This window comes from Aliidongia dinghuensis (genome assembly GCF_014643535.1).
Classification (GTDB): domain Bacteria; phylum Pseudomonadota; class Alphaproteobacteria; order ATCC43930; family CGMCC-115725; genus Aliidongia; species Aliidongia dinghuensis.
Genome location: NZ_BMJQ01000010.1, coordinates 111,335 through 168,051, shown reverse-complemented (window position 1 = coordinate 168,051; position 56,717 = coordinate 111,335). Strand labels below are relative to the sequence as shown.

Here is a 56,717-nt window from a genome sequence, read left to right as displayed (position 1 = left end):
CTCCGCCTCCTCGCGCCCGTCGCGGCCGAAATAGGCGTGCAGCAGATAGACCATGGCCCAGAGGTGCCGGCCCTCCTCGACATTGACCTGGAACAGGTTGCGCAAGTCGTAGAGCGAGGGCGCGGTATGGCCCAACAGCCGTTGCTGCTCGACCGAGGCCGGCTCGGTGTCGCCCTGGGTCACGATCAGGCGGCGGAGCGTTGAGCGGTGCTCGCCCGGCACCTGTTGCCAGACTTCCCGGCCGTACTCGTCGCCGAAGCCGATGCGGCGGTTCGGGTCCGGCTCGGCCAGGAAGATGCCCCAGCGATAGTCGGGCATGCGCACATGGCCGTAGGTCGCCCAGCCGCGCGCGTCGACCGAGGTCGCGGTCCTGAGATAGATGTCCTTCGCCTGGAAGTCGGTCGGCCCCAGGTCCTGCCACCATTTCAGGAACTCGGGCTGCCAATGCTCGAGCGCCCGCTGCAGCGTGCGGTTCGAGCCCAGATCCACGTTGTTCGGGATGCGGTCCTGATAATTGATGCCCATGATCACACCCTCTCGAAGTGGAATTGCGCCTTTGACCCGGTGCCGAACACCTTGAGCGCGCCGCGTTCGCCGGTCGCGTTCGGCCGGACGAACACCCAGTTCTGCCAGGCCGAGAGGCGTCCGAAGACCTTGGTCCACAGCGTTTCGGCACCGGGGAAGCGCAGGCTTGCCTCGAGCCCCGTGAGCGCGTCGGGCGACAGGCTCGCGCGCTCCTCGACCGCGAGCCGGATCTCGTCGTCCCAGTCGAGATCGTCGGGCGCCACGGTCACGAGGCCGAGCATCAGCGCCGCCTCGGCCGTGAGTGCCTTGCCCTTGAGCGCTTCGAGCTTGGCAAGCACGCCGTCATCGCCCGAAAAGCGCGTCGCGAGCCGGCTCCGGCCGTTGACCATGGGCAGGAGGCCGAAGTTGCTGCCGTCGAGCCGGAGCTCCGGCGGGTTCTCTTCGCCCTCCGGCAGCGCCAGCATGTAGATGCGGTCGGATGCCAGCGCCAATTCGTAGAGCAGGCCCACGAAGCAGGAGCCCTGGTCGGCGATGGCGTAGAGGCTGCGCGAAGTGACGTCGAGCCGGGCGAAGGTGCGGCGCAGGTAGCCCACCGTCTCGCGCACCAGCCAATGGTCGCGGTGCGCCTGCAGCGTGGCGCCCGCGGCCAGTACCCGCTCGGCATCGCCGCGCGTCTTCAGCACGAGGAGCCCTAGATCGAGTTCGTTGGTGCGCAGCATCAGGAGCGCGTCGTCGAGCTCGCGCGCCAGCGCCAGCGGCCACCAGCCGTCGCCCAGCGCCTCGATCGCCTCTGGCGTTATCGGCTGCTCGGTCGCGGGCGCCGAGATGGTCAGCGTTGCCGACCGGCCGGCGCGGTCGAACGCGATGTCGACATGGGGATAGTGGTAGCCGGCATCATCGATGCGCCGGTCGAGCTTGCCGAGCTTGATGCCCTTTGCGTCGGACGGGCGCGGCGAGGCGGCGGCCAGCGCCTCGGCACGCGCCTTCACCAGTGCTGGGAACTCCGCCGGCTTCGCGATCGCGTCGACTAGGCCCCATTCCTTGGCGCGGTCGGCGCGCACCCCATCCGCCGACGTGCAGAACAGGTCGGCCAGATCGCGGCGCACCTTGCGCTTGTCGACGACACGGGTGAGCCCGCCTGTGCCGGGCAGCACGCCCAGGAGCGGCACTTCCGGCAGGCTCACGACCGAGGAACGGTCGTCGACCATCAGGATCTCGTCGCAGGCGAGCGCCACCTCATAGCCGCCGCCGGCCGTGGTGCCGTTCAGCGCCGCCACGAACTTCAAGCCGTCGTGCGCGCTCGAATCCTCCATGCCGTTGCGCGTCTCGTTGGTGAATTTGCAGAAATTCACCTTCCAGGCATGGGACGACTGGCCCAGCATGTAGATGTTGGCGCCGGAGCAGAACATGCGCTCCTTGCCGCTGGTCAGCACGACCGTGCCCACCGACGGGTGCTCGAACCGGATGCGCTGCAGCGCGTCATAGAGCTCGATATCGACGCCCAGGTCGTAGGAATTGAGCTTCAGCTTGTAGCCGGGCTTGAGCCCGCCATCCTCGTCGACGTCGAGCGTCAGCGTCGCGACCCGCCCGTCGACGGCGAGGCGCCAGTGCCGATACTCGGTCGGCTCCGCATCGAAAGTGATCATGGCGCATCCTCCCAGCCGCTCGGCAGTGCCGATGTTTTCATGCATCATAATGCATGTTTGGGGATGAGAAAGCGGTATTTTGCGTGGCGGCCGCTTCTTCACCGTCATCCCCGCGCAGGCGGGGATCCAGCAAGAGCCGCGTCGGCGGCGATAAGACTTTTCTCCGCGCTACCGCGCGTAAAGGACTGGATCCCCGCCTGTGCGGGGATGACGAAAAGGGGGCTACCCCACCGCCTCGACCAGCCGCTCGAGACTGTCTTCGATCGTGCGGCCGGCGGTGTCGACGCGGCGGTCGGCCTTGGCGTAGAGCGGGCCACGCACCTCGAGGATGCGCTGCAGGTCGCTCATGGCTTCGCGGTTGCTCGCCATCGGCCGCATGTCGCCCTGGGCCATGACCCGGCCCATGTGTTCGGCCGGCGAGGCGGTGAGCCACACGGTGAAGCAGTGGCTCAACAGCAGCTCGAACGTCGCCGGCTCCGAGACCAGGCTGCCGCCGGTCGCGAGCACGAAGCGCGGATGGCGGGCGATGACGTCCGCCAGGCATTGCCGTTCGAGCCGGCGGAAGCCGGCCTGGCCGTAGAGGTCGAAGATCACGCCGAGCGACACGCCGCTCGTTCGCTCGATTTCCCGGTCGAGCTCGATGAAGGGAACCTTGAGCCGCTCGGCGAGTGCCGCACCCAGCGTCGATTTGCCGGCGCCGCGCAGGCCGATGAGCGCGATATGGCCGCGCCGTGCCTCATCCGCTGCGGTGTCGAACCGCTGGAGCAGCATCTGCCGGGCCGCGACCAGATCCTCGGGTGCCAGCCGGCGCAGCAGCTCCTGCGCATGGGCCAGGTCGACCGACGGCTCCGACTGCTCATGCACCAGCGTCTCGATCGGCATGTCGAGCGCCGCCGCCAACTGGCGCAGCAGCAGGATCGAGATGTTGCCGCGGCCGGTCTCGAGCTGCGCCAGATAGCGTTCCGACACGCCGGAATCGCGCGACAGGATCTTGCGCGTCATGCCGCGCTTCGCGCGCGCCTCGCGCACCCGATCGCCCAGGCGCTTCAGGAATTCCTCATCCGACGTCCGCTCGGCCGGGCGATAGACGGGGCGGGGGGCTGGTGTGGCCATGGAAATGTCTCGACCTGAACTATGACGCTTGCCCGATCTCGAACATGTATTATAGTGCGTCGACAAAGTCGCGATCCAGCAGATTATGGGGCGACTGTAGCGGAGGAGCCGATGACGGTCGACATCACCATCCTGGTCGGCACGATGACCGGCACGGCGGAGCTCGTCGCCGAGGAGGTGCAGGCAGCGCTCGAAGGCGCCGGGCATGCGGCGCACACCCAGGCGATGGACGGGCTCGGCATCGATGTGTTCGAGCGCGGCGGCGCCTTCCTGATCGTCACCTCGACCTACGGCAACGGCGACGTGCCCGACAATGCGCAGGCGTTCTTTGCTGCGCTCGAGGTGGCGCGGCCCGATCTCTCCGGTGTCTCGTTCGGCATCGTGGCGCTCGGCGACCGGACCTATAAGACGACCTATTGCGAGGGCGGGCGGAAATTTGCGCGCCTCTTGGCCGAGCTCGGCGCCCGGCGGATCGGTGAGCCGCTGCTGCATGACGCCAGCGCCGGCACGATGCCGGAAGAGATCGCCGCCGATTGGGTGGTGGGCTGGGTCGACGAGCATCTGGCGCCGGCGCCCGTCATGACCTGAGCCGGCACCCAAGAAGGCAAAACAAGACGAGACAGGGCCGCCGCCAAGAAGCGGCCGACTGCCGAGCGAAAAGCACAGGGAGGGAGAACGCCGATGAGTCTGGCCGCAGCGCCGGGGCGCGACGGAAACGGGCGCAAGGGGGCGGGAACGTCGCCCGCAGGCTTCTACAATGCTGCGGTCGACCTCATCGACCGGAACCTCGCGGCCGGCCGGGCGGCCAAGACCGTCTTCATCGATGAGGCTGGCAGCTACAGCTACGGCGATCTCGCCGAGCGAGCCGACCGCTTCGTCAATGTCCTGCACACGCTCGGGGTGGCGCCGGGCGAGCGCCTCGTCCTCGCCCTCCTCGACACGATCGATTTCCCGACTTGTTTCCTGGGCGCCATCAAGGCCGGCGTCGTGCCGATCCCGGCCAACACGCTGCTGCAGCCGGCCGATTTCGCCCATATGCTGGCCGACAGCGGCGCCCGCGCGCTCGTCGTGAGCGAGGCGCTACTGCCGAAGCTCGTCGAAGCGGCCGACATCGCCAAGTGGGATGGGCTCGTCGTCGTCTCGGGTGCCGAGGGCCAAGGCCGGCCGCTGCTGGCGCCGCTCATGGCCGAGGCTGACAAGACCGCGTTGGCGGCCCAGACCCGGCCCGACGACGTGTGCTTCTGGCTCTATTCCTCGGGCTCGACCGGCCGGCCCAAGGGCACGGTGCATCGCCAGTCCAGCCTGATCGAGACCGCCCGGCTGTTCGGCCAGGGCGTGCTCGAGATCGGCGAGGGGGATCTCGTCTATTCGGCGGCGAAGCTGTTCTTCGCCTATGGGCTCGGCAATGCGCTGACCTTTCCCATGGCGGTCGGCGCCAGCGCGGTGCTGGTGAGTGGCCGGCCGACCCCCGACATGGTGGCGGACGTGCTGCGCCGCGCCCGGCCGACGCTGTTCTGCGGCGTGCCGACGCTCTATGCCGCCCTGGTCGCGAGCCCGGCCTTGCCGGGTAGGGGCGAGCACGCGCTCCGGCTCTGCACCTCGGCCGGTGAGGCGTTGCCGGCCGAGGTCGGGCGCGCCTGGACCGAGCTGACTGGCGTCGAGATCGTCGACGGCATCGGCTCGACCGAGATGCTGCATATTTTCGTGTCGAATCGGCCTGGGGCCGTGCGCTACGGTGTGACCGGACGACCGGTGCCCGGTTACCGGGTGCGGCTGGTCGACGAGACGCGACGCGAGGTGGCGACCGGTGAGATCGGCGAGATGGAAGTGAGCGGCCCGACTGCCGCGGCGCATTATTGGAACAATCCGGAGAAGACCCACGCGACCTTCCTCGGCGAATGGGTCAAGACCGGCGACAAGTTCCGCCAGGACGAGGCTGGAGACTATATCCATTGCGGCCGGGCCGACGACATGCTCAAGGTCAGCGGCATCTGGGTCTCGCCGATGGAGGTCGAATCGGCGCTGATCGGCCATCCGGCCGTGCAGGAGGCAGCCGTCATCGGCGTCGCGGATGCGGCGGGGCTCGTCAAGCCCAAGGCGTTTGTCGTGCTGAAGCCCGGCACCTCGGCCGATGCGGCCTTGATTGTGGCCTTGCAAGACCACGTGAAAAGCCGGCTCGCCCCCCACAATTATCCGCGCTGGATCGAGTTCGTCGACGACCTGCCCAAGACGGCGACCGGCAAGATCCAGCGCCACGTGCTGCGCAGTCGTGAAGCCGCCCATCCTCGAGGAGATGCCGAGAAGTGACGGTGACCACGATCGAGCGGGATTTCGTCGAGATCGACGGCCGGCGGCTGGAGACGGCGTGGCTGGCGCCCGCCCGGCCTGATGCGTCGACCATCGTCATGCTGCACGAGGGCGTGGGCTCGGTCGCACTCTGGAAGGATTTCCCTGAGCGCCTCGCCCGTGCGACCGGCTGCGGCGTCCTGGCCTATTCCCGCTACGGCTACGGCGCTTCGAGCCTGCTCGAGGAAAAGCGACCGGTCGAATACATGCACCACGAGGGCGAAGTCGTGCTGCCGGCCGTGCTCAACCACTTCGCTATCACCCGGCCGGTGCTGTTCGGGCACAGCGACGGCGGTTCGATCGCGCTGATCTACGCCGGCCGGCACCCCGACGCTGTGGCCGGCCTGATCCTCGAGGCGCCGCACGTCTTCGTCGAAGATCTGACCGTGACCAGTATTGCCGGCATCAAGGAGGTCTTTCGGACGACCGACCTCGGCGCGAAGCTCGGCCGCTATCACCAGGACCCCGACCGGACCTTCTGGGGCTGGAACGACATCTGGCTCGATCCGCGCTTCAAGTTCTGGAACATCGAGGCCTATCTGCCGGCGATCCGCTGCCCGATCCTCGCGATCCAGGGCCTCGACGACGAATACGGCACGCGCGCGCAGCTGGACGCGATCCAGGCCGCGACGCCGGCGACTGAGATCGTGCTGCTGGAGCACTGCGGGCATTCGCCCCATCGCGACCAGGCAGCAGCGGTGCTAGATCGATCGGCTGCGTTCATCGAGGCGTTGTTGCGCGCCGGCTGATCATCTTCTCTCAGCCCAAAGGGCGGAGAGGGGAAAAGAGACTTGGCCAATCGGCTATCAGCACATTTGGGAGGATGGACATGGGGACGTTGGGATTGCGGGCGCTCGCGCTCGCTGCGGCGCTGGGTCTGGCCGCGGGATCGGCCAAGGCCGACAGCATCAAGATCGGCGTGCTGGGCGACCAGTCGAATGTCGCGGCCGACGCCGGCGGCCTCGGCGCCGTTTTTGCGGCCAAGCTCGCGGCCGAGGATTTCGGCGGAAAGGCGGCCGGCATGCCGATCGAGTTCGTCTCGGCCGACTTCCTGACCAAACCCGACAATGCGGTGCAGATCGCCCATCGCTGGTTCGAGTCGGAGAATGTCGACGCCATCGCCGACCTGCCTTATTCGAGCGCCGGGCTCGCGGTCGAGCAGATCGCCGCCGCCGATAAGAAGGTCGTGCTCATCGGCGGTGCCGCGACCTCGGACATCACCAGCAAGTCGTGCAATCTCTATACGACCCAATGGTCGGACGACACCTATTCGCTGGCGTCGGCGACCGGCCAGGCGGCCGTGACGGCCGGCGGCAAGAAATGGTTCTTCCTGACCGCCGACTATGCGCTCGGCGATGCGATCCAGCGCGATGCGACCACGTTCATCACCAAGGCCGGCGGCACGGTCATCGGCAGCGTGCGCCATCCGCTCGACACGCGCGACTTCTCCTCTTTCCTGCTGCAGGCGCAAGGCTCGGGCGCCAACGTCATCGGCCTCGCCTCTGTCGGTGCCAACACGATCGCCGAGGTTAAGCAGGCGTCCGAGTTCGGCATCACCCAGGGCGGGCAGAAACTCGCGGGCTTCCTCGTCTTCATCACCGATATTAACAGCATGGGGCTGCAGGCGGCCCAGCATCTCTACAACACCGAAGGTTTCTACTGGGACCAGAACGACCAGGCACGCGCCTTCTCCAAGCGCTTCTACAAAGAGATCGGCCGCATGCCGACGAAGGAGCAGGCGGCGACCTACGCCTCGGTCATGCACTACCTGAAGGCGATCCAGGCCGCCGGCAGCAAGGACGGCACGGTCGTCAGCCGAAAGATGCACGAGATGCCGGTCGATTATTTCGGCCGCAAGGGCTCGATCCGCGTCGACGGGCGCGTGCTCTACGACTTGACGCTCTACGAGGTGAAGACCCCGGCCGAGAGCAAGTATCCCTGGGACTATTACAAGACCGTGCGCGACATCCCGGCCGACAAGGCGTTCCGCCCACTCGCCGACGGCGGCTGCCCGCTGGCCCAGAAATAGCGGGCGTTATGCCAGCATGTCGCGAACGAGCGGGATGACCCGTCGGCCGTAGAGCTCGATGCTGCGGACGAGCTTGTCGTGGGCGAGCGGGCCGGCGCTGTATTTGAGGTTGAAGCGCGACAGGCCGAGCGTCTTCACCGTCGCGGCGATCTTGCGCGCGACCGTCTCCGGCGAGCCCACATAGAGCGAGCCCAGATCGGCTTCGCGGTCGAACTCGGCACGCTGCATCGGCGGCCAGCCGCGCTCGGCGCCGATCCGGTCGCGCATGCGCTTGAAATCGGGCCAGAGCTCTTCGCGTGCGGCCTCGTCGCTGTCGGCGACATAGCCCGGCGAATGGACGCCGATCGGCCGCACCGGGCGGCCGAACTCGGCGAAGGCGCGGTGATAGAGATCGACGAAAGGCCGGAACCGCCCAGGCGCGCCGCCGATGATGGCGAGCATCAGCGGCAGGTCGTAGCGCGCGGCGCGCACCACGGACTGGGGGCTGCCGCCGACGCCGATCCAGGCCTTGAGCCGCCCGCCCTCGACCGGCGGATAGACCCGCTGGTCCGTGAGCGGCGGGCGCGTCTGGCCGCGCCAGTTGACCGGTTCCTGCGGCAGCAGCGCCGCGAAGAGATCGACCTTTTCCTCGAACAGCGCCTCGTAATCCTCAAGGTCATAGCCGAACAGCGGGAAGGATTCGGTGAAGGAGCCGCGGCCCAAGATGACCTCGGCCCGGCCGTTCGACAGCGCATCCACGGTCGAGAAGCGCTGGAACACGCGGATCGGGTCGTCGGAGCTCAGCACCGTCACGGCCGAACCGAGCCTGATCCGCTGCGTCTGGCCGGCGATCGCGGCTAGCACGACCTCCGGGGCGGAAACGGCGAAATCGGCCCGGTGATGCTCGCCGACGCCGAAGAAATCGATGCCGAGCTCGTCGGCCAGGACCGCTTCCTCGACGACGTTGCGGATGACCTCCGCCTGCGGCAGCAGCCCACCGGGGCCCGCGGTGACGTCGCCGAACGTGTCGAGCCCGAACTCGGGTGTCTGTGTCATGGGCTCTCTCCCCGCTCGTCAAATCCGGCCGAGGCATCGGACGCCCGGACGCCTCGGCGGTCCATCACATGGGGAGCGGGAGATACCGGCGCTATAGGCACATTTTTGAAACCAACCTCGGTATTTGATGATGCCCTCGTCCCGTCCGATTCTGGTCGCGAAGGGGTCTTGCTCCCTCTTTCACGGGGCCGCGGCGACGGTGAGGCCGATCTGCGCCGCGGGGCGGGATGCGGCGACCGTCTGCTGGATGCCGGCAAGCTTCACCCCGTTCTTGCTCAGCGATGGACGAGAACGGGTATCTGGGAGTGTGTCAGCACCTTGACCGTCTCGCTGCCGAGAACGAGTGCCGAGACGCCATGGCGTCCGTGGGAAGCCATGACGATGAGGTCGCAGCCTCTCGAGTTGGCGGTATCGATGATTGCCTCGTAGGGATGCCTGTGCTCGACATGGATCGCGTCGCACGGGATCCCCGCCGCTGCGGCCGCGCTTGCCACGGCATCGAGGATCTTCGATGCATGTTCGTGCATGCGCGTCTTATACGCGGCTGGCGTGCTCTCGATCATCTCCCTGTCGATCGTGAGAACATGAAATGGGGGCGAGACGGTCAGCGCCGTCACGTCTGCGCCGATCGCCTTGGCCAGCGCAATGCCGCCGTCGACTGCCTTCCCAGAAAGCTCTGAACCATCAGTCGGGATGAGGATATTCTTGTACATTCTCCCCTCCTCATTGGGCAGCTGCGCCGACGGCGCACGAAACCATTGGAGGTGGAGCACCGGCCCCCGGGCTTCAAGCAAGCCAGCGACGGCGCCAAGCGCCGCCGCATATGGGCAACCTCTGCTAGAGCTGGATCGGAATGAGGGGATCGCTTGGCGTTCCACTCATTCCGTGAAACGCGCTCTAGGATGCAGCCTTAGTCGCCATCGGCTCCCAAATGCTGATTTTACGGGTCTCCGGCATTAGGAAGAGGCAGAGTACGAAGCACACCGCAGGAACCGCAATCGGGTAGATCAGCGCATTGCCGAGGCTGCCCGTCGCCTGGAATGCTGCCGTGGTGATAAACGGCACCAAGCCGCCACCCCAGCCATTGCCGATGTGATACGGCACCGACACCGAGGTGTAGCGGATCGTGCCGGGGAAATATTCTGCCAGGAATGCCCCGATCGGCCCATACACCATCCCGACATAGGACACGAGGATCGCGACGATGAAGACCGCGATCGCGTAGTTGATATTGCCCGGCTGCGTCACCGCTCCGAGCCAGGAATACAGCGGATAATAGGTAACCGCCGCGAGCACGAAGCCTGCCAGGATCACGGGTTTCCGGCCGATGATGTCGGACAGCCAGCCGAACAGGATCAGGGTGGGCGTCGCGATGAGCAGCGCGCCTCCGACGATGTAGGCGGAGGTCAGCGGGTCCACCTTGGAAACCTGCTGCAGAAAGTACAACGCCCAGAACTGGCCGCTGTACCAGACCACGCCCTCTCCGATCACGACAATGCTGGCAATCCCGACGTATTTGATGTTGGCGCTGAGGAAGGCCTCCTTCCAGGGGTTCTTGGTCATCTGTCCCTTGGCCTTGATCTCCTGGAAGATCGGCGTCTCCTGGAGCCGGAACCGGATGTAGATTGCGATGGCTACCAGCAGGAAGGAAATCAGGAACGGCACGCGCCATCCCCCTTGCTCGAAGGCCTGATTGCCGAAATAGGTGCGTGTCACGATGATCACGGCCAACGACACCACGATCCCGATGGTCGGAGAGGTCTGCAGCCAGCCGGTGTAGTAGCCGCGGCGTTCGTCCGGGACATGCTCGGCGACGTAGGTTATCGCGCCGCCATACTCGCCGCCAAGGCACAGGCCCTGGATCATCCGCAACCCGAAGAGAACGAACGCAGCGGTCAGACCGATCGACTCGTAGGTCGGGATCAGCCCGATCGCCCCCGTGCCCAGTCCCATTCCGCTGAGCGTAATGAGGAATGTGTATTTGCGGCCGATCCGGTCACCCATCCATCCGAAGAGGAATGCCCCCAAAGGACGGATCAGGAATCCCGCGGTGAACAGCGCAATCGTGCTCAGCAGGGCCGCTACCGGATGGCTCTTTTCGAAGAACTTGACCGACAGAACCGCGGCCAGGCTTCCGAAGATATAGAAGTCATACCATTCGATGACGTTTCCAACCGAAGCGGCGACAATCACGCGCCGGAAGTCCGTCGGAATTCGAACAGCCATATTGTCCTCCCATTCCAGGACAATTCCCCTGCTTTCAGGCCAACTTGTCCCGTGACGCGCAGCCTCTGCCTTCGCGACGTCGAGTCCAGGAGGAACTCTGAATAGCCGAAGAGAGCTCCAACGGCCTTCAGCACCGCGAGCTACTGCTGCTTCCTTCCCATCTCGGAAAAGGGGGCAAATACTTTAATCCTTCCCCGTAACTTCGCCAACTTTTTTGACTAGACGCGCCCATAGGCGGTGGCTTCGCTGGCGTTCAGAGGTATCCAGCAGCATCCAGCATCGGCTTTTTGGGAAATGAGGGTTCTTGCGGTGCTCAGGCCGAGCTCAGAAAGCAAAAAAGCCAGGCATTGCCTGGCTTTTTGATTGGCGTCCCCTAGGGGAGTCGAACCCCTGTTCCCGCCGTGAGAGGGCTGGAACACGGCCAAAATGGTGTCCGAGAACGTCCATAGGGATCACCATTTCAAACGTAGTTGATTGGAGTCAAACGAGTTTGAATCTACCGTCGTCCACTTGCGTCAGGTCACATATTTTCCGTATGATTTCCGTACGCGCTGGGTTAGTCCGACGCGATGATGTCGGTGAGGCGTTGCCGTGGCGAGAACAGTTCGAAATGCCAAGCTCGATAGCCGTTCCGGCCGAGACAAGCTGGAAATTCGGCGCGAGCCGCATTGGGTAGTGATTTCCAAAGGCTGCGCGCTCGGGTATCGCAAGAGCGCCAGGGGTGGCAATTGGATCGCCCGTTTTCGTGACGATGCCGGTAAGCAGCACTATCACGCCCTCGGTGCCGCTGATGACGCTATGGATAGCGACGGCGGCGCGCTGGTTCTAAGCTATGCCGAAGCACAGCGCCGAGCTGATGACTGGTTCAAGCTTGCGGCGCGCGGCTTCGAGGAAGCTGTGGCGCCCACCGGTCCCTATACCGTCAAGGATGCGCTCACCGATTACGCGACGGCCTATAAGCGCCGCGGTGGCAAGGCAGCCGATACGATGCAATCGTCTATCGACGCACTCATCGTTCCTCCACTCGGGTCGATCGCCCTTAGCAAACTCACTCGGCGCAAAATCGAAAACTGGCACGAGGCCCTTAGCACAACACCAGCCCGGCTGCGGACCAAGCCCGGCAAGGAGCAGAACTTTCGGGAGAAAGATGAGACGCCGGAAGGTGTGCGGCGCCGACGCTCAACCGCGAATCGTGTCCTGACGATCCTGAAGGCCGCCCTCAATCACGCGATGGCCGATCGCAAGACCGCGACCGATGAGGCATGGCGCACGGTTAAGCCATTCCGTGAGGTGGATGCTGCTCGTGTCCGCTACCTGAACGACCAAGAGGCGCAGCGCCTCGTCAATGCCTGCGACAAGGATTTTCGACCGTTGGTGCAGGCGGCGTTGCTGACGGGCGCGCGCTATGGCGAATTGGTCGTTCTGACGGTTGGAGACTTCAACCCCGATGCCGGCACCGTCCATATTCGGTTCTCGAAGGGTGGAAAGGCGCGGCATATCGTTCTGAGCGACGAGGGAAAGAGCTTTTTCGCGGACAGGACGGCCGGAAAGACCGCGGCCAATCGCATGTTCGCTCGGGCAGACGGAGACGCCTGGGGCGTGTCGCACCAGAAGCGGCCTTTCGCGGACGCGGTCAAAGCGGCGAAGCTTGGCAAACTGACGTTTCACGAGCTTCGCCACTCATATGCAAGTCGTTTGGTGATGGCTGGGGCGCCTTTGCCCGTAGTGGCGGCCCAGCTCGGGCATTCGGACACGCGCATGGTTGAGAAGCACTACGGCCACATGTCGAAGAACTACGTGGCGGACACCGTGCGGGCTCATTTCGGGAATATGGGCTTGGTCCAGCCGACGAACGTCGCGTCGATGCGTCGAGCGGCTGACTGACGCGTGGCAATCGATCGCCATCGCTTGGCATAGATCGAAATCGGTGTTCCTGGCGTTTCATGTACCAGAGGGCCTAGCGTTCCTGCCGGATTCGACGGTTCAAGTCCGAGAACATCGCCTGTGGATCCCCACTGTTCCGTGTGTTCCGGCGGCCTGACCCAAGAACGACTCGCTCACCGATAGGCTCGGCCGATCGCCTATCGCGCGGCTGTAGAGCGGCCGGCGTATGACATGCGGGCGAATAATGAAACCGGCTACCCAGCTGGCCAAGACAGATGGAGAGGGGCCGTTTCACACCAATTGGTGACGCCGTCTAAACGCCAGTTTCAAGGATCGGGGCAAGACCCTGTCGGAGCACTTTGCTGCCGCCCATCTGGCCGTCGCTACGGCGAAGGCATGGCGAGCGAGTAGCTTTCAAGAATCCGCGACAAGATCTAATGGGTCAAGCTCATGTAATGGGCAGATGTTTTGTCTGTTATCAAATGAATTTGAAGAATCAACGGCAGTTGAATGCAGAAACGTAAATAATGATACCTTGACGTCGGTCGGATTTGCTCCATGATGCACAAGATGGCAACGCGCCGCGCGGGGGTGCGCCGGACGAAATATGGGGCTTACTCAAATGCCGGAACCAAACAGCGGAAGAATAGCTGAATCTTACCCCGATTTTTGCGAACGCACCGGTATATCGCTGCGGCACCTCTATTCGATGATTGCACGCGGTGAGGGGCCTCCGACGATCCGTATCGGACGGCGGGCTTTAATTCGGATCGAGGCGGGAATCGAGTGGCTAAAGAGCCTGGAAAACAAAGCGGCATAGGCAAGGTTGGCGGCCAGATTTCGGCGCCCCCGCCCCCTGAAGCATTTTGATAGGACCAGGCAATGACCGACGACGTACAAGTCCAATTCGGCGCCAATGTCGACCAGCTCAACGCGGCGATGGAGAAGCTGGTGTCGACTGTGCGCTCTGCGGCTGACGGCATGCAGGCGGCCGGCGCGACGGGCGCAGCAGCGCTCTCCAACTCGCTGAGCGCCCTTCAGAGCCGCATTACGTCCGTCACGCAGGCGAATACTGCGGCAACGACAGCCATCCAACAGCAGATCAATGCGCTGGTCGGATACGGCAACGAGGCGAAATCGGCCGCCGCGAGCGCGTCGGTATTTGAGGATTCGCTCGGCATCACGGCGGCCAAGGCAAGGGCGCTCTCCGATCAGTTGAAGAAGCTGAATCCTGACCTGGACGGCACGCGCAATTCGGCTGGAGGTGTCGCGCACGGCGCGGCCGGCATCACCCGAGAATTCATCGTGCTCGGCCATGAGGTGGTGTCGGGCAACTTTTCGCGCATCCCCGGCTCGATGATGGTGCTTGCAGAGCGCACTGGTGGCCTGCTGACGGTCATCTCGTCTCTGTCCGCTACCACCCTAGCCGGCGCAGCTGCCATGGGCGCATTCGCTGTCGCCTTGGGTGTGGTGGAGGCGCATGCGATCTCCGCCGCCAAGGCCGTAGAGGCGACTCGCGGCGCCATGATGGTGGTAGGCACACTCGGCGAAAGCAGCACCAGCCAGATCGAGGGGTGGATTGACCGACTGCGCGACCATTGGAACGCGAGCCGGACGGAGGCTCAGAAGTCGGCCGAAGCGCTCGGCAGTCTTGGCGGCCCGGCGGCACAGTTCGCCGCGCGCATTATGGACGCGGCTGCGGCCGAGGCGACGCTGAAGCACACTGATCTCGACAAGTCAGTTGAGGCGCTGGTCAAAGCTTTCAACGGCGGCGCCGACAGCGCTATCCGCTGGGCGCAACAGAATCACGTCGTCGGCGAAAGCTTCCAGGCGACGGGCACCGAGACGGAGAAGATGAATGCCGTCTTGGAGGCCATGGAAAAGCGCTTCGTGTCCGGCGGCAACGCCGTGGCCGACGCGCGGAAACAGATGCAGCTCTATCAGAACGTTGTCGCGCAGATGGCGGAGTCCGGCGCCACGCCTGAGAGCATCGGCATCACCATGCCGTCCAATAAGGATTTGCAGGCTGACCCGAGCAAGGGCACGCAGCAGAATGCCGCCGAGGACGAGCAGAACGCCATCATCCGCAAGACAAATGCGGCCGAGGAAGAACGCGCCAAGATCCTGACCAACATATGGGAGGTGCAACAGGCAATCGACCGCTTGGACGCCAATCCGGATGCGAAGGCGGCGGCCGAAGCGGCGCAGGCCGATCGCGCGTTCAATACCTCGATCACCGGCATCATCCAGGGCACGGAGACAGGTTCCCAGGCGGCGAAAAAGGCAGCCTCCAGCATCGCCGTCTCGTACATGGAAAGCTCGGCCAAGATGGCGACAAAATGGATCGCCGATCGCCTGGCCGAGCTTGCGACTGGCAAGGCCGTTGAGGTGTCGAAGTCGGCAGCGACTGCCGCCGGCACCGCTCAACGCGAGATGACGAGTAGGACGGAAGGTTCCGGGCAGTTCTCAGCCATCTCGGAATTGCTTGCGCGCTGGACGGGCATGGAGACCGGCAAGACGGCGGCTACCGAAGCCGGCAACACAATTCGGACGGCATCCAACTTGGCCGCCGACAAGGTCAGTGCGGCATCGACGGAGACGACCGCCTCGTCAGGCATCATGCAGCATGCTGGATCGGCCGCCGCCGCCGTCTACGACGACGTCTCGCAGATTCCCTATGTCGGATGGATCTTGGCGCCGATTGCCGCTGGCGCCGCTTTTACTGCGGTGGCCGCTTACAGCGAATTCAGTTCAGCAGAGGGCGGTTGGGGCCAGGTGCCGGCCGACGGTATGCAAACCATTTTGCACAAGAACGAAATGGTCCTCCCGGCAAAATTCGCCGACCCACTCCGCCGAAACCTTCTAGGCGGCGGTATGTGGGGTGCGAACACTGGACAGGGCGGCGGAGGCGCAACGTCAACGAGCGGCGGGCAGCGCTCGAGCGGCGGCGATATCCACCTGCATTACGGGCCGACGATCAGCGGTTCCGGCCAGAGCGTGAGCAGCTTGAAAAGCATGCTGCAACAGAGCGGCCAGGACTTGATTACGTGGCTCCGTAACGAGAAGCGGAACGGCACTTTCTCGGTGTAATGGAATTCAACGAATTAAATCGGACGAAACGTGCGCGAAAAACAAAAAACGACGATCAGTTGCGGGACTGATCGTCATTTCTGGGACCGAACATTGTAACTGCGCTGTTTGCGACAAACGCGAAGTTACTCTGCGCAAGCGGGCGCAATATGTCAAGCGTATTTGAACATGTTGTTCGGTCTTCTCACCGATCTTTGGGTGAAAGACAATGCGTAGCAGATTTTCTAACACCGCCAATGTCGGACGCGGCTGGAAGCCCCAAGAAATTTGCAAGAATCAATCGGACAGTGCGCCTCCCTATCTGTTGAGTATCGAGCGAGCTGCCGCGAGCATTGCCGTTTCCCGTGCTTACTTCTATGAGCACGTCCTGCATCATCTTGAGACGGTCAGGTTAGGCAAACGCAATTTAGTTTGCCGGGAGAGCCTCGAAGCCTTCATCGAAGCCCGCAAGCAAGCGGCTCGCCACGTCGGCGCGGAGGGTTGAGCGATGGCAGGCCTGGAAGCAGTCAATGCCGCGGAGCTATTCCGAAAGATATCGAAGGACATTTCCGAAGCGAACGAAAAATACAATGTCCTTCTTCGTTTTGGGTTCTTCGGCTTTTTTGGTCATCACCCAGATTCCGCCGAAATCGCGAAAAATAAGTTGTTATCTCATGAGATTACATTGGAAGTTTGCCTCGCTTTCATCTGGCTAAAATTCCAGCCAGATCGCGAGACGGTGAATACAATTCACACCGCGCAAGATTTTAGCTTCATGGCTAGGTGCTGGTGGCGAGAGCACGGAGTTGATAGCCCGAAAATCTCGCCCGTTGCCATTATCATCGCGTGCATCATTTCGGGTCGTCCATGGCGCCAGAATAAAGATGGCGAGGCTCTGCTTGCGATTGGAACGCGGCGAACTAAGGCAGCCTGCGGGTTCTATAGTACGAGGGGACGCTGGCGATGAGCCACGTGACCTCCCCGCCGGGCACGCTCCATTTTGACTTCAACGAAGCCCAGAAGCAGGGAGATTTCGCGGCAGAATACAATCTTGACGACATCAGGGATGCGTTGCGCGCGACAGCAATGTCATGGGTCCCAGACCTGTTCCCGAACGGACGCAGGGTCGAAGACGAGTGGGTGCTGGGCGGCATCGACGGCCGCGCCGCGGCAAAGGACGGCTCGTGCAAGATCAACCTCCGGGGCCGCTTCGCCGGCTCCTGGCGCGAGTGGGATGACGATACGCGCGGCGGCCCGATCGACACCGTCCGCCAGGGCACAGGGCTCGACGGGCGCGAGTTGTACGCCAAATGCGCCGAGCTGGCCGGCAGCCGAGGACCCGAGCCCCAACGCCACGCCCGCGGCTACCGGGCCGCCGGTCCCGTCGATCGCACCAACGACATCGCCTTCGTGCTTCAGGGCGCCATCTCCGCCGCCGGCACGCTGATCGAGACGGCCTATTTCCCGTCGCGCGGACTGCCGTGGTCTCCGTGCGACGATCTGCTGTTCTCGCCCGACGTCGCGCACTTCGGCGCCAACCGTGGCTTTCCTGTCATGATCGCCCGCTTGCGCAACGCGCGCGGCGAGCTGCCGTGCGTCCACAACGCGATCATCGCGCTCCGGCACGCGCCCGAATGGGCGGGCGTGCTGTGGCTGAATGAGATGTCGCAAAGGGTTACGGTTCGACGCCCGCTGCCGTGGTCCGGCGGCGTCGGCGAGGAAATGCGCTGGGCGGATCATCTCGACGTGCTGACGGCCTCGTGGCTCCAGACGCACGGTATCATGGCGCCGACCACGATGGCGGGTGACGCGGTTCGTACCGTCGCGCGAGAATGCAGGTATCATCCCGTCCGCGACTATCTCGACGGGCTCGCTTGGGATGGCTTGCCGCGCCTAGACACGTGGCTGATCGATCGGTGTGGAGCGGATGACACCCCTTACACGCGCTCAATTGCCGCGGCGTGGATGATATCGGCCGTCGCACGCGCCATGCGGCCAGGGTGCAAGGCGGACTGTGCGCTGATCCTTGAAGGGCCGCAGGGGCTCAAAAAATCGACCGTGGCGAAGGTGTTGGGCGGTGACTGGTTCACGGACAACATCGGCAAGATGGGCGAGCGCGATTCCATCATGCGTGCGATGCCATTTTGGATCGTCGAAATCGCCGAGCTGGATGGAATGAACCGAGCGGAGGTTGATACCGTCAAAGCGTTCCTATCGTGCACCGAGGACAATTTTCGACCGCCATACGGCAGGGAGACGGTTGACAACAAGCGCCAGTTCGTCTTCATCGGAACGGTCAATCCCAACGGAAATGGCTACATCAAGGATGATACCGGCGGCCGGCGATTCTGGCCGGTGCTGTGCCGCGCCGTTACCGATGATGGCAAGGTGGACGTTGACGGCTTGATGGCCGACCGTGACCAGCTATGGGCTGAGGCGACAGCACGGTTCAAGGCAGGCGAACCCTGGTGGCTAACCGGCGACGCTGAGGCCGTCGCAACTGAGCAGCAGTCATTGCGCCAGGACGACGACGAATGGCTATCGCTGGTCGGCAAGTTTGTGGAGTGGAGGGACGAGGTCACGAGCTTGGAGGTTCTGACGGATGGCCTGAAGCTCACGCCCGACAAGATGGGCCGCGCCGAACAGATGCGCGTGGCGAGGTGCTTAAAGCGTCTAGGCTTCGACAAGCAGAAGAAGCGGCTCAGTTCCAGCCAAACGCAGTGGGTCTATGTCAGATCCGCCAGTAGATAGAATTCGGCGCTTGGTATCCGGCGTCAAAAGCGTGGTCTCGACCCATTTCGTTCCTAGGTGAACTCCTCAGCCTCTTCAAAAGCGATCGTCCGCGGTATGGTTTGGGCAACTCAGCGCCCCGCGCCAAACGTTGAGCGAGCTGATTTCATTGGAGGTCAATGAAATGGCGATTGAGTATCGAAACTATTACGATAAAGTATTCGACCATCTATTCTCTCCAATTGCGATAACGTGCCAATGAAAATCAGATTTAAGTTTTGTCTCAATAATTGAGCGATAAAGTAACTGCGATGGTTTGTCAGAAAGTGCGTCGGTGAGTAATTTTACTATCTCCGGAAATTTTTTCGATCTAGATCTTGATATTTTATTGTAGGCTTTACGCTGCGCGACGACGATCTGCCACTTATCTGGATCACCGCACGATGAGAGTGATTTCGCACTGCGAAGAACGTTCGGGACTGCCGTTCGAAGCTTTGTGAAATCGTCATAAAGACCTTGAAGCTCTAGCGTTATATTATCGCCTCGAATGTATTTTATCTCAATCATGATAAGCCCTCGGCTACCCCGCTGAATATTACGTGATTTCTCAAAGAAGACAAAATCCAGGGTACTGGGTGCTCCGCTTCTCGCAGACGAAGTGGTAATTGGCTCCTGCGCGAGAACCGACCATCCCCGGCCGGAAGCGATCTCATATATCGGCGGATACAAAAAATGTTCACAGTATAACGTCCGAGCGGCGCCAGCCTGTTTGAAAGTTAGCCACCCGGCCAGCCCGTCAACTAGCCGACGAATGAGTATTCGCTCTCTCTTTCTTTGATTCTTTTTCATAAAATCATCCAAAAAGTTACTTTCCGAATTAACGACGCAGCAGGTCTCGCGACCTCAGAATAAAACGGAGTTGTCTCTTTTGCACCAAACCCACCACGAACCGATTTCTGTTTTAGTGCATTCGGACCTGAAACCGAACAGACCGAAACTCGCCCTGAGCCGGCTTATAGCGCGAGCACCACGCGTTAGATTTCACCGACAAGCGACAATATGTGCAGATGGGCCGAGCCTCCGCGATCGGCCTGTTTCTTGCCAACCCTGTTCCAACCACGCAGGGGGTTGGAACAGGGTTGGAACGGAAAAAAGCTCAACGATATCAATGCCTGTTCCAATGTTCCAACCGTTCCAACCTAGTTCTAACAATGCATGAGAGAGAATTGCTCAAGGGTGAAACCTAGCTGATGGCCCCGGAGCACGCACATCTACGTGCATATAGAGAGGTGAGGCAGTTGGTTGGAACGTTGGAACATGAGCGTAAGCCACTGAATTGACTGAGAAAAAATTCACGGAGGTTGGATCAAGGGTTGGAACTGAGGTAGGAACAGTGCCTCTGCACCAGGTAGGTGAGAGCCCAAACCTCTCTAGATTCCAATGCATTAGATTTCGTCGAGGCGTTATTCGTCGCCCGTATAATCAAGGCCATATCAGACGTTTTGAATATGGGGCGCGCAAAGCCTAGAAACCGCGCGTCGAGTGAGGGAGCGGCCATTTGGCTAGGGTGGTGGCGCAGCAGGACCGCTCCAGCGCTCAGCGGGCGTTTGGCGGGGCGCAACGAGTGCGACGATTGCCTTGCGATAGCGTATCCGCTAATTCTAGAGACCCCGCTGGCCGTTGTGAGCGACCGGCGGGGCCATCTACCCTAGAAGGGCCACCGGAGGATCAAGTCTAGCTTGAACCACCGGGTTTCTAGTTGGATGGTCAAAATGGGCTCTCGACCCATTCTTACCTCCGTCTCGCGATCGCCCCGGCAGGAACAACCCTGTCGGGGCTTTCGCTGCGCAAATTTCTTCCCCCGCCGGCCGTCCGCCGTAAGAGAAGCGCGTTCCCTTACATGTTGTTAGGCAACCGCCTAGTTTAACTGACCGAGATCCCGCGGCAGAGCCGGTTTCAGGCCACCCGAGGAGGGCGGTAGACGATAGGGAATGGTCCTTTCCTGGCGGTTGGGAGAGTCGGTCTTGCCCTGAACTGCGATCGTTATCTTCGTGACCTCTCCCCCCTGTCCCTTGAGATTGCTGATCGCTGCGGCGGCTGCATCGAGCGTGCCGGAACACCATCGTTCCGCGGCCGAAACTTGATCCAGAAAGTTTTTCGAATAATGCTTCGTCCACGAGGCAAGTTCGCCGAATCGTCCAAGGGTCAGCAGGGCCACGGAGCAGTTATTGGCCTGATAGGCGTCGAACCCATTTCTCCAGAGGTCCGCGAGATAACTCTCAGTGACGACGATCGTGAAGTCAGCCTGAGCGCGCGCCGGGGCGGCAACCTCCACCAGTATGAGTGCGCCGACGCCGAGGAGGCGTGTTCCGTGTGGCAATGAGTAGGCCATGGCCGATCTCCGCTACTGTTGTCCCTTTGTGTTCATTGCCGGTTGTTCCAATTGCGGCTTCTTCGAGTCGATTGGAGCCGCGACTCTTCGGCTGGACTCGGCCGAAAAGCTAGTCTCGAACGGCTTGTCCTTGAGGACACCGACTGTAATGATGACTGTTGCCATCAAGGTGAAGAACAAGCCTGGTGACACACTGATCAGGTCAACCGATCCGGCTTTGAACGTACTGCGGAATCTGAATTCGCCTTTGACGCCCATCACCAGGAGTTGGAAGCCAAGCCTCGCGACCAAGTAACCGACAAGTAGCGCTGCGATCTTGAAGGCGATAAGCGGGCCAATTGTTCCGAGATGCAGCCACAGCAACGTCGTGAGGTATTCCGAATTGTCCATCCTAGCCTCCCGAAGCCACTAAGTGCTCATGCCCTCCGCATTCGGGTGGAACGGTTCCCGATGACGATAATGCGGTATTATGACACCATCTCGGCTAATTTATCAAACTGGCTGACGCCTGCTCGTGCTGCCTGCGGCGCCCGGGCCGCCGCCCATCGCATGCTCCGGGAGTTCGGCTACAGGGGCTGGAGACGGCCGCTCGCGTACCGACCGGCAGCGGGGGATGGCGGACGGGCCGCGCAAACGCCTTGTCGGGCGGCGGCCGTTTCCGCCGCGTCCTCCGTTGGACGTATGAGCTGGGAGTGTGCCGTGACCCGGGCGGCCTTTGCGCCGACGTCGATATCATTCCCTTGTTTCTCGGCGTCGCCGCTTGTCGGTGGATGAGAAAGCCCAGATCGTCGAGGAGACGCTGGCGCCGGGTTCGGTTGTTTCCACGATCGCCCGGCGGCATAGGCTGACACCACAGCAGTTGTTCACCCGGTGCCGAGAGGCAAATCGCCTAGCATTGGCCGCAGAGAATGCGGAGCCTCTGCTGTTCGTGCGGGCTCGTCAATGCGTCGTAGCGGACGGTTTCAATTCTTACGCGATCTGGATTATGTTCAGCCTGATGACCAATCCAAAGTAGGCGGTCGCCGTGAAAAATAAAATTGCAACGCTAGTAGTGTTGACGCTTTGTGCGATCGGAAACTCGCAGGCCGAGAGTCTGACGGATAAGCTAATTCAGCTTGGCGCATCGAAGGCAAGAGATTGCCTGAAATTAGCAAATTCCGGCGGCCCCTATAAAGCGGATCACCTACATGCTTATGCAGACTGCGTAGTTTCTGCCGTGACTCCGATTCAGTATTCTTCGGGCGACGAAAAGCTCATTGATGCCGGAGTGTATATTGGAGGAAAATATATCCTGGCGCGAGAATTTGGCCCAATTGATCAAAAGACTTATGGCACGCTTGGCGTTGATCAGAAGAATCAAATAGACTCTGGTTACAGGTGGGCGTTAGCTCATCTAAAAGAAAGCGGAGTAGGGAAGGACGCAGCATGTGCCGCAATTGGGTGGACGGATTGTAAATCGCTTCCTTGACATTGTTGGATTCTATTTACTCCTGATTTGCCTGTGGACCTGGTTGGTGGAATGGGCGGCCTTGCGTGCCAGAGAGGGCGCCTATGGCGCGGCACGCTTGCATATTTTTCGCGCTACCATCGCTGGCGCTGAAAAGGCGCGCAAGTAATTGTCAACTTTATATCTATAAATCTATAGATTATAGTTTTGCTCTAATGGGATTTTGCTGTTTTACAACGGCATCTCCCCAATATTGTCAAACATCATTGGAAATTTAAACAGTAGACGGGCGATCTATTGCTGTGAGACTCTAAGCGAACGGCCCAGGTGCTACCAACACCCGAGCCGTTCTAACCACCACCGTCTATCTTTGGGGATCACGGTAATGGCTAATTTTCAGAATATCACGGAAGACGCCCGCTTGGTCGAACTCGCTGCTTTATTCGAGCGATCGATGTGCATGTACACCGTCAATGATGAATGCGCGACGGGAGCTGCTAGCGAAGAAGCAAAGCTGCATCGCGACGGTGCGGACTACTGGATCGACCTTGCTATCAATCAGGCGACCGAGATTTGTTCCTTGGTTGCGCGAACGGCCTGGGGCGCCCTTGTTCAGGCCGAGGCGCTCGAGTTGATCGCAGATCATGAGACCGAAGGCGATCTGTATGGGTTGATCCGCCTCAACGCGATCCGCTCGATTTCGGGTGTGCTCGCAGGCGTGGCGGGCGTCTAACACCGCTTCCCGTGGCCATCCGCGTCGCGGAGCGCGGGTGGCCATTCCGCCGAAGGAGATTGGCGATGCGCATGCTCACGGAAGCTGAAGCCGCCGAGATTTTGGGCGTTGATAAGCGAGCCATTCAGGCTGAGCGCTACGCTGGCCGGCTGCCTTACGCGAGGATAGCCGGAAAGATTCGCATTCCTGAGGCGGAACTCGACGCATACATCCAACGCATCACCGTGACGCGCCCATGCCAAGATCAAGGAAGCCGCCCCGCCTCGTTACCGCTAAGGACGCGCCGCTCCTCCAGGTCGCCTCTTTTGACGAAGAGTCAGGCAGAACTCTCACTCGATCAACGGGTACAGCGGATCAGAGCAAGGCTGCGTAATCCTGGCTGACGCGCTCTTGTCAGGCCGCGCCGGGAAGGGACCCAAAATCGCCACGCTCGGCCTTTTGGCCGGCGGCGCCTCGTAATCTCTCGAGCGAAGGCATCCGATGACTAGCTAGAGCCTCTTTACCTCTCGATCGCCTGCCCAACTGGCCGCGTTTCCTCACGCGCGAAATGGCGGCTGCGTTCGTAGGCGTCTCGATCAACACTTTCGAGCGCGAGGTGAGCGAAGGTGGGTGGCCGGCTGGAATCCCACGCGGCGAGCGCGGCGGAAAGCTGACTTGGGACCGCCGGGCAATCGAGATGGTAGCCGATGCCGACTTGGGCATCGTCTCGGAGGGCGTGGACCACTACGAGTTGGCAAGGGCGAAGGCTGCCGCCAGGCGTGCACAGAATGTCAAACGCTGAGATCGATCGTCCGAGTCTGTAGGTCGAGACTCGGTCCAGTTCGACGACGACAAGTCGTGATGGGATATCGAGGTCGGTTGCAACAGGGCAGAAAGGAGCCCCAACATGACCGACACCGCACTCCAGCTTCGCGCAAATCTGATGCACCGGCTCCACGGCCGGTTTTTCGCGGTATTAAGCGCACAATACGATCAAACCCCTTGCGAGAAGAGATTCGCCTTCTTGCGATCGGCTGTCGTCGCGTGGAGGCGCGACTTTGTACGCGAATGGTGGCAGTCGAGAGCCTGACGGCACCGCTGGGCAGGTGGCGCCTGCCCAGCATCCGGCCTGGATTGTCACCAGGACAGCACATTGCTCAATTCCCGCATTGCTCATGATGCCTTACGGTTCGGCTACGATTCCACGGCGGAGCAGTTGGAGATCCTTATATGCCCGAGCCTAGCGGCCACATGCGGCCATCCCGCGGGAAAGTCTGGCGCGGTATGGCGGTTGGTGCCGCTGTGGGTGCACCAATGGCAGAGTGGTGCTATCGGACGCCGAGATTTCCCCAGGGGCTTCCCTCAAGCGCTCTAAGTCAGGCCACACACGCGATTCGGCGGGAAACCATGATCGTTTGGTTCCAGGCGAATCATATTCCAGCACAAGGCCCGTATTTCGGCTTCGCCGAGGCCACCCAAGCACAGCGGGCCGGCGCCTTCGGTACGCCAGCGTCCAATACGATGCCCTTCGGCAGCTCAGCGTCCAATACGGTGCCCCTTGGCGGCGTGGAGATAGCCGGCCTGGATCAAGGCCGCTTCTTCGACGGAGGTGCGGCAGCGGACTTATTGAAGGCCGAATTTGCCCGTATCGTTGAGGAGCCACTTTTGACAGAAGTGGCTGGGCTATTTGAGGGCGTGTGGGAGGTCCTGCCGTCGGAGCCACCAGTCGATCTGGAAACCCAGACGCCCGCGCAGCGGTCTGAGACAATTATCGCCGCCCTGGATGACCTAGCGGAGGCCGTGCGCAAACTCGTACCGCAGCATGGGGGCATTGGTCACAACCAGCCGCCCGAAGGCGACCTCGCGCTAACCCAAGATGATCAGCGCGTCATTCTCAAAGCCAGCGCGGATGCACGACTTGCGGTGCTGTCCTCGGATTACGACGCCGCCAGCCTTGCATGGGAGGCAACCAAGCCGGTTTTCGACAACATCGCCTCCGCCCTTTGCCGGCATGTCGACGCCTTCGCGAAGAAGTATGCCGAGACCTTGGCGATCCCGGCGGCCCTAGTCACGGTCGATTTCATTGGAGTTCATCTCGGTCTTTGGGACAAGGCGCTGATTGTTACGACGATGCTGGAATTGTTGAAGCATCTTCACTGAGGGAGACTGTCGCCGCGACCTGGTGTCTATCACCCGAACGGAACGATCTGGTCGCCCATCCTCGTGGCATATCCAAACCTGACGTCAAAGGCTGCTTCCTGTTGCGGGGTGTACCGCACGACTGCGAGAGGAAGGCCGGCCACAGGTTGGACCGCATGACCGCAAAGAAATGCGAGCACGAGTTCAAAGATGCCGGCAACTTGCTCGACCGCCTGCGCCATGAACGCGGAGACTTCCATAAGGGGCTGGGGCGTCTCGGGATGGATAATCTCTAGAGCCGGCGCGCGCAGTTCGCCGCTTGGCAATAGCGTAACGTCTTGAACCTCGACGCGGTAGCCGGGCTTCGGATGCTCGACGCAATTGCGCGCATTACGAATGAGCTTCAGTACCGGGAGCGCCTCGACCAGGAATTTCGTAAATTCAGCATCAGAGCCATACTGCGCCTGGACGATCTGGAATAATGCATCGAACCAGCCCTTGGGCAAGCCGTCCGGGTGGAATAGTTGGGCGATGCTGAACAGGTCGCCGACAGCATGAGCCGACTTCTGAAGGAACATCTCGACCGACTCGTGGATGCCGATGATGGTTGGGAGGGCAAATGAGCGGTTCTGTATTGCCCGATCCTTGAGCGAAGCTTCGGCTGCGGAAATCTCCGCGGCGAGACGCGCCTGCATCTCGTGCATCACGATGAGATCCTTGAGCGCTTCGAAGCTGAGATTAATCGCGCGCTCATAGGGGAATGACGGCCCGAGCGCCTTCGAGTGGGAGTCGAAAAGGCGTTTTGCCGTCAGCAGCGTCTGCCGCACCAGGTCGCAATCAGTGCCATATGCAAGAACGCGTTGCGAGGTGTTAGGAATGGCCGGATTCGTTCGGTCAGGATCGATTTCATCGGCAAGACGAGCGCAATAGATGCCTTTGCCCTTGATGATGTGCAACGAGTTGTTGATCACGCACATTGTCTTTATGGGACTCGGATCATCGTCGGGACCAATGGTCATCTGTCCTCCCGAATTCCGGAGCAGGTCAATCGGCCGCCGTTCGTCCATGAGCCATCCCCCTCGGAGACGTTGATCCCGCCAAGCTTGCGCAGCTTGCCAGGTGATAGCAACGGAGCACGGGCAAACACGGCAATGGGGAAGCCCGCGCTCTCCAGATCCTCAATACCCAATATACTCGTGCGTCGGGCAATGCCCGCAGGAGCGCACTATGCTGAAACTCGTGAAGGCCGCCATATGACGCACCCAAGTCGCTCCACAATGGAGAAAAGCGCGCGTCGCGAGTATAGCGACCACTTTGCGGCGCTTTGCTGATGTCGCGGGCCAAACGCGATCAGGCACTTGCTTGATCAGTCTGATCCGCGCACTTCTTCGATGGTCGTGACCAGCACCACCAGCGCTATCAAGATGCAGACGATCAGGCCGATTGCGGTGACCTCATCTAATTGGCTCAGGCAGTCCAGCACATCGGCGAGGGTCCGGCATCTCGCGAAGCGCGAGTAGACCGCGCCGAGTAAGTGGAAAAGCTCGGCCAGTGCCGCGACGCAAAGCACCGCTCTTCCAAGGGCCACAGCATGATTACGGTGCGACATCGTCCTCTCCGCTTAGGAGATGGCCGCCGCGATGATTGATCGATGATTATTGCCGAGATAGATCTTGGGCAACGCACATCGATCCGAAGGCATCCACGACGCCATCTTTGATCAACATGCCGTTGCCCCACGCACCAAGGGTTCCGGGTTCTGAGCAATATCCCAGGGAGCCTGTTCGGCTCCCGCATAGCCATAGTATCTAACCTGTGCGTACGCCGAAGTCCCAGTATCTGGGGACAATTGGCGTACCGAACGTGGCGGCGCCACAGCCAGATGTCAAGGGAATGTAGAGACAGGTAGTGTCTCAGTTTGAAATTCGGTCGGAACTGGACCCGCTGTCGCGGATTGGGCTTTCATGACCCACTCCAACAAAGATACTGGGCGCCGCGAGGCACCCATACCTCGGGATGCCATAGACCAGCGTATTGGCGATCTTACGGAGTGGCTAAACGAAAATTCGCCGTACTGCTTTGCGGATCAAGCGCACTTGGATGAGAATTCACGCGAGCGCGCGTATTGGCACTACGGCTATCTTGTCGCCCTCATGGATGTCGTCAAATTACTTGATCAAAAGTAGTGCACTTTGGGCACGACCAAGTGCTATTGGCCGGTCTGGCTGGATGGATTTTGTTATCTAGGCTGGACTCTCCAAAATCATGGTATAGCGTGCATTCTTTTTCAAATGCAGCCTTTGAAGACCCCATGTAGCCATACTTGAATTGCTTATAGGTCGCGTTTGATGCGTGCGTCTTTAGGCGATTATTTAGATCGTCATCGGATCGACCCACATAAGATACAAGGAATGTTCCAGACGAGTCCGTGCGGCCAAGGGCGTATGCGCCAGCAGACGTTCTAGTAACTTGATTATCCACCTCTGCCGAGGTGTGAGCGTATGGGCCGGTCAATCCAGTGCTCGCCATCGCCTTCTCCGTTTGGTTGAAAATTCCACCTGGAGAAGAACATTATCTCAGCGTAGCGCTTAAAGCGAGTCCGCGGCCCGCTTCCGGTACGTCACCGGCCGCTTGGCAGGCTCGGCCCGCGCATCGATCAAGCGCCACGATATCTTCCATCGACCACAGCCGATCGCTGACGCCTGCCGCCATCGCGGGCGAGACCCGCAGCGACTTATGGACCCGGCAGAAGTTGTAGAATGCGAAGTAGAGCGCCAGCGCGTGAATGTGGTTGTCGAGCTTCTTCGAGAAGGCGTTCGTCAGGCGGGTAAACCGGCGCATCGACATCCGCATCGTGAGGTTCTGCCGCTCGACGTAGCTGGTCGAGACGTGCGCCGGGTCGGGCTCGCCCTCGACCCGATGTATCTGAAGTTCCGGTGCCACGCGCTGCAACGCCGCGATGCCGCCCAGGGTGGCGACCGCTTCGCCGATCGTAAGCACGGCCGCTGCAGTGCCAACGACCCTCGTTCCGACTGCGACTGCGCTCGCGGTCTCCGGCGCCAACAGTACGATCGGCCAGGTGAGAAACAGGCCGGCGGCCAGGACCTTGCCAGTCTGCTCCCATTTCCCCGCTATGTTCCGGCCGGGAATGTTGCCTTTCATGACGCGTGGGCCGCCGTGTCGAACTCGGCCGCGTCGAGATGGGTGCGCTCGTCACGGACAGCCAGTGATCCGCGCGGACGGTTCGTCTGAGGTTCTTGCCGCCGAGGAACAAATTTGAAATTGGCCGGCCCCGACGAAGCCGGCAAACCGAGGCACTACCAGAATATGTCGTGCTGCCCGGATGCCAATCCGGTATGGTACCTTTTGGAACGGAGGCACGCCGATGGCACGGGTCGATCCCTGGCGCTATGCGAAGGATGTGCATCGCGTCACGTTTCCGGGCGGCTTGGAGGTCGGCACGCCGCGCGGTCACGCGGTGCTGCGCTACAAGGACTTCCGGAAGATATTCATCGCCCTCTACATCATGCGGCGCCAGGATATTCTGCCGCGTGGTGTGGTTGCGTTGCGCGGCGCGCGCAACCAGTTCGATGAAGGGCACGGCACGCGGGCGGCTCAAACCCAAGGTGCGCACAACCTGCCGCGGCAATTGATCATCGGCAACCGGACGATCGAGGACTGGCTCCACGGCGCCAAGGTGGACGAGTGTTTCGTGCTGGGTGTCGTGGGGGCCGAGGCGGTGGCGACGGTGCTGCCGGATTTCTGGAACAAGGCCGACAGCCTGTGGGAGCAGAAGGGGCTAGCGGAGGCGTTCCTAGCCGCGGCGGCGGCGATCGTGTCTTGGACGCCCGGCACTCCAGAGGAGGCATCCCAGCATTTTAAGGTCATGTGGCGCAACTTCCACGCGGCTGCGGGCGCGGCGCTGGCGCTCGCCCTCCAATCGGCAGCCGGACAAAGGCTGGCGGCATTGCAGATGTATGAGCAGGTGCATTGGCGCGAGGGCGCCGCATTCGACGACGACCCACCGAGCCTGACGAGCCAGTTGTCGATGACATTCACCTGAAGTGCCGCCGCCTCCCGCATGGCGCTATGACCAGGTGGGTTCCCCCAAAGAACTCGTACCGCGCAAAGTCGCTCTATTGATCTCTCATGGGAGGTCGGAAGCTTGCGGCGAGGAGCAGTTGCTCATTGTCCGACGACGCCAAGTTCTGTCTGGTCAAGCGATCGAGTTGCGTCGTCGTCGCCGCCGGCTAGCGGCTGGGCTGGCATCGCGGCGTCGATCGGCACCACATTCGACGGCGGTGCGAGCTTGAGGTCGCCGAACGCGGCGCGCACCGTGTCGCCGACATAGGCCGGCGCCAGGTGAGCATAGTGCTTCTCCGACAAGCGCGTCTCGGCATGGCCCAATTGCTGAGCGATTACGGTGAGCGGCGTGCCTCCGTCGTAAGCTAAGAGGCGCGAGAGCGAATAAGTCGAAATCGGGGTGCCAATTTAGTTGGCGAGAATCCGCCCACGTCCAGGTCCGTACGGGGCAGATTTTCCGTATAATTTCCGTACAAAATGAAAAAGCCGCCCAAAGGCGGCTTTAAGTCATTGATTTCAATGGCGTCCCCTAGGGGAGTCGAACCCCTGTTCCCGCCGTGAGAGGGCGGTGTCCTGGGCCTCTAGACGAAGGGGACCCGAAGAGGAGGCGAGAGATACAGGAGCCTTGGGTCCGGATCAAGCGTCTCGTTTTTCGGGCCGACGCGGACCTGCCATGCGGCAGTCCGCGTCACGCGTTCTCAGTCCCGGAAATTGATGTACTGCAGCGGCAGCTCGATCTTGAGGCCCTTGATGAAGGCGATCGCCGCCTGCAGGTCGTCGCGCTGCTTGCCGGTGACGCGCAACTCGTCACCCTGGATCGCGACCTGGACCTTGAGCTTCGAATCCTTGAGATCCTTGACCAGCTTCTTGGCCAGGTCCTTGTCGATGCCTTGCTTCACGATGATGGTCTGCCTGACCGAGTCGCCCGACGCCTTCTCCGGATCCTTGAACTCGAGGCAGCCGGCGTCGAGCTTGCGGCGCGTCAGGTGCGTCTTCAGGAGCTCGTGCATCTGCTTCATCTTGAGCTGGTCGTCGGCCAAAAGCGTCAGCGTCTCGTCCTTGCGGGTGAGGCTGCACTTGCTGCCCTTGAAATCGAACCGGGTCTCGATTTCACGCTGGATGTTGCCCAGCGCATTGTCGACCTCGGCGAGGTCGGTCTTCGAAACGATATCGAAGCTCGGCATGGCGATGTCCTGAGATGATCGTCGGATGACGGGTTTTAGCGCCAAAGGCGAAGGCCCGCCAACCCCTCCGGAAAGGGGCGGGCGGGCCGTCCGGGTTTGGCTGGAGCCGTTTAGCTCGCGCGCTTCAGCGGGCGGTCGCCGCCGGGTTGGTTCGCGGCCGGGGCATGGCCCTGGCCCTGGTGGTTGCCCTGACCATGAGAGCGCTGGCCGTGACCTTGGTAGTGGCCCTGGCCACCGCTGCGGCCGCGATAGCCGCCGCTGCCCTCGTTGCGGCCTGCATGACTGCCGCCGGGACCGCCGAAGCGGCGCGGGCCATTCTGATAGCTGCCCTGCTTGCGCGGACCGGACCGCTTGCTGAAGCTCACGGTCGGCTCCAGGCCCGGGATCACGTGCGGCGCCAGGGCGGCGCCGGTGTAGCGCTCGATCCGGTCGACCAGCTGGCGGTCGGCGGGCGAGGCGAACGAGATCGCGATGCCCGAGGCCCCGGCGCGGCCGGTGCGGCCGATGCGGTGCACATAGTCCTCGGCCTGGCGCGGCAGGTCGAAGTTGATGACGTGGGTCAGGTCCTTGACGTCGATGCCGCGCGCGGCGACGTCGGTCGCGACCAGCAGGCGGATGCGGCCCTGCTTCAGCTTCTGGACCGTGTAGTTGCGCGCCGACTGGGTCATGTCGCCGTGGAGCGCGCTCGCCTGGTGGCCCTGGGCGTTCAACTCCTCGGCCAGCGCATCGGCGTCGCGCTTGGTTGCGGCGAAGATGATCGCCTTCTCGACCTCTGGGCTCGCGGCGAGGTGCGCGAGCAGGCGGCGCTTGTGGCCCAAGTCGTCGGCCACATGCAGGCGCTGCTCGATGCGGTCGACCGTCAGCGTCTCCGCCTCGATCGCGACGCGCGCCGGGTCCTTCAGCATCTTCTGGGTCAGCTGCACCATGCGCTTGTCGAACGTCGCGGTGAACAGCAGCGTCTGGCGCGTCGCGGGGCTCGCCGCCACGATCGTCTCGACCGCGTCGACGAAGCCCATGTCGAGCATGCGGTCGGCTTCATCGAGCACGAGCATCTCGAGGTCGGCGAGGCTCACGCGGCCGCGCTCCAGATGGTCGATGAGCCGGCCCGGCGTCGCGACCATGAGGTCGACCGGCCGTGACAGGAGCTGCAGCTGCAGGCGATAGGGCATGCCGCCCAGGATCGACACCGTGTTGAGCCGCATGAACTTGCCGAGCTTGCGCGTGGCGTCGAGGATCTGGGTCGCGAGCTCGCGCGTCGGCGCCAGCACCAGGACCCGGGGGCCACGCGGCCGGGGCTGCTTGAACTCGGCGAGGCGGGCCAAGGCCGGCAGCACGAAGGCGGCGGTCTTGCCGGTGCCGGTCTGGGCGCTGCCAATCAGGTCGCGGCCTTCGAGCACGATCGGCAGGGCCTGGGCCTGGATGGGGGTGGGTTCGTTATAGCCCTCCTGCTCGAGGGCCTTCAGGACTTGGGGCGGCAGGGCGAAATCGGAAAACAGCAAGGACAATTCCTCGAACGGGGCGCGAAAAGGGATCTCGTCTTTCCGTCGGACCCGTCCGCCCGGAAAAACGCCGGGGTACGCCGCAACCATTCGATGGGGTTCCGGAGCACCAACAATCTCTTCGCCGTCCCATGGGGGTGGGCGAAAACGAGTGGTGCTCAAGGGAACGAGTTCGAAGATCCGAGGATCGGATCAATCCCATGGGGCGGCGCATCTCGCGGCCGCCTCCTACCACTGCGGTGCACAATATGGCGAAGGCGACTCGAAAGCGACAGGCCGTTCTGAGCAGGTCTGCCGCGCTCCCCGGTCGGGGCACGGGGCCGCGCAGGGTCTCTTGGGGCGTGCTATCAGGGGTCGTATCAGAAGCATCCGGAAGAGGTGACGGTGGCCGGTAAATTCCTTTTGGCAGCGGGGCTCGGTGGGGCTGTCGGGGTTGCGGCCGGCGCCGTCGGAACCCACGTGGTTGCCGACGATCATGCGCGGCAGCTGGTCGATCTCGCCTCGCGCTACCTCATGATCCATGCGGTTGCTCTCGTCGGCCTCGCACAGGTCGGCCGGGCCGGCACCGGCGGCTGGCTCGTCGACATCGCCTTCTGGCTGTTCCTGGTCGGCATGGTGCTGTTCGGCGGTGGCTTGCTCGTCTCGGCCACGGTGGGCTTGGGCGCCTTCGGCTCGATCGTGCCGATCGGCGGCACCGCCTTCATCCTGGCATGGCTCGTCGTCGCCGGCCTGGGCCTGCGCCGCTTGGCGCAGTAATGCACGGCACGACGCAAGCGTGAGTACGATCGACCAGGCGCGCAGCCAGCGCGTCGGATTGCTGCTGGCGCTGGGCGTGTTCCTCACCTGGGGGCTGTTCCCCAGCTATTTCAAGCTCCTGGCCGCTGTCCCGGCGGTTGAGGTGCTGAGCCACCGCATCGTCTGGTCGGCGGTCTTCATGGCTGTGCTGCTGCCCCTGGGTGGTGGCGTCGCGGCCTTTCGCCGGGCGCTCCGCGATGGGCGCGTCGTGGGCCTGATCGGGCTCTCGGCCTTGCTGATCGGCGTCAACTGGCTGACCTATGTCGCGACCATCACGTCGGGCCACGTGCTCGAGGCGAGCCTCGGCTATTTCCTGGCGCCGCTCACCAATGTGGCGCTCGGCCGGCTGGTGCTGGGCGAGCGGCTGACGCGCCTGCAGCTCGTCGCCTGCCTCATGGCGTTGGGTGCCGTGGCGGCGCTGGCGTTCGGCACCGAAGGCGAGATCTGGCGGGCATTGGTGCTCGCGATCAGCTTCGGCTTCTACGGGCTGGTGCGGAAGACGGTCCGGGTCGAAGCACTGCCTGGCAACACGCTCGAATGTTTCCTCTTGGTGCCGTTCGCGGCGATCTACCTCGCCTGGCAGGCGGCCGCCGGGACCATCCATTTCGGCGCGGCGCTGCCGGGCACCTCGACGCTCCTGGCCTTGTCGGGCGTGGTCACGGCCGTGCCGCTCATCGCCTATGCGGCGGCAGCGCGCCGGCTCAAGCTTTCGACGCTGGGCCTCATGCAGTTCCTGACGCCAAGCATGGCGTTCCTGCTCGGCGCGTTCGTCTATGGCGAGCCGTTCGGGCGAACGAAGCTCGCCTGCTTCGCCGTCATCTGGACGGCGCTCGCCCTCTATGGGCGCGAGACAGTCAGGCTGGCGCGCCGGCCAGCCTGACCTTCCGTAACATCGCGCTCAAATCGCCAGCGCGTTCAGATCGCCAGCGCGTTCAGATCGCCAGCGTTCAGATCGACTGGGAGACCCACTCGACAAGCTTGCTCTTCGGCAGCGCGCCGATCTTCTGGGCCGCGACCTGGCCGTTCTTGAAGATGATCAGGGTCGGGATGCCACGCACGCCGTACTTGGCCGGGGTGCTCGGGTTCTCGTCGATATTGACCTTGGCGATCGTGATCTTGCCGGCGAACTGCTCGGCGATCTCGTCCAGCGCCGGGGCGATCATCTTGCAGGGGCCGCACCACTCCGCCCAGAAGTCCACCAGGACCGGACCCGGGGCGGTCAGCACATCGGCCTCGAAGCTCGAATCGGAAACCTTCGTCGTAAGCGCGGACATGGGATCAAATCTCCTGCGGGTGCCCAAACGGCGCCCCGAAAACGCGTGGGGCGGGCCACAACCCGCCAGACTGGACAAGATTAGGGGTTGCGGGAATCCAAGGTCAAGGCGACGAGCGATAGATTGTTTCATGGGTGCCGTGCGGCTACCACCCCTTGTCGACCCGTGCCGTCAGGACCTGACGGGATTGTGAGCCGCCCTACCGCCCGAATGCCTGTTGCCGAACCGGGGGCGGTGCTAATCTTCGGACTCGGTTAGTCGTGCTGTCGAGATTCTGCCATGCAGTTGTCCAGCGAAGCCGAGGCCCTCTTCGCCAGCCTCAGGCAGGTCGCCGATCCGGCGGTGGCGGAGGCGATCGAGGGGCAGGTCGCGAACGCGCCGGACCGCGACCTCTGCCGGGTGAATGCGCTCGATTTCGCGGCCAGGCGGTCCCTGGACGAAGAGGCCGTGATCGCGGCCTTCCTGCATGCGGCCCGGCTCGGCATCTTCGAGCTCTGGTGGAACGTGCTCTGTCCCGGCTGTGGCGGCGTGCTCGACGCCGGGTCCACGCTGAAGACGGTCGATCGCGAGGAATATGAATGCGCGCTCTGCGCCGCCGGCTATGAGCCGACGCTCGACGAGATGGTCGAGGTGACGTTCACGGTCAGCCCGCGCATCCGCCACATCACGGCGCACGAGCCGCACACGCTGCCCTTTGCGGAATATTTCCGACAGGTGTTCTGGAGCTCCGGCGTCGACGTGCCGGACGACGCGACGCTCGACGCGATACTCGAGGAAATCGTGCTCGAATCGGTCGAACTGCCGAGCGGCGACAAGGCCATCCTGTCGCTGCAGCTGCCGGCCGGCTTCTTCATCCTGTTCGACCCGGTGACCCACGCGGCGCAGTTCATCCAGGTCGAGGGCGAGCCGACGCGCGAGCGGCACACGCTGTCGATCGTGTTGGACCGCGGCCACGCCTCGACCGGGACCTTGCAGATGGCGCCCGGCCCGCTGCGCATCGCGATCGAGAACCAGAGCGACACGCGCACGCTGCCCGGCGTCTGGGCCGCCGGCGACGCGCTCCACGAGCTGCTTGGCCGACGCAAGCCCTTCCTCACGGCGAAGCGGCTGCTCACCAACCAGACCTTCCGCGACCTCTATCGGACCGAGACGCTCAACATCAACCAGCGGCTCAAGATCACCAGCCTCACGTTCCTCTTTACCGACCTCAAGGGCTCGACCGAGCTCTACGAGCGTGTCGGCGACCTGGTCGCCTTCGACCTGGTGCGGGCGCATTTCGAGGTGCTGCACCGGATCGTCGCGGCTGAGGCGGGCGCCGTGGTCAAGACGATCGGCGACGCGGTCATGGCGACCTTCCCGACGCCGGACCGGGCGATCGCGGCGGCGCTCAGCATGCGCGAGGCACTGCGCGACCTCGACGCGGACCTGCTGGTCAAGATCGGCATCCACGAAGGCCCGTGCCTCGCCGTGATGCTGAACGAGCGGCAGGATTATTTCGGCCAGACCGTCAATATCGCCTCGCGCGTCCAGGGCCTGGCCGTCTCGCGCTCGATCTTCGCGAGCGAGCAGGTCGTGGATAATGCCGAGGCGGCGCGGCTGCTGGCGGCGAACGGCATCAGGCCGAAGGCGCAGGACCATTTGCTGCGCGGAGTCGGCCATCACGTCACCGTCTACGAGATCCCCTGAGCACCGTCCCCAGGCGCGATCTCCATGAGCCGCGGCCCGTCGGTCCATAGCAGCAGCGTGCGGATGCGCTGGCCGGGGTAGATCAGAGCCAGGGCCGCGCGATAGGCCGCCAGTTGCTCGACATAGGCCGGCGCCACGGCGGCGGCCTCGACCGGCGGGGGCCGATTGGTCTTGTAGTCGACGATCATGACCGCCTCGGCGGTCACGACCAACCGGTCGATCCGGCCGTTGAGCGCGCGCCCGTCGACGAGGCCGACGACCGGCACCTCGGCGCGCGAGCCCGGACCGAACAGCGGCCCGAATTCCGGATGGCGCAGCACCGCCAGCGTCTCGCGCGCGATGGCGTTCTGCTCGGCCGGGTCGAGCCCGTGGGCCGGCTGGGCGAGGAAGCGCCGTGCCGCCGGCTCGCGCGCCGCCTCCGTGAGATCCGGCAGGGACTGCATCAGGCGATGGATCAAGAGGCCGCGCTGGAAGCGCCTGGTATCGTTGCCCCTTGAATCGTTGCCGGGGCCGAGCGGCGAGGTCGCCGCCGGCTCCGCCTCGCTCGGCCGGGAGGCCACGAGCGGTCGGGGCGGCGACGGCTCGTCGGGCCGGGGCCGGAGCGCGAAGTCGGGCAGCGCCTCGTCGCTCAGGGCCGCCTCGGTCGGGCGAGTGTCGGCTCTGGCCGGCGCGCTTTGCGGCGTGTCATGGACCCAGCATTTCGGAAACGGCTCGTGGCCGGGCGGGCCGGCGACCGCTTCCACCCGGCCGATGTGGGCGAGCCCGGCGTCGATCAGGTCGTACCAGGAGCCGGCCTGGTCGCGCTTGCCGCGCCAGCCGGCGACATAGAGCCGGTCCTCGGCACGCGTCAGCGCCACATAGAGCAGGCGGCGATATTCCTCGTCGCGCCGGGCCCGCGCGGCACTGCGCGCGGCCTCGCTCATCAGCTCGCCGGCACCCTTGGCCGGGCGCCACAGCATCAGGCCGGCGCCGGCCGGCCACAGCAGCGGCGGCAGCTGCACCGGCGCCTGCACCGTGTCGGGCAGGAACACGATCGGCGCCTGCAGCCCCTTCGAGCCGTGGACCGTCATGATGCGGACCTCGTCGCGGCCGCCCTGGTCGAGGTCGCGCTTGATGTCCGCTTCGCCGCGCTCGAGCCAGGAGAGGAAGCCTTCGAGCGAAGGGACATGGGCGCGCTCGTAGGCGAGGGTCTGGGCCAGGAACTCGTCGATCGCGTCAGCCGCCTCGGGGCCAAGCCGGCCGATCAGCCGCCGGCGGGCGCCGCCGGCGCCCAGGAACTCCGCGTAAAGCCGATGGGGCGGCACGAAATCGGCGCGCGCCAGGAGCCGGCCGAGCGTGTCGCGCGCCACGACCATGGCGGGCTCGTCCGCCGTCGCCAGCGCCTGCCACAGGCTGCCGTCGCGGCCGTGGGCCAGGCGATAGAGCGCGTCCTCGTCGAGCCCGAGGAGCGGGCTCTTCAGCACTGAGGCCAGCGTCAGGTCGTCGTCGGGCAGCAGCAGCACGCGGCCGAGCGCCACCAGATCCATGACGGCAAGCTGGGCGGTCAGCACCATGCGGTCGGCACCGGCAACCGGCACGCCTGCCTGCTTCAGCTCGCGCACCAGCTCGGTCACGAAGCCACCGCGGCGCCGGACCAGGATCAGCACGTCGCCGGCGCGGACCGGCCGGCCGCGCGCCGGCAGCGGCTCGCCCGTGCGGATCCAATGGGCGATGGTGGCGGCGATGCGGCGGGCGAGCCGGCCGCGCGGCGCCTCGATCGCGCGCTGCTCGACCGGCTCGGCCCAGGGCTCTTCTTCCTCGTCGTCGTCAGGCTTCAAGGCCGGCCACAGCTCGACGCGGCCGGCATGGCCGGCGCGGAATGGCGTATGCTGGATGAGGGCGCCGTCGAGCGCCACCCCCGCGCGCGCCTCATCGAGGGCGAACACCGCGTCGACCGTCTCCAGCACCGCCGCGGTCGAGCGGAACGAGACCTGCAGCGGCACCTCGCGCCACAGCCGGTCGGCCTCGGTCACCCGCCGGGCGAAATGCCGCTGCATGCGCAGGAATTCCTGCGGGTCGGCGCGCTGGAAACTGAAGATCGACTGCTTGGCGTCGCCGACCGCGAAGATCGTGCGCACCGGCGGGGCGGCACCTTCGCCGGCGAAGAACTCGGCGGCGAGCGCCTCGACTACGCGCCACTGGTCCGGGTTCGTATCCTGTGCCTCGTCGATCAGGATATGGTCGATGCCGCCGTCGAGCTTGAACAGCACCCAGGGCGCGATGCCGGGCCGGTCGAGCAAGTCGCGCGTTGCCAGGATCAGGTCGTCGTAGTCGAGCAGCCCGCGCCGGCGCTTTTCCGCTTCATAGGCGTCGAGGAAGCCGGCGGCGAGGCGGGCGAGCCCGGCGCTCGCCCGGGCCACGACGACAGCCGCCAACCGGTCGCGGACCCGCTTGATGCGCGCCTGCTCGGCCGCCAGCACGTTGCCGATACGAGGATCCGCCGTCAGCACGGCCTTGGTGGCAAGCGTCTTGCGCGGCTCGCCCTCGGCCGTGAGGAAGGCCGCGGCATAGTCGGCGAAGCGTGCCGGGCGGCCCTCGGGATCGCCGAGCCAGGCGGCGAGGCAAGCACCGCGCGCGGCGTCGGTCTTGCTGCCGCCGTTGAGCGCTTCCGTCGCGTGCCGCAGGCCGGCGCCGTCGAAGGCTGCCTCGCGGCAAGCCGCGGCGACGGCGCTCTCCTCCGTCTCGCCGGGGGCGACCCCCAGGCGCCGGTGCAGATGCTCGAGATAGGGCGCCAGCCCGCCGGCCTCGGCGATCAGCTGGGCGAGCCGGCCGCGCTCTGTCGTCAGCGCTTGCATCAGCTCGGCGAAGGCGAGCTCGCCCGCATGGCGCGTGACCTCGTCGAGCGCGGCGCCCAGGTCGTCCGCCGCCGCGCGCGCCGCCGTCAGCACGCCGAGGCGCGCTTCCTCCAACAGCTCGGTGGCACTGCGGTCGTCCATGACCTCGAACTGCGGCGGCAGGCCGGCTTCGAGCGGGAAACGGCGCAGCACGGACTGGCAGAACGCATGGATGGTGAGGATGCGCATGCCGCCCGGCGTGTCGAGCACGCGCGCGAACAGCCGGCGCGCGCGGTCGAGCATCTCCGGCGGCACATTGCGCTCCGCCTCGCCGATCAGGCCCGCGACGTCCGCACGCAGCCGCGCATCGGTCTCGGTCGCCCAGCCCGACAGGCGCTCGTTGAGCCGGTTCGCCATTTCGGCCGCGGCGGCCTTGGTGAAGGTCAGGCACAGCAGCCTGCTGGGCGGCGTGTCGGCCAAGAGCAGATTCAAGAGCCGGTCGGTCAAAACCTTGGTCTTGCCGGTGCCGGCGGAGGCCGCGACCCAGACCGAGGCCCGACCGTCCGACGCCAGCTGCTGAACCTTGGTTGGGTCGATCTTGTCGTGATCGGGGCTCATTCGCCGCTCACCGAGCCCCATTCGGCGACGCGCGCCAGATGGTCATAGTCGCGGTAGCGCCCGGCGCGCTCCGGCCGCGGCAGCGAGCGATAGGGTGTCGAGGGATCGTCGTAGCGTGTGACCAGCCGTTCGAGGCCGAGCCGGGCCGCCCGGGCAAGCTCGGCCGGGTTGGCGTCCTTGCCGCCGGCGGGGCTGATCTCGGCCGGCGGATCGTTGCCGGTGAGCCGCCAGAAGGCGAGGTCGGTGACGGCGCGCGCCGGGACCGGCTGGAAGCCGCCACTCTGCAGCATCGCGGCCTCGAGCGGCAGCTGCGGGGCATATCCCAGCTGCACCTCCTCGGGCCGGGGCACGCCGCCGGTCTTGTAGTCGATGAGGGCGGCGCCGCCGTCACGGAGCAAGTCGATCCGGTCGGCCTTGCCCTCGACCAGGAAGCGGCCGCCCGCGGTTTCGAGCTCGAGCCGCCCGCGGCATTCGGTGAAGCTCTCGAGGATCGCGGGCCGCCGCTCGGCCTCGGCCGCGACGAACCAGTCCGCGATGCGCAGGAAGCGCGGCCACCAGAAGGCCCAGACGCCGGGCCGGGCGAGCGCCTCGCCGAACACCTCGCGCCCGATGGCGACGAGCTGGGTCAAGGGCTCCGCTGCCGGCGTGCGCTCGCGGATGAAGCGGTCAAGCGCTTCGTGGATGAAGGTGCCGCGCTCGGCCACGCCCGGATCGGCGTCGAGCGGGTCGAGCGGGCGCAGCTTCAAGACATGGCGCGCATAGATCGCGTAGGGATCGCGCATCCAGGTCTCGATCTCGGTCACCGACAGGCGGCGCGGCCGGGCGTGGCTGGGCGGGGTCGGCGCCGGCGGGGCGCAGGGCCGGACCGCGTCCGGCGTGTCGAGCCGGGCCTGCCAGGCGAGGAACGGCAGCACGCGCGCCGTGTCGAGCGCGCCGCCGCCGGCGCGCAGCACCGTGTCGAGCCGCAGGAGCCAGCGCGACGGCACGGTCGGTGCCCCCTCGGCCCGGATGGCGCGCGTCAGCACGACCTCACCCGCGGTCGCCGCCATGGTGAAGTCGTGGGCGGCGAGGCCGATCAGCGCCTCCGCCGGCTCCAGGCCGAAATCGCGGCGCATCGGGCGCGACAGCCAGGGATCGGCCACGGCGTCGGGCGGCCAGACGCCTTCGTTGAGGCCGCCGAGAATGACGAGGTCGGCCTGCTGCAGCCGCGCTTCGAGCGTGCCCAGGATCTGCAGGCGCGGATGCTTGCCGAAGCGCGGGCGCACGACGCCGCCGGCGAGCAGCGCTTCGAGCAGCACCGGATAATCGGCGCCGGCGACGGGCGGGAAGCCTGTCGCCGCCTCGTGCAGCTCCGCCACGAAATTGGCGAGGCTGTCACCGGCCTCCTCGGCCCACAGCACCGCGGCGCCGGCCGTGTCGTCCGTCGCGCACAAGGCTTCCGCTGTCGCGATCCCGGCCGCGAGCGCCGCCTGCAATGTCGTCTCCGGCGCTGCGATCTCGGCAAGGAACGGACCCAGCAGCCGCTCGAGCCGATCGACCAGCGGAGCCAAGTCCTCATTGGTGTCTTCAGCAATGCGGCGCAGGCCGGTAAGGCCCGGAGCCGGACGGGGCCCGCGCAGGCAGAGCCGCTCGAGCCGGCGCACCGCGGCGCGGAAGCTGCCGCGCGCCATGCCGCCCGAGACGAGCGGGTGCTTCAGGAGCGACAGCAGCGGCACCGGTGCCAGATCCTCGGCCGCGGCGTCGGCCAAGAGCCGCAGCAGCACGCCCGGCGGGGTCTGATTGAGCGGCACGCCGGCGGAATCGTCGATCTCGATGTCCCAGCGCTTGAGCTCGGCCGCGACGCGCCGGGCGAGGCCGCGGTCCGGCGTCACCAGCATGGCGGTCGAGCCGGGCGTCTCCAGCCGATGGCGCATCAGGAGCGCGATCGTGCCGGCCTCTTCCTGCGGCCCCGGGCAGTCGAGCCGGGCGAGGCCGCGCGTCGCGTCCGACGAAAGCGCGCCGAGCCCGCGCCAGCGGTCGCTGACCGCGGCCGGCCGCATCATCTCGCTGAGGAGATCGGCCCGCGCCGGGGCGGCGGGTTCGATGCCCGGCGCCGGCCAAGACGGCAGGTCGTCGTGCGCGACACCCAGGTGGGTAAGCAGCCGCGCCAGGCCGTATTGCGGATGGGTCGGGTCCTGGCCGATCGCGAGCCACAGGTCCGCGTCGGCGCCGGTCTCGACGCCGGGCAGCACGACGGCGCCGTGCGGCAGGGTCGCGATCAGGCCCAGCAGCTCGGCCGCGGCCGGGATGGCGCTGCCGAAGCCGGCGGCGATGACCGGGCCCGCGGGGGGCGCCGCGCGCCAGGCGGCCGTCTGCGCCCGGATCAGCCGGTTGCGCCGGTCGGCCGGGTCGATCGCGCCCTCGTCCGCCAGCAGGGCGGGCCAATGCTCGGTCACGATCTTCAGGAAATCGACCGTGATCTGCCAGTGGCGCGCCAGCTCCGCCGGCACCAGCCGGTCGAGCCGGTCGAACCCGACCTCCTCGGTCCAGGCCTGGTCGATGAGGCGGGCGAGGTCGTCGGCAAGGGCCACGGCCTGGCCCGGCAGGATCGGCGAGCCGTCGCGCCGCTCGCCCCAGCGATGGATCAGCCGCGCCAGCAGCAGGCGGCGGCGCAGGGGTGCTATCGCCGGCGGCAGGTCGAGCGTGTCGGCGAGCGCGCCGCCGGCGGTGAGCTCGATCTCGTCCGCGTCGATGTCGCCGAGCGCCGCGAGCCGGGGCAGCAGCATCGGCCGCCCGCCCGAGGCCTTGAGGAATGCGTCGCTGAGCGCTCGGCAGGCGCGGCGGCTCGGCAGCAGGATGGTCGCTTCCGCGAGCGCCAGCGGCGAGGGGCCGAAGCGCTCGGCCAAGCCCGCGACGAGCGCATCGAGGAACGGCAGCGTGGCCGGAATCGTGAAAATCCGCGCGCCATCGATGCCGGCCGGGGCGGGCTCCATCGGCGCCTAGCGCTCGGTCCGGCGCCGGGCGAGATGGGCGCGGACCTCCTCCAGGCCCGCTTCGTCGGTCACCGTGTACCATTCGCCGTCATGGACGATGGCACCCAGGCGGCCGGCCGCGAGCGCCCGGTCGTAGATCCGGTTGAGCGAGAAGGCGCCCGCCGGCGCGTCCCCGAACAGCTGCGGCGACAGGATCTGCACGCCGGCATAGAGGTAGGGCGCGATCTCGCCGGCGCCGACCCGGCGCGGCAGGCCATTGGCGTCGAGGAAGAAATCCCCGCGATTCTGCTCGTAGCCGACGGCGCCCGTCGTGCGCTGGAGCAGCAGCATGACGTCGTGCCGCGCCGGGTCGAACGCGGCGGCGAGCCGGTCGAGCGCCGGCGTCATGCCGTCGAACCACAGCGAATCGCCATTGACCGCGAAGAACGGCTGGGGGCCCAGCAGCGACAGCGCATGCACGACGCCGCCGCCGGTCTCGAGCGCCTTCTTCTCGCGCGAGATCACGATCTCGGGCGCGGTGCGGGACTTCAGGTGCAGGGCGATCTGCTCGCCCAGGTGATGGACGTTGACCACGATGCGCTGGACGCCGAACGCGGCGAGCCGGTCGATCGCGTGGTCGAGTAGCGGCCGGCCCAGCACGGGCACCAGCGGCTTCGGGACCGTATCGGTCAGCGGGCGCAAGCGCTCGCCGCGCCCGGCCGCCAGCACCATGCCGACCGTCGGGCGGATCATCGCACGGCCTCCGGATAGAGCGCGCTCAAGCCCGCCGGCACGCCGCGCGCCGCCGGCGGCACATGGGCGTCCATCCAGTCCTTGATCGCCGCCAGCTCCGGATGGGTCAGGCTCTGCGTGAGCAGCCGCCAGGTGCGCGGCAGGTGCTTCAAATAGACCGGCTTGCCGTCGCGCCGGGCGAGCCGGCAGAAGATGCCGAGGATCTTGGCGTTGCGCTGGGCGCCGAGGAATGCCATGGAGCGCTCGAGCGCCGCCGCATCGACCTGGGGCCGGAGCGTCCGGTAGCGTGCCAGCATGGCGCGGGCGAGCGTCGGCGCCACGTCGCGCCGCGCGTCCTCGAGCAGCGAGACCAGGTCGTAGGCGATCGGCCCGATCAGCGAATCCTGGAAGTCGAGCAACCCGCAGGCGGCGAGCCCCGGCCGGTCGGAGAGCCACATCAGGTTGTCGACATGGTAGTCGCGCAAGGTGAGGCTCGCCGGCACCGCCCGGGCGAGCGGCAAGGCCGCCTGCCACAGCGACAGGTATTCCTCCTTCACCGCCGGCTCGGTCGGCCCGCCCGCGATCTCGGGCAGGCACCAGTCGACGAACTGGCCGGCCTCCGTCAGCAGGATCTCGTCGGAATAGGGCGGCACGCCGTGGCTCGCCGTGGGATCGAACCGCGCGTGCAGGTCGGCCAGCAGGTCGACCGCCAGGCCGTAGAGCCGGTGCTCGTCGGCGCCCTCGGCTATCAGCCGCGTATAGGTGTCGTCGCCCAGGTCCTCGACCAGCACGAAACCGGCGATCGGGTCGGCGGCCAGGATCAGCGGCGCCGAATATCCGAGCCCCTGGAGCAGGCGCGCCATGTGCAGGAACTCGACCGGCTTCTCGCGCGGCGGCGGCGCATCCATCAAGAGCGCGCGCCGGCCGCCGTCGCGGAGCCGATAATAGGTCCGAGTGGACGCGTCGCTCGGCAGGCGCAGGACCTGGGCCTGGCCCCAGCCGGCGGTCGCGGCGAATTCCCGGCGCAGATGGTCGCGGTCGATCATGATGGGTTTTGCAGCCGTTCGAGCCAGGTGGACCGGCCGACGGCGACGAGCTCGGCGCGCCGGCCCGTGGGCGTTGTGCCGGGCATGAGCGTCAGCTCCAGCCGGTCGCGCGGGGCGAGCGGGCCCAGCCGGTCCGGCCATTCGACGAGCAGGATGCCGTCGACGAGCGCGTCCTCGAAGCCCAGCTCCCAGATCTCTTCCGGGTCCTTCAGGCGATAGAGGTCGAAATGCCAGACCGGGCCGGCGGCACCGGCGTAGGTCTGCACCAGCGTGAAGGTCGGGCTCGGCACTTCGTGCGCCTCCGGCGCCTGCGCCATGACGAAGCCGCGGGCGAGTGCCGTCTTGCCCATGCCGAGGTCACCGCGCAGCAGCAGGATGTCGCGAGGCTTAGCACTCGCCGCAAGCCGCGCCCCCAAGCTGGCCGTGGCAGCTTCGTCAGGCAGGTCGAGGGTGAAGGAACGGGACATGGTGTCCGTTCTAAAGGGCGGGGCGGCGGGGAGCAAGCGGGCCCCTGCAGATGGCATCGCGGCGCACGGCTTCTGCAGTGGCGTGATTGGTATGGCTGGATTTGGATGCGGGGGCCTAAGTGTCAGTTCGAGAGGTGGGGAGGTTCTTGCCGCGAGTGGTGCTCGCGGCCTGTTGAACTTTTATCGAGTCAATTGGATCTTTATTTAGGCGGCTACGGGCAATGGAAGTGCAGAGTTAAATAAGTTGAGTTCCGGGCCATCAGCTAATAGGCGCTTGAAGAATTGAGGCGGTTGAAAACTAGCGAGGTGACGTCGGATTTCCCCGAGGGCAAATGTCGAAGGAAGCTTTGTGACCAACGAGAATACAACGACGTAGGCCGTGCCAGCACCCTCATAGTAGGCGTCGAATTCAGCCTTAGTGATCCCGCACTGTTCGCCGTAGTCACGCCAAATCACCGAAGGTGCTGCGGCTACCACTTCGGCAACAACCCCGATTGCCTCCACGGAACCACGCGGAAGGGTGCAATAAATCCACACCCGACAGCCGGCGGATAGTTTCAGCGGACGACGCCGAAGTTCAACGGTCTTTCTCCCGCTCAACATGCTGTCGACATGGCGCGGGTGAACCGAAATGAGAATGTCTTCGGTTCTAGCCATTGACTCGCCCTTCCTTCACTACCGCGACCAATTTCTCGAAAGAGATGCTTCGTGCGCTTACCAGATTCGAGCCATCAACACACTCCAATTCCCTCAATCGCTTAAGCGACACCGGAGTCTTGAAAATGAAAATGTTGTCGAATGACGTCTCTGTGACCTTGCGGCCCACGCTCCGCTTTTCGAGAGTGTGGCGATCAAGAACGCCTCGTTGCAATACCTTGCCCAAGGCGTCCGCTTTGGTGACGATGCGACTTTCAGTGATGCGGGCGACCGCGAACACGCATCCACGACCCGTCCCTTTCTGAGACTCGTAGAACAATATTGGTGTGCCGGTCTTCATCTGACCCAGTGTCTTGGGCGCACTGATGTAGACCCGTTCACGTCGCAAGATCGCCTCTGGCGGAGCGAGTATTGACAGTTGAGGGCTCGCCCCGATGAGATCGCGGGCGAAATGCTCCCTGATCGGGACGATAACACCGTCCCGCCCCGGGAACAATAGGAGAACAGGCGATAGAATCCTTTCGATTTCCGACAGGGAGAGTGCGACCTCCCTATCTCCGTTTTTCAGCACCACGCCCGTCCGCATGTCTTCGTGCGTGGGGACCTGCTGAGGCAGATATAACGAGGCGACAGAAATCAGCGACTGACGCATTGCAGGCCAGTTTTCAGACGAAATGATTCTCCCGACGGCGAGACGCTGAAGTATCAAATGGCTGTCGCCTGCGCCAATAGGGGGTCTAAAACCCATCGCAATTGCAGTTTGGCGTGTCGCAACCTGACCTGCGAGAATGTTTAGCCGGACAAGCGTGGGGCCTGCGCCGCTGAGTTCGCGAGGGATGGCATCGAGAAAGTAATCGAGAATAGATTCGGCAACTGGATTCGTCTCGTCAACTGCTAGATACAGGTCCGTCGTTCTCTTGGTCCCGCCAAAAACCGTCCATTTGGCAAATCCAGCCGCTCCGTCCTGATCATCGACGATCAACAGCCATTGAGCTTGAGTGCCCTGGCAAGCTAGAGCATCCTCGACAAATGCCGACGAGGCCCCCGCCGCCTGAATGAACTCTCGTGCTCTTGGCAAATCGTCGGGAATGTTGCGGCGCGCACGCAACATTCCGCTTGATACCGCCGCTACGGCGCCATCAGCCTCCTTTTGGCGAGCCTCCACTAGTGTGGCGAACTCTTCGACACCGATCACATCCAGGTTCCAAACCTCGAGAAGGTATTGACTTGCTCGCAGGATCGCGTTCTCGCTTGTGATGAAGCCTGCGGCGCGATGATAAATGGCAGTAGAAATGTGCTTTAGATCTGACCAATCCTGCTCTTTCAGCGCACCTTGTCGGTGACGTTCAGGGAAAATTGCTGGAGCGAGTTTCGCGAGCATGGGTCGAAGATTTGTCTCTGACGGCTGACTTAAACAGTCCGCTCGAGCAGCGAAGGCAAGCACAGGATCATTATTGGGGCTTTTGGATGTGCGCAGCAGTTCTTTGGCAAATTCTTCAGCTACCATAAGGCGTATGCTGTTGTTCATACCTGCCCAAACGACTTTGGTAGCGGCATCCGAACGAGGGCGTCTGCGAATTACATCGAAAAGCACATTGAGATCAAAGAGGTAGATTGGGCGTTGAGAATACCGTTCCGCGAACCGCAACTCGCTCTCGCGGGCGGAGATTCCCATCAAGGTCAGCAAGGAGGGAGATTCGAGGTCAAGCACGCGGACATTGATTTGTCGATTGCGAGCCACTCCGCCCGCTTTGGTGCGGACAATCCGAAACCCCATTCGTCCCCATACCGAATTAGCTGCGAGATCACCCGCGACCTTTGCCACAATACTAAGCCAATGTTGAGCGGTGAGCCGTTCTTTGAGCAGCGTTAATAGTCGGCGAGCAAGCCCGTGACCTCGAAATGCTGGATCCACAAATAGTTGAAAAATCCTTGCCTGTGGGAACAGGCCGCCAAACACAAGATGGCCGGCATATATTTCTTTGCCGTCGATGGTGGCCGTTGCGACGAACAACTTTCCAGTAGTCGCAAATGTCCTGTAGGCTGCCTCGGGCAGGAAGCCCAACTCCTCCTTTGCTGTGTCTGCACCCTTCCTTACATCAGGAAGGTAGGGGAGGATATCTTCGACGCTGTCTTTGATGGTGAAGGGCATGTTCTTCTCTGTTTGGTTGCGCCCATCATAGCTTATCGTCCGCAAAAGGCGAGTGCCTGACCTAGTTGATCTGTACCCTGATTGCGGACGTAGTTACGCGTTTCGGGAGGCAAAGACGAGTTTCGGTTTGGTCCACTAGCAACTCGTTATTTCACTTTTGATAGTCATGTCACGGTTCAGTCCAACCCACACCACTACGCCGCCTACCCCTCGCGGATCTTCGCTTCCAGCCATTGGATGAACCCGCCCACCAGCGGCGTTTCGGCCAGCTCCGGCCGGCAGACGACGTGATAGGCGTGCTCGGCCGGGATCGTCGTCTCGAACAGGCGGACGAGGCGGCCTTCGGCGAGGTCGTCCGCGGCGATGACGCTGTCGCCAAGCGCGACACCCTGACCGCAGACGGCCCCTTCTAGCGCGATATGGGCATTGCCGAGCGGGACCGTGCGGAAATCGGCCGCATGGCCGGCGGCGTTCAGGAGCCAGCGCGCCCATTCGGTGCCGTCGTCCTCGCACAAGAGCAGGTGATGCTGCAGGTCGCGCACCGTGCGGATCGGATGCGGGCCGTTCATCAGCATCGGGCTCGCGACCGGGAAGAGCGCGACCGAGCAGAGCGCCGTCACGCGGCGCCCGTGCCAGCGCCCGTTGCCGTAGCGGATGCAGAGGTCGACCGCTGGCGTGTAGATCTCGCGGTCGTCGTTCGACGGGATGAGCTTCAGGTTCACCGCCGGATTCTGGCGCAGGAACTCGCCGATGTGCCGGACCAGCCAGCGCGACGTGAGTGCCACCGGGCAGGAGATGACGAGGTCGCCGGCCATGGCGCCGTCGCCGATCTTGGCGGTGGCGTCGGCGATCGTCTGGAAGGCCGCGTTGATCGAGGGCAGCAGGGCGGCACCCTGCGGCGTCAGCTTGAGCCGCCGCTTCGTCCGGTCGAAGAGGGTGACGCCCAAGGCGGCCTCCAGCGTCTTCAGCTGATGGCTGACGGCACTCGGCGTCACATTGAGCTCGTCGGCCGCCTTGGCGACCTGCAGGTGGCGGGCCGAGGCCTCGAAGGCGCGCAGCGGGTTGAGCGGCGGCAGGCGTTGGCGCAAGGAGGCGTCCTATGCTGAGAAAAATTCAGCATAGCTTTGCGGATAAAATCGGTTGCCTTCAAGTTCCGAAAGAATGGACCATCGCCGTGGGGTTCGCCGGCAACAAACGAAAATACGCCGGCGCATGAGGCAAACAGGGATCGGCAGATGAAGAACAGCGGCAACGAGACCACCGACAGGCTGTGGGGTGGCCGGTTCCGGGCAGAGCCGGCGCCGGAACTGACCGCGTTCTCGCGCTCCGACGAGCGCTTCTTCCGCCTGGCGCCCTACGATCTCGCCGGCTCGCGCGCCCATGCCCGGGAGCTCGAGCGGGCCGGCATCCTCGATGCGGGCGAGCTCGGCCAGTTGCTCGCCGGCATCGACCGGCTGGAGGCGGCGGTCAAGGCCGGCACGGTCAAGCCGTCGGCCCGCGACGAGGACGTGCATACGTTCCTCGAGCGCGTGCTGACCGAGTGGCTGGGCCCCGTCGGCGGCAAGCTCAGGGCCGGGCGCTCGCGCAACGACCAGGCGGCGAACGACCTCAAGCTTTACCTGCGCGACAAGGGCCGGGCCATGGCGGGCCTGGTGCTGGACCTGCAGGCCGCCCTCGTGGCGCAAGCGCACCAGCATGTCGAGACGCTCTCGGCCGGCTTCACCCATCTGCAACCGGCCCAGCCGGTCGTGTTCGCCCATCATCTGCTCGCCCATGCCCAGGCGCTCTACCGCGACATCGACCGGCTCCGCGACTGGGACCGGCGCACGGCGCGCTCGCCCTTGGGGGCGGCCGCACTCGCCGGCTCCGCGATCTGCGTCCATCCGGAGCTGTCCGCCGCGGAGCTCGGCTATGACGCGCCGTGCGAGAATTCGATCGATGCGGTCGGCACCCGCGACCATGTGGCGGAGTTCCTGTTCGTCACCGGCATGATGACGGTCAATATCTCGCGCCTGGCCGAGGAAATCTGCGTCTGGACCTCGCGCCAGTTCCGCTGGGTCGAGCTCGACGATGCCTATGCGACCGGCAGCTCGATCATGCCGCAGAAGAAGAACCCGGACATCGCGGAGCTCGCGCGCGGCAAGGCCGGGCGCCTCATCGGCAATCTCACGGGCCTGCTCTCGACCCTGAAGTCCCTGCCGCTCGCCTATAACCGCGATCTGGCCGAGGACAAGGCGTCGGTGATCGACAGTCTCGACACGCTCGACCTGGTGCTGCCGGCCATGGCCGGCATGATCCGCACCATGCGGGTCAATGTCGCGGAACTGAGGCGTCAGGCGCCGCTGGGCTTCACGCTCGCGACCGAGGTTGCCGACTGGCTGGCGCTCGGCGGCGTGCCGTTCAGCACGGCGCACGAGATCACCGGCGCCCTGGTCAGGGCATGCGAGGAGCGCGGCATCGAACTTTCCGAAGCGACGCCCGAACTGATCGCGGCGGTCGACGAGCGCCTGAAGCCGGCGGTGCTGGAGCGGCTGACGCTCGAGGCGGCGGTCGCGGCGCGCGTCGGCTACGGCGGCACGGCGCCGGCGCGGGTCAAGGAGCAGATCGCGCGGCTCGAGGCCGGGCTCGAAGCACAGGCGGCCTGGGCCGCCGACTACCGGGGCCCGCGATGCTGACCGCGACCGGCGGGGCGGCGGAAGGCCCGGCCGCGGCCGAGATCGCCCATCTCCAGCATGTGCCGCGGCGCTATTGGGGGCGCTATGTCGGCGCGGCGCTGATCATCGCGTTCCTCGTCTTCCTCGTCGACGCGTTTGCCCACGGCAAGATCGAATGGGTGTTCGTCGGGCGCTTCCTGACCGTGCCGTCGATCCTGTGGGGGCTCGCCAACACCATCCTCATGTCGATCCTGGCGATGGCGATCGGCATCGGGCTTGGCGTGCTGGTCGCGATCATGCGCATGTCGACCAACCCGGTGCTGCGCGCGGTCGCGGTCGGCTACATCTGGCTGTTCCGCGGCACGCCGGCGATCCTGCAGCTGCTGCTGTGGTTCAACCTGGCGCTGGTGTTCCCGACCATCGGCATTCCGGGCCTGTTCTCGGCGCGCACGGTCGACGTCATGACGCCGTTCATGGCGGCGCTGCTCGGGCTCGGCATCAACCAGGGCGCCTATACGTCGGAGGTGGTGCGCGCCGGGCTCCTGTCGGTCGACATCGGCCAGTACGAGGCGGCGAAGGCGATCGGCATGCCGCGCCTGCTGGCGCTGCGCCGGATCATCCTGCCCCAGGCGATGCGCGTGATCGTGCCACCGGTCGGCAACGAGTTCATCGGCATGGTGAAGCTGACCTCGCTCGCGAGCGTCATCCAATATGCCGAGATCCTGCACAATGCCGAGAACATCTATTACGCCAACGCCCGGGTCATCGAGCTCTTGATCGTGGCCGGCATCTGGTACCTGGTCGTGGTCGGGATCCTGTCCTTGGGCCAGGGCCGGATCGAGGCCTATTTCGCGCGCGGCGCCGGCCGCCGGGCGGGACGGCAATGAACGCCCCAGGGACGAACGCCATCGTCCGCGCCGTCGGCCTCGGCAAGCGCTTCGGCCAGTTCCAGGCGCTGACGGACGTGACACTCGACGTGGCGCGCGGCGAGGTGCTGTGCATCATCGGCCCGTCCGGCTCGGGCAAGAGCACGTTCTTGCGCTGCATCAACCAGCTCGAGACCGTGACCGACGGGGCGCTCTGGGTCGACGACGAGCTGGTGGGCTACCGGCGCGTCGGCAACAAGCTCTATGAGCTCACCGACGCCGAGATCGCGCGCCAGCGCCTCGTCACCGGCATGGTGTTCCAGCGCTTCAACCTGTTCCCGCACCTGACCGCGCTCGAGAATGTCATCGAGGGACCGGTCCAGGTGCTGAAGCGACCCAAGGCTGAGGCGGTCGAAGAGGCGCGGGGGCTGCTCACGCGGGTGGGCTTGGCCCACAAGGCCGACGCCTTCCCGGTCGAGCTCTCGGGTGGCCAGCAGCAGCGCGTCGCGATCGCCCGCGCGCTTGCCATGAAGCCGAAGCTCATGCTGTTCGACGAGCCGACCTCCGCACTCGACCCGGAGCTGGTCGGCGAGGTGCTGGCGGTCATGCGCGACCTCGCCAAGACCGGCATGACCATGATCGTCGTCACCCACGAGCTGGGCTTCGCCCGCGAGGTGGCGAGCCGCGTCGTGTTCATGGATGCCGGCCGGATCGTCGAGAGCGGCCCGCCGTCCGAGATCCTGTCGCGCCCCACGAACCAGCGGACCGCCGACTTCATCTCGGCGGTGATCGCGTGACCGTCATGCTTCATAAGGCCCTCTCCCGCTGCCGCGGGCGAGGGTTGCTTTACCCTCGAACCTCGCGGAGTTTCCGATGAAAGCATCTTACGCGCTGCCCGTTCTGGCCCTGCTCGTCGCCTCGACCGCCCCGGCGGCGGAACTGCCGGCCGCGATCAAGGCGAAGGGCGAAATCGTGTTCGCCAACGTGCCGAACTACCCGCCGTTCGAGTTCAAGGACCCGGCGACTGACAAGCTTTCGGGCGTCGATATCGAGCTGGGCGAGGCGATCGCCGCCAAGCTCGGCGTCAAGGCGAAGTGGCAGGAGTCCGCCTTCGCCGAGATGATCAGCGCGCTTTCGACCGGCCGGGTCGACCTCATCATGTCTGGCATGACCGACCTCGCGAGCCGGCAGGACCAGGTGACCTTCGTCGACTATGTGAAGTCGGGACCGCAGTTCTACACGACCGCCGAGCATGCGGCCGAGTTCAAGGACATGGTGGCACTGTGCGGCAAGAAGGTCGGCACCAGCCGGCGCACCTCGTTCCCGACCGAGATCGCGGCGTGGAGCGACGCCCACTGCAAGCCGGCCGGCAAGCCCGCGATCGAGGTGGTCGGCACCGAAGGCTCGGCCGACGCGCGCACCCAGTTGCGCCAGGGCCGGGTCGACGCGGCCATGCAGGGCAACGAGACGATCCCCTACATGATGAGCCAGGAGCCGGGCGCCTATGCACCGATCGGCCAGGCGATCGCGGCGCAGTTCACCGGCATCGGCATCGCCAAGGCCGACAAGCCGCTGCAGGACGCGGTCGCGGCGGCGCTCGACCAGGTCATCACCGACGGCACCTACCAGAAGATCCTCGCCAAGTGGCAGCTCGGCGACATCGCCGTCGCCAAGGCGACGATCAATGCCGGCAAGTAGCGACAGGTCCACGACCGTAGACGCCCCCGTCCGCTGGCCGGGCGGGGCGCGATGCGCCGTCGCGCTCGCCTTCGACCTGGACGGCCCGACGGGCAACGCGCTCATCGACGGCTCGATCTGGCGCAACCCGTCGTTCTTCACGCTCGGCGCCTACGACGTGTGGCGGGCGCTGCCGCGCCTGCTCGACCTGCTGCGCGAGCAGGGGCTGCCCGCGACCTTCTTCGTGCCGGGCTGGGTCGTCGAGACCTGGCCCGAGCGCTGCCGGGCGATCGTGGCCGACGGGCACGAGGTGGCCTATCACGGCTACGAACATGAGGCGTTCTGGCAGCTGAGCGCGGACGACCAGCGGCGGGTCATGGCGCGCTCGCGCCAGATCTTCGAAAACCACCTGGGCGTCGTGCCGGTGGGATTTCGCACGCCGTCCGGCGACTGGGCGCCGGAGACGGCGCAGATCCTGGCTGAGGCGGGCGTCGTCTATTCGAGCTCCATGCGCGGCGACGACCGGCCCTACCTGATCGACATTCCGGGCCGCGAGCGTCCGCTCGTCGAGATCCCCGGCCGCTGGGAGCTCGACGACTACGCCTCGCTCGCCTATCAGCGCAATCCGAACTTCCCGGCCGGGCTCGACCGGATCGCGAGCTATGCCGCGACCTTCGACAATTGGCGGCGCGAGTTCGACGGCACGCACCGCGACGGGCTCTGCCTCACCACGCTGTTCCATCCCAAGGTCTCGGCCAAGCCCGGCCGGCTGCTGCTGCTCGAACGGCTGTTCGAGCACATGCGCGCGGCGGACGGCGTCTGGTTCGCCCGCTGCCGGGAGGTCGCCGACTGGTGGCTCGCGGAGGGGCACCCATGAGCATCGAGACCCCGCGCTGGCCCGGCGGCGCCCGCATGGCCGTCGTCGTCACCATCGACTTCAACGACATTCATGACATCGTCGCGCGCGAACCCTCGACCGAGGGGCGCGAGAAGACGCTGTCGGTCTGGCGCTACGGCGCCCGGCGCGGCGTCGACCGGGTGCTGGATGTACTGGATAAGCACCAGGTGCGGGCGAGCTGGTTCGTGCCCGGCCGCGTCGCCGAGGAGCATCGCGGCCTTGTCGGCCAGATCCACGCCGCGGGCCATGAGCTCGCCAGCAACGGCTATCGCTGCGAGATCTTCGACAAGCTCGACCTCGCCCAGCAGCAGGAGGCGTTCCGGCGCGGCCACGGCGCGGTGGCGGAAGCGGTCGGCGAGGCGCCGGTGGGCTTCCGCTCCGCGTCCGGCAACTGGGCGCCGGGCTTCGCCGATACGCTCCGGGCGGCCGGCATCCGCTGGTCCTCGTCCTGGCGCGGCGACGACCTGCCGTATTTCCACGAGCCGCTCGCAGCCCCGCGCCTCGTCGAGCTGCCGCTGCATTATGAGCTGGAGGACGAGCCCTATTTCGCCTTCAACCTCTATCCGCCAGTGCCGCCGGGCCAGTCGCGCATCGCGAGCTATCGGGACGTGCTCGACAATTGGCGGCAGGACTTTGCCGGCTTCCGGCGCTACGGTCTCTGCTACCTCCTGCGCCTGCATCCCGAGATGATCGGCACCACGGGGCGGATAGCCTTGCTCGATGAGCTGCTGGGCGAGCTGCGCGGCCAGTCCGACAACTGGTTCACGACCGGACGCGAAGTCGCCGACTGGTGGGCCGGGACGCAGCCGCCGAACGCGCCCGGCCATCCGGTCGAAATCTTCGCGCGCCACATCGCGGAGCTGCCGTCATGAGCGCCGCCGCGGAACTGGGCGCCTTCGCCCATGAGGTCACTTTCGCCGCCTTGCCGGAACCGGTCGTGGCGAAGACCAAGCGCCATATCCTCGACACGTTCGGCGCGACGCTCGCCGGTGCCCGTGCCGACGAGCCGCGGCGGACATTGGCCGTGCTCGATCGCGGCGAAGCGGCACCGGTCTGGGGCACGGGCGTACGGCTCGGCGCGCGCGACGCGGCGCTCGTCAACGGCATTGCGGCCCATGCGCTCGAGCTCGACGATTCCGGCGGCTGCGACCATTCCGGCGCGGTCGTGCTGCCGGCCGTCATGGCGGCGCTGGCGCTCAACGATCGCGCCGTCTCGGGCGCCGATCTCCTGGCCACGGTCGCGGTCGGCTACGACGTGGCGCGGCGGGTGCTCGAGGCGTGCGGCGGCTATGCCGCGCACAATGGCGCCGGCTGGCATTCGACCGCGACCTGCGGCGTGTTCGGCGCGGCGGCCGCGGCGGCACGCATCCTCGGCCTCGACGCGGACCAGACCGCGGCGGCGCTGGGCCATGCGGCGAGCTTCGCCGGTGGGCTCTGGGGCTTCGTCCATGAATCGGCGCAGACCAAGCGGCTTCATGCGGGCCGCGCGGCGGAGGGCGGGCTGCTCGCGGCGCTGCTCGCCGGCCAGGGCGTGTCCGGCCCGCGCTCGATCTTCGCCGACGTCTGGGGCGGCTTCTTGAAGACCTTCGCGCCCACGACGGCCGAGCCGGCGCTGCTTACCGCCGGCTTCGGCGAGCCGTGGAAGATCATGCGCTGCTCGATCAAGCCCTATGCGTCCTGCCGCGGCACCCATTCGACGGTGGACGCGGTCTCGGCCCTGCTGGACGAGCGAGGGGCCGCGGGCGGGAAGGTCGTCGGTGTCCGGGTGCGCCTCAGCCAGTTTCTCATGAACATGTGCGGCGGGCGGGATCTCGCGAGCCTTGCCTCGGCGCAGATGAGCCTGCCCTATGCGGTCGCCGCCCGGCTGGTCCATGGCGCCGCCGGCATCGACGCCTATCGGGCGGAGCGGCGCTGCGACCCGCGCATCGTCGAGACGTTCGAACGGATCGAGCTGGAAGTCGACCCGACCCAGGCAGATCTGGACGAGCCGGTGGTGACGCTCGCCTTTGCCGACGGGACGCAGGCCGAGCGCCATGTGCCGGTGGCGTTGGGCGCGCCGGCGAACCCGATCTCCGATGCCGATCTCATTGCCAAATACCGCTCGCTCGCCGGCCTGGTGCTGCCGGCGGATCGGGTGGAGGGTTTGGCGGACGCGGTGCTCGGGCTCGACTGGCTGGCCGACGCCCGCGCGCTGCTGCCGCTGCTCGCCGGCACGGGCGAAACCGGCCCGACTTTGTGCTGAAACCGTCTTGTTGGAATCTCTGGGGGAGCTTCGATCCATGAGCTGGAAACTGCCCGTCCTTGCGCTGGCCGCCGCCGCAACCCTTGCCGCAGCCGCCCAGGCCGCGGGGCTGCCGGACCGGATCGCCCAGGCGAAGACGATCAAGGTCGCGGTCAACGCGATCTATCCGCCCATGGAGTTCAAGGACCCGCAGTCGGGCACGCTCACCGGCTTCGACGTCGACCTGGGCGAGGCGCTTGCCAAGGAGCTGGGCGTCAAGTTCGACTGGCAGGAATCCGCCTTCGAGCAGCTCCTGCCGTCGCTCGCGACCGGCCGTGCAGACCTGATCTTGAGCGGCCTCAGCGACCGGCCGGAGCGGCGCGAGAGCGCCGATTTCATCGACTACTTGAATTCCGGCGCGCAATTCTTCGTGCTGGCCGAGCGGGCAGGCGAGTTCAAGGTGCCAACCGATCTCTGCGGCAAGGCCGTCGGCAGCAGCCGCAGCACCTCGTTCCCGAAGTCGATCGAGGAATGGAGCAAGGCGAACTGCGAGGCCGCCGGCAAGCCGGCGATCCAGGTGGTCGGCACCGAGGACACGGCAAGCGCGCGGCTGCAGCTGAAGCAGCGGCGCCTCGACGCGGCGGTCCAGGGCAGCGAGACCATCCCCTATGCGATGACGCTCGAGCCCAACACCTATCAGCCGCTGGGGACGCCGTTTACCAGTGTCAGCCAAGGCATCGCCTTCACCAAGCAGGATGCGGCCCTGCGCGACGCGGTGCTGGCGGCACTGAAGAAGCTCATGGCCGACGGCACCTATGCCAAGATCATTGCCAAGTGGCATCTCGAGGCGAGCGCCGCGCGCCAGATCACGCTCAACGGCGCGCCCCTGCCTTAAGTCCAGAGAGGAACATCATCATGGTCGACCAGGCGAAGCTCTCAGCCCTTCGCGCGCGCTATACCGACAACAAGGGCGGCGACATCTACGATCCGGAATTCCGCAAGGTCGCACAGTCGCAGTTCAAGGACGGCGACAAGCGCCGCATGCCGTTTGCCGGCGTTGCGACCTTCCTCGACGCGCCGTTCGCGCCGGACGCGCAGAACCAGGCCGATTTCGGCGGGCTCGACGTGGCGCTCATCGGCGTGCCGATGGA

51 protein-coding genes, 2 tRNA genes and 1 pseudogene (2 of these 54 running past the window's edge) are annotated in these 56,717 nt (G+C 64.9%); 28 read left to right on the top strand and 26 right to left on the bottom strand.

Going from position 1 to position 56,717, the window contains the following annotated elements:
* From boxB to IEY58_RS19505, 3 genes are all read right to left on the bottom strand, one after another.
* Positions 1-525: the 5' end (the start) of a benzoyl-CoA 2,3-epoxidase subunit BoxB gene (boxB, locus tag IEY58_RS19515; RefSeq protein WP_229743828.1), read on the bottom strand. Its footprint begins 900 nt before the window's first position; only the first 525 of its 1,425 coding nucleotides appear in the window; its start codon is at positions 523-525; its stop codon lies off the left edge, out of view.
* Positions 526-527: 2 nt separating this feature from the next.
* Complete coding sequence (gene boxC, locus IEY58_RS19510) at positions 528-2,171, bottom strand: 2,3-epoxybenzoyl-CoA dihydrolase (RefSeq protein ID WP_189048832.1); 1,644 nt, start codon at positions 2,169-2,171, stop codon at positions 528-530.
* Between the two features lie 222 nt (positions 2,172-2,393).
* The gene (locus tag IEY58_RS19505; RefSeq protein ID WP_189048830.1) at positions 2,394-3,284 is read right to left on the bottom strand and encodes a helix-turn-helix transcriptional regulator; all 891 of its coding nucleotides are present in this window, start codon (positions 3,282-3,284) and stop codon (positions 2,394-2,396) included.
* A 111-nt stretch (positions 3,285-3,395) separates the two neighbouring features.
* On the opposite strand from IEY58_RS19505, the gene IEY58_RS19500 reads away from it, so the two are divergent.
* The 4 genes from IEY58_RS19500 (at position 3,396) to IEY58_RS19485 (ending at position 7,659) form a co-directional block, all read left to right on the top strand.
* A complete protein-coding gene (locus tag IEY58_RS19500) occupies positions 3,396-3,872 on the top strand; it encodes a flavodoxin domain-containing protein (protein ID WP_189048829.1) in 477 nt (158 codons plus the stop codon).
* 93 nt (positions 3,873-3,965) lie between these two features.
* A complete protein-coding gene (locus IEY58_RS19495) occupies positions 3,966-5,591 on the top strand; it encodes a benzoate-CoA ligase family protein (protein ID WP_189048827.1) in 1,626 nt (541 codons plus the stop codon).
* Positions 5,588-6,379 (top strand): alpha/beta fold hydrolase, encoded by a 792-nt coding sequence (locus tag IEY58_RS19490; RefSeq protein ID WP_229743827.1) that lies wholly within the window; start codon positions 5,588-5,590, stop codon positions 6,377-6,379. Before IEY58_RS19495 ends, IEY58_RS19490 begins: the two co-directional genes overlap by 4 nt.
* A gap of 80 nt (positions 6,380-6,459) precedes the next feature.
* Complete coding sequence (locus tag IEY58_RS19485; RefSeq protein ID WP_229743826.1) at positions 6,460-7,659, top strand: ABC transporter substrate-binding protein; 1,200 nt, start codon at positions 6,460-6,462, stop codon at positions 7,657-7,659.
* Between the two features lie 6 nt (positions 7,660-7,665).
* Here the strand turns inward: IEY58_RS19485 and IEY58_RS19480 are convergent, their stop codons facing one another.
* The 4 genes from IEY58_RS19480 to IEY58_RS19465 form a co-directional block, all read right to left on the bottom strand.
* On the bottom strand, positions 7,666-8,694 hold the full coding sequence (locus IEY58_RS19480; protein ID WP_189048825.1) for an LLM class flavin-dependent oxidoreductase: 1,029 nt from the start codon (positions 8,692-8,694) through the stop codon (positions 7,666-7,668).
* Positions 8,695-8,969: 275 nt separating this feature from the next.
* Entirely contained in the window at positions 8,970-9,407 is a 438-nt protein-coding gene (locus IEY58_RS19475) for a universal stress protein (protein WP_189048823.1), read from the bottom strand.
* A gap of 184 nt (positions 9,408-9,591) precedes the next feature.
* Entirely contained in the window at positions 9,592-10,920 is a 1,329-nt protein-coding gene (locus IEY58_RS19470) for an MFS transporter (RefSeq protein WP_189048821.1), read from the bottom strand.
* Between the two features lie 364 nt (positions 10,921-11,284).
* Positions 11,285-11,354, bottom strand: a tRNA-Glu gene (locus IEY58_RS19465).
* A gap of 157 nt (positions 11,355-11,511) precedes the next feature.
* Between IEY58_RS19465 and IEY58_RS19460 the strand changes: the two genes are divergently transcribed.
* From IEY58_RS19460 to IEY58_RS19440, 5 genes are all read left to right on the top strand, one after another.
* Complete coding sequence (locus IEY58_RS19460) at positions 11,512-12,804, top strand: tyrosine-type recombinase/integrase (protein WP_189048819.1); 1,293 nt, start codon at positions 11,512-11,514, stop codon at positions 12,802-12,804.
* Positions 12,805-13,686: 882 nt separating this feature from the next.
* The gene (locus tag IEY58_RS19455; RefSeq protein ID WP_189048817.1) at positions 13,687-15,894 is read left to right on the top strand and encodes a hypothetical protein; all 2,208 of its coding nucleotides are present in this window, start codon (positions 13,687-13,689) and stop codon (positions 15,892-15,894) included.
* A gap of 208 nt (positions 15,895-16,102) precedes the next feature.
* Positions 16,103-16,378 carry a hypothetical protein gene (locus IEY58_RS19450; protein ID WP_189048815.1) on the top strand — a complete coding sequence of 92 codons (276 nt, stop codon included), beginning with the start codon at positions 16,103-16,105 and terminating at the stop codon, positions 16,376-16,378.
* A gap of 3 nt (positions 16,379-16,381) precedes the next feature.
* Positions 16,382-16,840, top strand: coding sequence for a hypothetical protein (locus IEY58_RS19445; RefSeq protein WP_189048813.1), 459 nt, complete (start codon positions 16,382-16,384; stop codon positions 16,838-16,840).
* Positions 16,837-18,624, top strand: a complete 1,788-nt coding sequence (locus tag IEY58_RS19440) for a virulence-associated E family protein (protein WP_189048811.1) — start codon at positions 16,837-16,839, stop codon at positions 18,622-18,624. The genes IEY58_RS19445 and IEY58_RS19440 overlap by 4 nt, the downstream gene beginning before the upstream one ends.
* 186 nt (positions 18,625-18,810) lie before the next feature.
* On the opposite strand, the gene IEY58_RS19435 is transcribed toward IEY58_RS19440, so the two are convergent.
* The 3 genes from IEY58_RS19435 to IEY58_RS19425 form a co-directional block, all read right to left on the bottom strand.
* Positions 18,811-19,452, bottom strand: a complete 642-nt coding sequence (locus IEY58_RS19435; RefSeq protein WP_189048809.1) for a hypothetical protein — start codon at positions 19,450-19,452, stop codon at positions 18,811-18,813.
* Positions 19,453-20,521: 1,069 nt separating this feature from the next.
* Complete coding sequence (locus IEY58_RS19430) at positions 20,522-20,995, bottom strand: hypothetical protein (RefSeq protein WP_189048807.1); 474 nt, start codon at positions 20,993-20,995, stop codon at positions 20,522-20,524.
* Between the two features lie 12 nt (positions 20,996-21,007).
* Positions 21,008-21,385: a hypothetical protein gene (locus tag IEY58_RS19425; protein ID WP_189048805.1), complete on the bottom strand. Its 378-nt coding sequence runs from the start codon at positions 21,383-21,385 to the stop codon at positions 21,008-21,010.
* A gap of 325 nt (positions 21,386-21,710) precedes the next feature.
* On the opposite strand from IEY58_RS19425, the gene IEY58_RS34805 reads away from it, so the two are divergent.
* The 5 genes from IEY58_RS34805 (at position 21,711) to IEY58_RS19400 (ending at position 25,314) form a co-directional block, all read left to right on the top strand.
* Positions 21,711-22,010, top strand: coding sequence for a transposase (locus IEY58_RS34805; protein WP_407648416.1), 300 nt, complete (start codon positions 21,711-21,713; stop codon positions 22,008-22,010).
* A gap of 9 nt (positions 22,011-22,019) precedes the next feature.
* Entirely contained in the window at positions 22,020-22,463 is a 444-nt protein-coding gene (locus IEY58_RS19415; protein ID WP_189048801.1) for a hypothetical protein, read from the top strand.
* 364 nt (positions 22,464-22,827) lie between these two features.
* Entirely contained in the window at positions 22,828-23,175 is a 348-nt protein-coding gene (locus IEY58_RS19410; protein ID WP_189048799.1) for a hypothetical protein, read from the top strand.
* Positions 23,176-23,240: 65 nt separating this feature from the next.
* Positions 23,241-23,558: a helix-turn-helix domain-containing protein gene (locus IEY58_RS19405; protein ID WP_189048797.1), complete on the top strand. Its 318-nt coding sequence runs from the start codon at positions 23,241-23,243 to the stop codon at positions 23,556-23,558.
* A gap of 1,003 nt (positions 23,559-24,561) precedes the next feature.
* Positions 24,562-25,314 carry a hypothetical protein gene (locus IEY58_RS19400; protein WP_189048795.1) on the top strand — a complete coding sequence of 251 codons (753 nt, stop codon included), beginning with the start codon at positions 24,562-24,564 and terminating at the stop codon, positions 25,312-25,314.
* 29 nt (positions 25,315-25,343) lie between these two features.
* Here the strand turns inward: IEY58_RS19400 and IEY58_RS19395 are convergent, their stop codons facing one another.
* Both IEY58_RS19395 and IEY58_RS19390 read right to left on the bottom strand, forming a co-directional pair.
* Positions 25,344-26,360: a hypothetical protein gene (locus IEY58_RS19395; protein WP_189048793.1), complete on the bottom strand. Its 1,017-nt coding sequence runs from the start codon at positions 26,358-26,360 to the stop codon at positions 25,344-25,346.
* A 299-nt stretch (positions 26,361-26,659) separates the two neighbouring features.
* The gene (locus tag IEY58_RS19390; protein ID WP_189048791.1) at positions 26,660-26,902 is read right to left on the bottom strand and encodes a hypothetical protein; all 243 of its coding nucleotides are present in this window, start codon (positions 26,900-26,902) and stop codon (positions 26,660-26,662) included.
* Between the two features lie 355 nt (positions 26,903-27,257).
* Between IEY58_RS19390 and IEY58_RS19385 the strand changes: the two genes are divergently transcribed.
* Positions 27,258-27,479 (top strand): hypothetical protein, encoded by a 222-nt coding sequence (locus IEY58_RS19385; protein WP_189048789.1) that lies wholly within the window; start codon positions 27,258-27,260, stop codon positions 27,477-27,479.
* 402 nt (positions 27,480-27,881) lie between these two features.
* On the opposite strand, the pseudogene IEY58_RS19380 reads toward IEY58_RS19385, so the two are convergent.
* Positions 27,882-28,209: pseudogene (locus IEY58_RS19380) on the bottom strand (IS1 family transposase); the annotation flags it as partial.
* Between the two features lie 469 nt (positions 28,210-28,678).
* Between IEY58_RS19380 and IEY58_RS19375 the strand changes: the two are divergent.
* Positions 28,679-29,356 carry a hypothetical protein gene (locus IEY58_RS19375; protein ID WP_189048787.1) on the top strand — a complete coding sequence of 226 codons (678 nt, stop codon included), beginning with the start codon at positions 28,679-28,681 and terminating at the stop codon, positions 29,354-29,356.
* Positions 29,357-29,478: 122 nt separating this feature from the next.
* Here IEY58_RS19375 and IEY58_RS19370 read toward each other — a convergent pair whose 3' ends face one another.
* The 4 genes from IEY58_RS19370 to IEY58_RS19355 all read right to left on the bottom strand — a co-directional run bounded on the left by IEY58_RS19370 (position 29,479) and on the right by IEY58_RS19355 (position 32,059).
* Entirely contained in the window at positions 29,479-29,679 is a 201-nt protein-coding gene (locus tag IEY58_RS19370) for a hypothetical protein (RefSeq protein WP_189048785.1), read from the bottom strand.
* A 217-nt stretch (positions 29,680-29,896) separates the two neighbouring features.
* Positions 29,897-29,972: transfer RNA gene (locus IEY58_RS19365), tRNA-Glu, on the bottom strand.
* Between the two features lie 102 nt (positions 29,973-30,074).
* Complete coding sequence (locus IEY58_RS19360) at positions 30,075-30,560, bottom strand: YajQ family cyclic di-GMP-binding protein (protein WP_189048783.1); 486 nt, start codon at positions 30,558-30,560, stop codon at positions 30,075-30,077.
* Positions 30,561-30,670: 110 nt separating this feature from the next.
* A complete protein-coding gene (locus IEY58_RS19355; protein ID WP_229743825.1) occupies positions 30,671-32,059 on the bottom strand; it encodes a DEAD/DEAH box helicase in 1,389 nt (462 codons plus the stop codon).
* 384 nt (positions 32,060-32,443) lie between these two features.
* Here IEY58_RS19355 and IEY58_RS19350 point away from each other — a divergent pair, with 384 nt between their 5' ends.
* Both IEY58_RS19350 and rarD read left to right on the top strand, forming a co-directional pair.
* Positions 32,444-32,815 carry a DUF423 domain-containing protein gene (locus IEY58_RS19350; RefSeq protein WP_189048779.1) on the top strand — a complete coding sequence of 124 codons (372 nt, stop codon included), beginning with the start codon at positions 32,444-32,446 and terminating at the stop codon, positions 32,813-32,815.
* A gap of 19 nt (positions 32,816-32,834) precedes the next feature.
* Positions 32,835-33,734, top strand: coding sequence for an EamA family transporter RarD (gene rarD / locus IEY58_RS19345; RefSeq protein WP_229743824.1), 900 nt, complete (start codon positions 32,835-32,837; stop codon positions 33,732-33,734).
* Between the two features lie 67 nt (positions 33,735-33,801).
* On the opposite strand, the gene trxA is transcribed toward rarD, so the two are convergent.
* Positions 33,802-34,128: a thioredoxin TrxA gene (gene trxA / locus IEY58_RS19340; protein ID WP_189048777.1), complete on the bottom strand. Its 327-nt coding sequence runs from the start codon at positions 34,126-34,128 to the stop codon at positions 33,802-33,804.
* A 279-nt stretch (positions 34,129-34,407) separates the two neighbouring features.
* On the opposite strand from trxA, the gene IEY58_RS19335 reads away from it, so the two are divergent.
* On the top strand, positions 34,408-35,814 hold the full coding sequence (locus tag IEY58_RS19335; RefSeq protein ID WP_189048775.1) for an adenylate/guanylate cyclase domain-containing protein: 1,407 nt from the start codon (positions 34,408-34,410) through the stop codon (positions 35,812-35,814).
* On the opposite strand, the gene addA is transcribed toward IEY58_RS19335, so the two are convergent.
* The 8 genes from addA to gcvA form a co-directional block, all read right to left on the bottom strand.
* Positions 35,799-39,245: a double-strand break repair helicase AddA gene (gene addA / locus IEY58_RS19330; RefSeq protein WP_189048773.1), complete on the bottom strand. Its 3,447-nt coding sequence runs from the start codon at positions 39,243-39,245 to the stop codon at positions 35,799-35,801. The two genes, IEY58_RS19335 and addA, sit on opposite strands and share 16 nt — an antisense overlap.
* On the bottom strand, positions 39,242-42,217 hold the full coding sequence (addB, locus tag IEY58_RS19325; protein ID WP_189048771.1) for a double-strand break repair protein AddB: 2,976 nt from the start codon (positions 42,215-42,217) through the stop codon (positions 39,242-39,244). Before addB ends, addA begins: the two co-directional genes overlap by 4 nt.
* A gap of 6 nt (positions 42,218-42,223) precedes the next feature.
* Positions 42,224-42,949, bottom strand: coding sequence for a nucleotidyltransferase family protein (locus tag IEY58_RS19320; RefSeq protein WP_189048769.1), 726 nt, complete (start codon positions 42,947-42,949; stop codon positions 42,224-42,226).
* Positions 42,946-43,974 carry an aminoglycoside phosphotransferase family protein gene (locus tag IEY58_RS19315; protein ID WP_189048767.1) on the bottom strand — a complete coding sequence of 343 codons (1,029 nt, stop codon included), beginning with the start codon at positions 43,972-43,974 and terminating at the stop codon, positions 42,946-42,948. The genes IEY58_RS19320 and IEY58_RS19315 overlap by 4 nt, the downstream gene beginning before the upstream one ends.
* On the bottom strand, positions 43,971-44,441 hold the full coding sequence (gene tsaE, locus IEY58_RS19310; RefSeq protein WP_189048765.1) for a tRNA (adenosine(37)-N6)-threonylcarbamoyltransferase complex ATPase subunit type 1 TsaE: 471 nt from the start codon (positions 44,439-44,441) through the stop codon (positions 43,971-43,973). The genes IEY58_RS19315 and tsaE overlap by 4 nt, the downstream gene beginning before the upstream one ends.
* 204 nt (positions 44,442-44,645) lie before the next feature.
* Positions 44,646-45,098 (bottom strand): transcriptional regulator, encoded by a 453-nt coding sequence (locus tag IEY58_RS19305; protein ID WP_189048763.1) that lies wholly within the window; start codon positions 45,096-45,098, stop codon positions 44,646-44,648.
* On the bottom strand, positions 45,091-47,250 hold the full coding sequence (locus tag IEY58_RS19300; protein ID WP_189048761.1) for a GNAT family N-acetyltransferase: 2,160 nt from the start codon (positions 47,248-47,250) through the stop codon (positions 45,091-45,093). Before IEY58_RS19300 ends, IEY58_RS19305 begins: the two co-directional genes overlap by 8 nt.
* Positions 47,251-47,453: 203 nt before the next feature.
* A complete protein-coding gene (gene gcvA / locus IEY58_RS19295; protein WP_189048759.1) occupies positions 47,454-48,338 on the bottom strand; it encodes a transcriptional regulator GcvA in 885 nt (294 codons plus the stop codon).
* Positions 48,339-48,485: 147 nt separating this feature from the next.
* On the opposite strand from gcvA, the gene argH reads away from it, so the two are divergent.
* The 9 genes from argH to speB all read left to right on the top strand — a co-directional run.
* The gene (gene argH, locus IEY58_RS19290) at positions 48,486-49,925 is read left to right on the top strand and encodes an argininosuccinate lyase (protein ID WP_189048757.1); all 1,440 of its coding nucleotides are present in this window, start codon (positions 48,486-48,488) and stop codon (positions 49,923-49,925) included.
* Entirely contained in the window at positions 49,919-50,791 is an 873-nt protein-coding gene (locus tag IEY58_RS19285) for an amino acid ABC transporter permease (protein ID WP_189048755.1), read from the top strand. The genes argH and IEY58_RS19285 overlap by 7 nt, the downstream gene beginning before the upstream one ends.
* Positions 50,788-51,567 (top strand): amino acid ABC transporter ATP-binding protein, encoded by a 780-nt coding sequence (locus IEY58_RS19280; RefSeq protein WP_189048753.1) that lies wholly within the window; start codon positions 50,788-50,790, stop codon positions 51,565-51,567. Before IEY58_RS19285 ends, IEY58_RS19280 begins: the two co-directional genes overlap by 4 nt.
* Before the next feature lie 76 nt (positions 51,568-51,643).
* Positions 51,644-52,468, top strand: a complete 825-nt coding sequence (locus tag IEY58_RS19275) for an ABC transporter substrate-binding protein (protein ID WP_189048751.1) — start codon at positions 51,644-51,646, stop codon at positions 52,466-52,468.
* On the top strand, positions 52,455-53,324 hold the full coding sequence (locus IEY58_RS19270; protein ID WP_189048749.1) for a polysaccharide deacetylase family protein: 870 nt from the start codon (positions 52,455-52,457) through the stop codon (positions 53,322-53,324). The genes IEY58_RS19275 and IEY58_RS19270 overlap by 14 nt, the downstream gene beginning before the upstream one ends.
* The gene (locus IEY58_RS19265; RefSeq protein ID WP_189048747.1) at positions 53,321-54,217 is read left to right on the top strand and encodes a polysaccharide deacetylase family protein; all 897 of its coding nucleotides are present in this window, start codon (positions 53,321-53,323) and stop codon (positions 54,215-54,217) included. Before IEY58_RS19270 ends, IEY58_RS19265 begins: the two co-directional genes overlap by 4 nt.
* Positions 54,214-55,587 (top strand): MmgE/PrpD family protein, encoded by a 1,374-nt coding sequence (locus IEY58_RS19260; RefSeq protein ID WP_189048745.1) that lies wholly within the window; start codon positions 54,214-54,216, stop codon positions 55,585-55,587. The genes IEY58_RS19265 and IEY58_RS19260 overlap by 4 nt, the downstream gene beginning before the upstream one ends.
* A 37-nt stretch (positions 55,588-55,624) precedes the next feature.
* The gene (locus IEY58_RS19255) at positions 55,625-56,461 is read left to right on the top strand and encodes an ABC transporter substrate-binding protein (RefSeq protein WP_189048743.1); all 837 of its coding nucleotides are present in this window, start codon (positions 55,625-55,627) and stop codon (positions 56,459-56,461) included.
* A 20-nt stretch (positions 56,462-56,481) separates the two neighbouring features.
* Positions 56,482-56,717: the beginning of an agmatinase gene (gene speB, locus IEY58_RS19250; RefSeq protein WP_189048741.1), read on the top strand. The gene runs 826 nt beyond the window's last position; 236 of the gene's 1,062 nt are visible here — the first part of the coding sequence; its start codon is at positions 56,482-56,484; the stop codon falls past the right edge of the window.

Excerpts from the sequence above, each read along its gene's own strand:
- argH (WP_189048757.1), top strand. The coding sequence starts at position 48,486 with ATGAAGAACAGCGGCAACGAGACCACCGACAGGCTGTGGGGTGGCCGG.
- IEY58_RS19315 (WP_189048767.1), bottom strand. The coding sequence starts at position 43,974 with ATGATCGACCGCGACCATCTGCGCCGGGAATTCGCCGCGACCGCCGGC.
- IEY58_RS19445 (WP_189048813.1), top strand. The coding sequence starts at position 16,382 with ATGGCAGGCCTGGAAGCAGTCAATGCCGCGGAGCTATTCCGAAAGATA.
- addB (WP_189048771.1), bottom strand. The coding sequence starts at position 42,217 with ATGGAGCCCGCCCCGGCCGGCATCGATGGCGCGCGGATTTTCACGATT.
- IEY58_RS19485 (WP_229743826.1), top strand. The coding sequence starts at position 6,460 with ATGGGGACGTTGGGATTGCGGGCGCTCGCGCTCGCTGCGGCGCTGGGT.
- IEY58_RS19385 (WP_189048789.1), top strand. The coding sequence starts at position 27,258 with ATGACCCACTCCAACAAAGATACTGGGCGCCGCGAGGCACCCATACCT.
- trxA (WP_189048777.1), bottom strand. The coding sequence starts at position 34,128 with ATGTCCGCGCTTACGACGAAGGTTTCCGATTCGAGCTTCGAGGCCGAT.
- IEY58_RS19395 (WP_189048793.1), bottom strand. The coding sequence starts at position 26,360 with ATGGACGAACGGCGGCCGATTGACCTGCTCCGGAATTCGGGAGGACAG.
- IEY58_RS19480 (WP_189048825.1), bottom strand. The coding sequence starts at position 8,694 with ATGACACAGACACCCGAGTTCGGGCTCGACACGTTCGGCGACGTCACC.
- IEY58_RS19360 (WP_189048783.1), bottom strand. The coding sequence starts at position 30,560 with ATGCCGAGCTTCGATATCGTTTCGAAGACCGACCTCGCCGAGGTCGAC.
- IEY58_RS19375 (WP_189048787.1), top strand. The coding sequence starts at position 28,679 with ATGGCACGGGTCGATCCCTGGCGCTATGCGAAGGATGTGCATCGCGTC.
- IEY58_RS19285 (WP_189048755.1), top strand. The coding sequence starts at position 49,919 with ATGCTGACCGCGACCGGCGGGGCGGCGGAAGGCCCGGCCGCGGCCGAG.
- IEY58_RS19265 (WP_189048747.1), top strand. The coding sequence starts at position 53,321 with ATGAGCATCGAGACCCCGCGCTGGCCCGGCGGCGCCCGCATGGCCGTC.
- addA (WP_189048773.1), bottom strand. The coding sequence starts at position 39,245 with ATGAGCCCCGATCACGACAAGATCGACCCAACCAAGGTTCAGCAGCTG.
- IEY58_RS19305 (WP_189048763.1), bottom strand. The coding sequence starts at position 45,098 with ATGGCTAGAACCGAAGACATTCTCATTTCGGTTCACCCGCGCCATGTC.
- IEY58_RS19410 (WP_189048799.1), top strand. The coding sequence starts at position 22,828 with ATGGCTAATTTTCAGAATATCACGGAAGACGCCCGCTTGGTCGAACTC.
- IEY58_RS19470 (WP_189048821.1), bottom strand. The coding sequence starts at position 10,920 with ATGGCTGTTCGAATTCCGACGGACTTCCGGCGCGTGATTGTCGCCGCT.
- IEY58_RS19505 (WP_189048830.1), bottom strand. The coding sequence starts at position 3,284 with ATGGCCACACCAGCCCCCCGCCCCGTCTATCGCCCGGCCGAGCGGACG.
- IEY58_RS19255 (WP_189048743.1), top strand. The coding sequence starts at position 55,625 with ATGAGCTGGAAACTGCCCGTCCTTGCGCTGGCCGCCGCCGCAACCCTT.
- IEY58_RS19405 (WP_189048797.1), top strand. The coding sequence starts at position 23,241 with ATGCGCATGCTCACGGAAGCTGAAGCCGCCGAGATTTTGGGCGTTGAT.
- boxC (WP_189048832.1), bottom strand. The coding sequence starts at position 2,171 with ATGATCACTTTCGATGCGGAGCCGACCGAGTATCGGCACTGGCGCCTC.
- IEY58_RS19475 (WP_189048823.1), bottom strand. The coding sequence starts at position 9,407 with ATGTACAAGAATATCCTCATCCCGACTGATGGTTCAGAGCTTTCTGGG.
- IEY58_RS19300 (WP_189048761.1), bottom strand. The coding sequence starts at position 47,250 with ATGCCCTTCACCATCAAAGACAGCGTCGAAGATATCCTCCCCTACCTT.
- IEY58_RS19275 (WP_189048751.1), top strand. The coding sequence starts at position 51,644 with ATGAAAGCATCTTACGCGCTGCCCGTTCTGGCCCTGCTCGTCGCCTCG.
- IEY58_RS19335 (WP_189048775.1), top strand. The coding sequence starts at position 34,408 with ATGCAGTTGTCCAGCGAAGCCGAGGCCCTCTTCGCCAGCCTCAGGCAG.
- IEY58_RS19390 (WP_189048791.1), bottom strand. The coding sequence starts at position 26,902 with ATGTCGCACCGTAATCATGCTGTGGCCCTTGGAAGAGCGGTGCTTTGC.
- IEY58_RS19270 (WP_189048749.1), top strand. The coding sequence starts at position 52,455 with ATGCCGGCAAGTAGCGACAGGTCCACGACCGTAGACGCCCCCGTCCGC.
- tsaE (WP_189048765.1), bottom strand. The coding sequence starts at position 44,441 with ATGTCCCGTTCCTTCACCCTCGACCTGCCTGACGAAGCTGCCACGGCC.
- IEY58_RS19430 (WP_189048807.1), bottom strand. The coding sequence starts at position 20,995 with ATGGCCTACTCATTGCCACACGGAACACGCCTCCTCGGCGTCGGCGCA.
- IEY58_RS19455 (WP_189048817.1), top strand. The coding sequence starts at position 13,687 with ATGACCGACGACGTACAAGTCCAATTCGGCGCCAATGTCGACCAGCTC.
- IEY58_RS19440 (WP_189048811.1), top strand. The coding sequence starts at position 16,837 with ATGAGCCACGTGACCTCCCCGCCGGGCACGCTCCATTTTGACTTCAAC.
- IEY58_RS19435 (WP_189048809.1), bottom strand. The coding sequence starts at position 19,452 with ATGAAAAAGAATCAAAGAAAGAGAGAGCGAATACTCATTCGTCGGCTA.
- IEY58_RS19425 (WP_189048805.1), bottom strand. The coding sequence starts at position 21,385 with ATGGACAATTCGGAATACCTCACGACGTTGCTGTGGCTGCATCTCGGA.
- IEY58_RS19500 (WP_189048829.1), top strand. The coding sequence starts at position 3,396 with ATGACGGTCGACATCACCATCCTGGTCGGCACGATGACCGGCACGGCG.
- IEY58_RS19400 (WP_189048795.1), top strand. The coding sequence starts at position 24,562 with ATGATCGTTTGGTTCCAGGCGAATCATATTCCAGCACAAGGCCCGTAT.
- IEY58_RS19495 (WP_189048827.1), top strand. The coding sequence starts at position 3,966 with ATGAGTCTGGCCGCAGCGCCGGGGCGCGACGGAAACGGGCGCAAGGGG.
- IEY58_RS19320 (WP_189048769.1), bottom strand. The coding sequence starts at position 42,949 with ATGATCCGCCCGACGGTCGGCATGGTGCTGGCGGCCGGGCGCGGCGAG.
- IEY58_RS19260 (WP_189048745.1), top strand. The coding sequence starts at position 54,214 with ATGAGCGCCGCCGCGGAACTGGGCGCCTTCGCCCATGAGGTCACTTTC.
- IEY58_RS19450 (WP_189048815.1), top strand. The coding sequence starts at position 16,103 with ATGCGTAGCAGATTTTCTAACACCGCCAATGTCGGACGCGGCTGGAAG.
- IEY58_RS19280 (WP_189048753.1), top strand. The coding sequence starts at position 50,788 with ATGAACGCCCCAGGGACGAACGCCATCGTCCGCGCCGTCGGCCTCGGC.